Annotated in this window: 55 protein-coding genes (1 of these 55 cut by a window edge); 26 read left to right on the top strand and 29 right to left on the bottom strand. The window is 66.3% G+C overall.

The window, feature by feature from the left end; translation table 11 throughout:
* The 5 genes from FNL14_RS02500 to FNL14_RS02480 all read left to right on the top strand — a co-directional run.
* On the top strand, window positions 1-15 hold the 3' end of the coding sequence (locus tag FNL14_RS02500) for an MFS transporter (protein ID WP_091419513.1). Its footprint begins 1347 nt before the window's first position; 15 of the gene's 1362 nt are visible here — the last part of the coding sequence; its start codon lies off the left edge, out of view; its stop codon occupies window positions 13-15.
* Between the two features lie 80 nt (window positions 16-95).
* Window positions 96-776 (top strand): GntR family transcriptional regulator, encoded by a 681-nt coding sequence (locus FNL14_RS02495; RefSeq protein WP_142057385.1) that lies wholly within the window; start codon window positions 96-98, stop codon window positions 774-776.
* Window positions 776-1561, top strand: a complete 786-nt coding sequence (locus FNL14_RS02490) for an aspartate/glutamate racemase family protein (protein WP_142057383.1) — start codon at window positions 776-778, stop codon at window positions 1559-1561. The genes FNL14_RS02495 and FNL14_RS02490 overlap by 1 nt, the downstream gene beginning before the upstream one ends.
* 33 nt (window positions 1562-1594) lie before the next feature.
* Entirely contained in the window at window positions 1595-3019 is a 1425-nt protein-coding gene (locus tag FNL14_RS02485; RefSeq protein ID WP_142057381.1) for an amidohydrolase family protein, read from the top strand.
* An 8-nt stretch (window positions 3020-3027) separates the two neighbouring features.
* Complete coding sequence (locus FNL14_RS02480; RefSeq protein WP_142057379.1) at window positions 3028-3771, top strand: aspartate/glutamate racemase family protein; 744 nt, start codon at window positions 3028-3030, stop codon at window positions 3769-3771.
* A 10-nt stretch (window positions 3772-3781) separates the two neighbouring features.
* Here FNL14_RS02480 and FNL14_RS02475 read toward each other — a convergent pair whose 3' ends face one another.
* The 17 genes from FNL14_RS02475 to FNL14_RS02395 all read right to left on the bottom strand — a co-directional run bounded on the left by FNL14_RS02475 (window position 3782) and on the right by FNL14_RS02395 (window position 19759).
* Window positions 3782-4699: a diacylglycerol kinase family protein gene (locus tag FNL14_RS02475; RefSeq protein WP_091419508.1), complete on the bottom strand. Its 918-nt coding sequence runs from the start codon at window positions 4697-4699 to the stop codon at window positions 3782-3784.
* Between the two features lie 83 nt (window positions 4700-4782).
* Window positions 4783-6156 carry an NAD(P)(+) transhydrogenase (Re/Si-specific) subunit beta gene (locus FNL14_RS02470; protein WP_142057377.1) on the bottom strand — a complete coding sequence of 458 codons (1374 nt, stop codon included), beginning with the start codon at window positions 6154-6156 and terminating at the stop codon, window positions 4783-4785.
* Window positions 6153-6473 (bottom strand): NAD(P) transhydrogenase subunit alpha, encoded by a 321-nt coding sequence (locus tag FNL14_RS02465; protein ID WP_142057375.1) that lies wholly within the window; start codon window positions 6471-6473, stop codon window positions 6153-6155. The genes FNL14_RS02470 and FNL14_RS02465 overlap by 4 nt, the downstream gene beginning before the upstream one ends.
* A complete protein-coding gene (locus FNL14_RS02460) occupies window positions 6473-7642 on the bottom strand; it encodes a Re/Si-specific NAD(P)(+) transhydrogenase subunit alpha (protein ID WP_142057373.1) in 1170 nt (389 codons plus the stop codon). The genes FNL14_RS02465 and FNL14_RS02460 overlap by 1 nt, the downstream gene beginning before the upstream one ends.
* 164 nt (window positions 7643-7806) lie before the next feature.
* Window positions 7807-8145 (bottom strand): MmcQ/YjbR family DNA-binding protein, encoded by a 339-nt coding sequence (locus tag FNL14_RS02455; RefSeq protein ID WP_142057371.1) that lies wholly within the window; start codon window positions 8143-8145, stop codon window positions 7807-7809.
* Window positions 8146-8265: 120 nt separating this feature from the next.
* On the bottom strand, window positions 8266-9078 hold the full coding sequence (locus FNL14_RS02450) for an IclR family transcriptional regulator C-terminal domain-containing protein (protein WP_142057369.1): 813 nt from the start codon (window positions 9076-9078) through the stop codon (window positions 8266-8268).
* 22 nt (window positions 9079-9100) lie between these two features.
* The gene (locus FNL14_RS02445) at window positions 9101-9775 is read right to left on the bottom strand and encodes a 3-oxoacid CoA-transferase subunit B (protein WP_142057367.1); all 675 of its coding nucleotides are present in this window, start codon (window positions 9773-9775) and stop codon (window positions 9101-9103) included.
* A 1-nt stretch (window position 9776) separates the two neighbouring features.
* Window positions 9777-10478: a 3-oxoacid CoA-transferase subunit A gene (locus tag FNL14_RS02440; protein ID WP_142057365.1), complete on the bottom strand. Its 702-nt coding sequence runs from the start codon at window positions 10476-10478 to the stop codon at window positions 9777-9779.
* Between the two features lie 5 nt (window positions 10479-10483).
* Entirely contained in the window at window positions 10484-11701 is a 1218-nt protein-coding gene (locus tag FNL14_RS02435; protein WP_142057363.1) for a thiolase family protein, read from the bottom strand.
* A gap of 86 nt (window positions 11702-11787) precedes the next feature.
* Window positions 11788-12240: a 4-carboxymuconolactone decarboxylase gene (gene pcaC, locus FNL14_RS02430; RefSeq protein WP_142057445.1), complete on the bottom strand. Its 453-nt coding sequence runs from the start codon at window positions 12238-12240 to the stop codon at window positions 11788-11790.
* A 5-nt stretch (window positions 12241-12245) separates the two neighbouring features.
* Window positions 12246-13064: an alpha/beta fold hydrolase gene (locus tag FNL14_RS02425; protein ID WP_142057361.1), complete on the bottom strand. Its 819-nt coding sequence runs from the start codon at window positions 13062-13064 to the stop codon at window positions 12246-12248.
* The gene (locus FNL14_RS02420) at window positions 13057-14481 is read right to left on the bottom strand and encodes a lyase family protein (protein ID WP_255470680.1); all 1425 of its coding nucleotides are present in this window, start codon (window positions 14479-14481) and stop codon (window positions 13057-13059) included. The genes FNL14_RS02425 and FNL14_RS02420 overlap by 8 nt, the downstream gene beginning before the upstream one ends.
* Before the next feature lie 68 nt (window positions 14482-14549).
* A complete protein-coding gene (pcaG, locus tag FNL14_RS02415; protein ID WP_142057357.1) occupies window positions 14550-15107 on the bottom strand; it encodes a protocatechuate 3,4-dioxygenase subunit alpha in 558 nt (185 codons plus the stop codon).
* A gap of 4 nt (window positions 15108-15111) precedes the next feature.
* Window positions 15112-15999, bottom strand: a complete 888-nt coding sequence (gene pcaH, locus FNL14_RS02410) for a protocatechuate 3,4-dioxygenase subunit beta (protein ID WP_142057355.1) — start codon at window positions 15997-15999, stop codon at window positions 15112-15114.
* 36 nt (window positions 16000-16035) lie between these two features.
* Window positions 16036-17916: a bifunctional sugar phosphate isomerase/epimerase/4-hydroxyphenylpyruvate dioxygenase family protein gene (locus tag FNL14_RS02405; protein WP_142057353.1), complete on the bottom strand. Its 1881-nt coding sequence runs from the start codon at window positions 17914-17916 to the stop codon at window positions 16036-16038.
* Window positions 17916-18797 carry a shikimate dehydrogenase gene (locus FNL14_RS02400; RefSeq protein ID WP_142057351.1) on the bottom strand — a complete coding sequence of 294 codons (882 nt, stop codon included), beginning with the start codon at window positions 18795-18797 and terminating at the stop codon, window positions 17916-17918. The genes FNL14_RS02405 and FNL14_RS02400 overlap by 1 nt, the downstream gene beginning before the upstream one ends.
* A gap of 134 nt (window positions 18798-18931) precedes the next feature.
* Entirely contained in the window at window positions 18932-19759 is an 828-nt protein-coding gene (locus tag FNL14_RS02395; RefSeq protein WP_170850787.1) for an IclR family transcriptional regulator, read from the bottom strand.
* A gap of 230 nt (window positions 19760-19989) precedes the next feature.
* Between FNL14_RS02395 and FNL14_RS02390 the strand changes: the two genes are divergently transcribed.
* The 5 genes from FNL14_RS02390 (at window position 19990) to nikE (ending at window position 26527) form a co-directional block, all read left to right on the top strand.
* On the top strand, window positions 19990-21309 hold the full coding sequence (locus FNL14_RS02390) for an MFS transporter (protein ID WP_142057349.1): 1320 nt from the start codon (window positions 19990-19992) through the stop codon (window positions 21307-21309).
* A 231-nt stretch (window positions 21310-21540) separates the two neighbouring features.
* Window positions 21541-23097 carry an ABC transporter substrate-binding protein gene (locus tag FNL14_RS02385; RefSeq protein WP_142057347.1) on the top strand — a complete coding sequence of 519 codons (1557 nt, stop codon included), beginning with the start codon at window positions 21541-21543 and terminating at the stop codon, window positions 23095-23097.
* A gap of 19 nt (window positions 23098-23116) precedes the next feature.
* A complete protein-coding gene (locus FNL14_RS02380; RefSeq protein ID WP_142057345.1) occupies window positions 23117-24058 on the top strand; it encodes an ABC transporter permease in 942 nt (313 codons plus the stop codon).
* Complete coding sequence (locus FNL14_RS02375; protein WP_142057343.1) at window positions 24051-24881, top strand: ABC transporter permease; 831 nt, start codon at window positions 24051-24053, stop codon at window positions 24879-24881. The genes FNL14_RS02380 and FNL14_RS02375 overlap by 8 nt, the downstream gene beginning before the upstream one ends.
* The gene (gene nikE / locus FNL14_RS02370) at window positions 24878-26527 is read left to right on the top strand and encodes an ABC transporter ATP-binding protein (RefSeq protein ID WP_142057341.1); all 1650 of its coding nucleotides are present in this window, start codon (window positions 24878-24880) and stop codon (window positions 26525-26527) included. Before FNL14_RS02375 ends, nikE begins: the two co-directional genes overlap by 4 nt.
* Here the strand turns inward: nikE and FNL14_RS02365 are convergent.
* The gene (locus FNL14_RS02365) at window positions 26484-27560 is read right to left on the bottom strand and encodes an ATP-dependent DNA ligase (RefSeq protein ID WP_142057339.1); all 1077 of its coding nucleotides are present in this window, start codon (window positions 27558-27560) and stop codon (window positions 26484-26486) included. The two genes, nikE and FNL14_RS02365, sit on opposite strands and share 44 nt — an antisense overlap.
* 62 nt (window positions 27561-27622) lie before the next feature.
* Window positions 27623-28546: an AEC family transporter gene (locus FNL14_RS02360; RefSeq protein ID WP_142057443.1), complete on the bottom strand. Its 924-nt coding sequence runs from the start codon at window positions 28544-28546 to the stop codon at window positions 27623-27625.
* Between the two features lie 172 nt (window positions 28547-28718).
* Between FNL14_RS02360 and FNL14_RS02355 the strand changes: the two genes are divergently transcribed.
* The 4 genes from FNL14_RS02355 to FNL14_RS02340 all read left to right on the top strand — a co-directional run bounded on the left by FNL14_RS02355 (window position 28719) and on the right by FNL14_RS02340 (window position 33081).
* A complete protein-coding gene (locus FNL14_RS02355; RefSeq protein WP_142057337.1) occupies window positions 28719-29750 on the top strand; it encodes a TIGR03885 family FMN-dependent LLM class oxidoreductase in 1032 nt (343 codons plus the stop codon).
* On the top strand, window positions 29747-31441 hold the full coding sequence (locus tag FNL14_RS02350; protein ID WP_142057335.1) for an alpha-amylase family protein: 1695 nt from the start codon (window positions 29747-29749) through the stop codon (window positions 31439-31441). Before FNL14_RS02355 ends, FNL14_RS02350 begins: the two co-directional genes overlap by 4 nt.
* Before the next feature lie 40 nt (window positions 31442-31481).
* Complete coding sequence (locus tag FNL14_RS02345; protein ID WP_142057333.1) at window positions 31482-32708, top strand: pyridoxal phosphate-dependent aminotransferase; 1227 nt, start codon at window positions 31482-31484, stop codon at window positions 32706-32708.
* Between the two features lie 136 nt (window positions 32709-32844).
* Window positions 32845-33081 (top strand): hypothetical protein, encoded by a 237-nt coding sequence (locus tag FNL14_RS02340; protein WP_091419481.1) that lies wholly within the window; start codon window positions 32845-32847, stop codon window positions 33079-33081.
* Window positions 33082-33181: 100 nt separating this feature from the next.
* On the opposite strand, the gene FNL14_RS02335 is transcribed toward FNL14_RS02340, so the two are convergent.
* From FNL14_RS02335 to FNL14_RS02320, 4 genes are all read right to left on the bottom strand, one after another.
* Window positions 33182-33469, bottom strand: coding sequence for a MoaD/ThiS family protein (locus FNL14_RS02335; protein ID WP_142057331.1), 288 nt, complete (start codon window positions 33467-33469; stop codon window positions 33182-33184).
* Window positions 33462-34568 carry an exo-alpha-sialidase gene (locus FNL14_RS02330; protein WP_142057329.1) on the bottom strand — a complete coding sequence of 369 codons (1107 nt, stop codon included), beginning with the start codon at window positions 34566-34568 and terminating at the stop codon, window positions 33462-33464. Before FNL14_RS02330 ends, FNL14_RS02335 begins: the two co-directional genes overlap by 8 nt.
* 66 nt (window positions 34569-34634) lie before the next feature.
* Window positions 34635-35957, bottom strand: coding sequence for an exopolysaccharide biosynthesis GT4 family glycosyltransferase EpsE (epsE, locus tag FNL14_RS02325; RefSeq protein WP_142057327.1), 1323 nt, complete (start codon window positions 35955-35957; stop codon window positions 34635-34637).
* 76 nt (window positions 35958-36033) lie between these two features.
* Window positions 36034-36234, bottom strand: coding sequence for a hypothetical protein (locus tag FNL14_RS02320; RefSeq protein WP_091419476.1), 201 nt, complete (start codon window positions 36232-36234; stop codon window positions 36034-36036).
* 277 nt (window positions 36235-36511) lie between these two features.
* Between FNL14_RS02320 and FNL14_RS23210 the strand changes: the two genes are divergently transcribed.
* The 6 genes from FNL14_RS23210 to FNL14_RS02290 all read left to right on the top strand — a co-directional run bounded on the left by FNL14_RS23210 (window position 36512) and on the right by FNL14_RS02290 (window position 42143).
* Window positions 36512-37228, top strand: a complete 717-nt coding sequence (locus FNL14_RS23210) for a hypothetical protein (RefSeq protein WP_255470676.1) — start codon at window positions 36512-36514, stop codon at window positions 37226-37228.
* Between the two features lie 113 nt (window positions 37229-37341).
* Complete coding sequence (locus FNL14_RS02310; protein WP_255470675.1) at window positions 37342-38178, top strand: class F sortase; 837 nt, start codon at window positions 37342-37344, stop codon at window positions 38176-38178.
* Between the two features lie 54 nt (window positions 38179-38232).
* Complete coding sequence (locus FNL14_RS02305; protein ID WP_142057325.1) at window positions 38233-38751, top strand: universal stress protein; 519 nt, start codon at window positions 38233-38235, stop codon at window positions 38749-38751.
* Window positions 38752-39023: 272 nt separating this feature from the next.
* A complete protein-coding gene (locus FNL14_RS02300) occupies window positions 39024-39383 on the top strand; it encodes a metal-sensitive transcriptional regulator (protein ID WP_091419471.1) in 360 nt (119 codons plus the stop codon).
* Between the two features lie 84 nt (window positions 39384-39467).
* Window positions 39468-39707, top strand: a complete 240-nt coding sequence (locus FNL14_RS02295) for a heavy-metal-associated domain-containing protein (protein WP_091419470.1) — start codon at window positions 39468-39470, stop codon at window positions 39705-39707.
* 36 nt (window positions 39708-39743) lie between these two features.
* The gene (locus FNL14_RS02290; RefSeq protein WP_142057323.1) at window positions 39744-42143 is read left to right on the top strand and encodes a cation-translocating P-type ATPase; all 2400 of its coding nucleotides are present in this window, start codon (window positions 39744-39746) and stop codon (window positions 42141-42143) included.
* Window positions 42144-42146: 3 nt separating this feature from the next.
* Here FNL14_RS02290 and FNL14_RS02285 read toward each other — a convergent pair whose 3' ends face one another.
* A complete protein-coding gene (locus FNL14_RS02285) occupies window positions 42147-42419 on the bottom strand; it encodes a DUF2277 domain-containing protein (protein WP_091419467.1) in 273 nt (90 codons plus the stop codon).
* Between the two features lie 212 nt (window positions 42420-42631).
* Here FNL14_RS02285 and FNL14_RS02280 point away from each other — a divergent pair, with 212 nt between their 5' ends.
* Complete coding sequence (locus FNL14_RS02280) at window positions 42632-42898, top strand: WXG100 family type VII secretion target (protein WP_091419465.1); 267 nt, start codon at window positions 42632-42634, stop codon at window positions 42896-42898.
* 78 nt (window positions 42899-42976) lie between these two features.
* Here FNL14_RS02280 and FNL14_RS02275 read toward each other — a convergent pair whose 3' ends face one another.
* A complete protein-coding gene (locus tag FNL14_RS02275) occupies window positions 42977-44020 on the bottom strand; it encodes a DMT family transporter (protein ID WP_142057321.1) in 1044 nt (347 codons plus the stop codon).
* Between the two features lie 71 nt (window positions 44021-44091).
* On the opposite strand from FNL14_RS02275, the gene FNL14_RS02270 reads away from it, so the two are divergent.
* Window positions 44092-44637 (top strand): ABATE domain-containing protein, encoded by a 546-nt coding sequence (locus FNL14_RS02270; protein WP_142057319.1) that lies wholly within the window; start codon window positions 44092-44094, stop codon window positions 44635-44637.
* Between the two features lie 88 nt (window positions 44638-44725).
* On the opposite strand, the gene FNL14_RS02265 is transcribed toward FNL14_RS02270, so the two are convergent.
* The 3 genes from FNL14_RS02265 to FNL14_RS02255 form a co-directional block, all read right to left on the bottom strand.
* Window positions 44726-45085 (bottom strand): hypothetical protein, encoded by a 360-nt coding sequence (locus tag FNL14_RS02265; RefSeq protein ID WP_142057317.1) that lies wholly within the window; start codon window positions 45083-45085, stop codon window positions 44726-44728.
* Between the two features lie 107 nt (window positions 45086-45192).
* Complete coding sequence (locus FNL14_RS02260) at window positions 45193-45783, bottom strand: hypothetical protein (protein WP_170850786.1); 591 nt, start codon at window positions 45781-45783, stop codon at window positions 45193-45195.
* 25 nt (window positions 45784-45808) lie between these two features.
* Window positions 45809-47161, bottom strand: a complete 1353-nt coding sequence (locus tag FNL14_RS02255; RefSeq protein ID WP_142057315.1) for an MATE family efflux transporter — start codon at window positions 47159-47161, stop codon at window positions 45809-45811.
* A gap of 108 nt (window positions 47162-47269) precedes the next feature.
* On the opposite strand from FNL14_RS02255, the gene FNL14_RS02250 reads away from it, so the two are divergent.
* From FNL14_RS02250 to FNL14_RS02240, 3 genes are all read left to right on the top strand, one after another.
* Entirely contained in the window at window positions 47270-47704 is a 435-nt protein-coding gene (locus tag FNL14_RS02250) for a DoxX family protein (RefSeq protein ID WP_091419457.1), read from the top strand.
* Window positions 47705-48156: 452 nt separating this feature from the next.
* Entirely contained in the window at window positions 48157-52455 is a 4299-nt protein-coding gene (locus tag FNL14_RS23750; RefSeq protein WP_304653958.1) for an SGNH/GDSL hydrolase family protein, read from the top strand.
* A gap of 151 nt (window positions 52456-52606) precedes the next feature.
* Window positions 52607-53578, top strand: a complete 972-nt coding sequence (locus FNL14_RS02240; RefSeq protein WP_142057311.1) for an acyl-CoA thioesterase — start codon at window positions 52607-52609, stop codon at window positions 53576-53578.
* Between the two features lie 29 nt (window positions 53579-53607).
* Here FNL14_RS02240 and dnaB read toward each other — a convergent pair whose 3' ends face one another.
* Window positions 53608-54987 (bottom strand): replicative DNA helicase, encoded by a 1380-nt coding sequence (gene dnaB, locus FNL14_RS02235; protein WP_142057309.1) that lies wholly within the window; start codon window positions 54985-54987, stop codon window positions 53608-53610.
* 668 nt (window positions 54988-55655) lie between these two features.
* On the opposite strand from dnaB, the gene FNL14_RS02230 reads away from it, so the two are divergent.
* Window positions 55656-55928 carry a hypothetical protein gene (locus FNL14_RS02230; protein WP_091419450.1) on the top strand — a complete coding sequence of 91 codons (273 nt, stop codon included), beginning with the start codon at window positions 55656-55658 and terminating at the stop codon, window positions 55926-55928.
* The last annotated feature ends 141 nt before the right edge of the window (window positions 55929-56069 follow it).

Genomic DNA, 56069 nt, shown 5'->3' with positions numbered 1-56069 from the left:
CGGCTTCCTGTCTAAGCTGGCCATCCGAGGCAATACGCAATCCGCGCCCCCGCTGCCGGGAGCCGTGTCATACCAAGAATCGAAAATGGAGCATCATGCTGACCGCAGAAGAGACCCAGGACAAGGACCGCCCCCTTCGCGAGACTGTCCGGGACACCCTCCGCACCCGGATTTTTGAAGGACACTACGCTCCCGGCACCCGGCTGGTGGAACGCGACCTCGCAGCAGAATTCTCCGTATCCCGGCTGCCGGTCCGTGAAGCGCTGCGCATGCTCCGCCAGGAAGGCCTCATCAGCGACCGTGGGGCACGCGGAGCGGAAGTCAGTTCACTGAGCCCCAAGGATGTAGAAGACCTCTTCGACGTCCGCCAGTCCCTGGAAGTCCTGGCGTGCCGGCTTGCCGCACAACGGGCCACCCAGAACGACCTCACGTACCTGTTGGCGCTCCTGGACAGCGCCGAAGGCTTCCTGGCAAAGGGGGCCGTCATGGACGCGCACCGGGCCAACAGTGAATTCCACGATGCCATCACCGGCATCGCGGACAACAATTTCCTCAAGTCGGCCCTGGAGCCCCTTCAGGGCCGAATGCACTGGTTGTTCCGCCATGTCAGCGACCTGCCCGAACTTATCCATGAACACCGCGAGCTGTACGCGGCAATCGCCAGCGGAGACCCGGACCGGGCCGCAGCACAATCCGCGTCTCATATCGGCAAGTACCGCGAGCAGTTTCCCGAGGACTTCCAGAAAACCGAACCCCAACTCCACCGGAAGAAATAATGCGACTCCTGGTCATCAACCCCAACATCAGCGACGATGTCACCGCCCTGATCGAATCCGAGGCCCTCCGCTCGGCCGCGGCCGGCACCGAACTGCTGGTGCGTACCGCAGGCCACGGCGTGGAGTACATCGAGACGCGCTTTGAATCCCTTCTCGCCGCCGGCGCCGTGGCCGAAATCATCGCGGAGCACACCCGCCCGGGAGCCGAGCCCGTGGATGCCGTTGTGGTGGCAGCCTTCGGCGACCCCGGCATGCCGGCGCTGAAGGAACTCACTGGCGTTCCCGTCGTCGGCATCACCGAAGCTGCTCTGTGCGCCGCCGCGCTGCAGGGCCACCGTTTCTCCATCATCGCCATCTCGGACCGGATCAAACCCTGGTACCGCGACTGCGTGGAGCGGTTCGGCCTGGCCGGAAGGCTGGCCTCCATCAGGTCCATCAACGAATCCCTCAACAGCATCGGCTCCGTCCAGCAGGACTTCAAGGAAACCCTCCTGGCACTGAGCCGGCAGGCCGTCGCGGAGGACGGAGCCGACGTCGTTATCCTCGCCGGAGCCCCGCTCGCGGGACTCGCCCGGGAACTCGCAGGGCAAATCCCCGTGCCTGTGGTGGACGGGATCTCCGCCGGCATCCGGATGGCCGAGGCGGTGGCAGGGCTCCAGTCCGGACCGCACCGCGCCGGCGCCTTCGCTCCGCCGCCCGTCAAGGGCCGCAAGGGACTGAGCGAAAACCTGGACGCCGCCCTCTCCGCCCGCCAGCGCGCCCTCCATCCGGCACCAACCGCCTAACCCCAACGCCTCATTTCGAGAAAGAGGACACCGATGTCCCGCCAGCCAGACCTCGTCATTGCCAACGCCACCGTAGTCAACAGCTCCGGCCGCCGGAACGCCCACATCCTGGTGCAGGACGGCCTCATCACCCAACTCCTCGACGCTACCGAAGCCGTGCCGGCCGCTGCACGGACCATCGACGCCGCCGGCCGCCTGGTGATTCCCGGCGGAGTGGATGGGCACTGCCACGTAGCCCAGGTAACGGGCCGGTTCCGCACCCTGGACGACTACCGCACCACCTCCAAAGCGGCCCTGTGGGGCGGCACCACCACCATCATCGACTTCGGCATCCCCCGCGACGCCCAGGAAACACCCCTTGCCGCCGTCCTGCACAAGAAGGAACTGGCCACCGAATCCAGGTGCGATGTGGCCCTCCATGGGGCCGTCATCAGCTGGGACGAAACGGTGCCATGGCAGCTGGAGCAGCTCGCCGCCGAGGGTGTGCGTTCGGTGAAGATGTACACCACCAACCGCGGCACCACCATGGCGGACGGGGACACCATCCTGAAAGTCATGCGGGAGATGGTCCGCCTGGACGGGCTGACGTACATCCATGCGGAGCACGATCCCATCATTGCGGACTGCACGGAGCAGCACGCCCAGGACGGACGTATCGGCATCACGCACCTGCACCGGACCCGGCCCGAACTCGCCGAGGAAATTTCGGTCAAGGAAACACTGGCGATGGCCGAATACACCGGCGCTCCCGTCTACTTCGTCCACCAGTCAACGCCGGGCGCCGTGGACCTGGTGACGGAGGCACGGGCCCGGGGCCTGGATGCCTTCTCGGAAACCTGCCCGCACTACGTCACGCTGGATGACTCCGTCTACGGCTCGGCCTTCCCGGAATGGTTCGCCTGCTGCCCGCCCATGCGCGACGCCAAAACGGTGGCCGCCCTCAAGGAGAGGCTCGCCTCGGGGGCCATCCACACCATGTCCTCGGACCACTCCTGCTACGACCTGTCCCAGAAACGGGAGCGCACGGACGACGTGCGGGCCATGCCGCACGGCCTGCCCGGTGTGGAAACCCGGATGCCTGTCACGTTTACGGCCATGACCTCCGCCGGCGCCTCAGTGGAGGACTTCGTTGAAGCCTTCTCGGCTGCGCCGGCACGGATTAATGCTGTCCCGGGCAAGGGCCGCATTGCCGAAGGATTCGACGCCGACCTGGTGGTCTTCGACCCCACAGAAGAACGTGTGGTGGAGGGCACCGCCCTGCACATGGGAACGGATTTCTCGCCCTTTGACGGGAAGCCCCTGACCGGCTGGCCCGCCGTCGTTGTTTCCAACGGCCGGGTGGTGCTGGACAGCGAAGGTTTCCACGACCCCGGCGCCGCCGGCCGCTTCATCCCCCGCAACGGCTTCCGAAAGCACCAGGCCACTCCCGCCGTCCCCGCCCACGCCGCAGCCCTCTAGGAGTCCCCATGCCCGCAACCACACGTCCCATCCGCATCGGCATGATCGTGCCGTCCTCCAACACCTGCCTCGAGCCCCAGACCTACCGGATCCTGGGCTCCCGCACGGACGTCACCGTCCATTTCACCCGGATCCCCGTCACCCGCATCGCCCTGGATGATTCCTCCGATCGGCAGTTCGACCCCGCGGTGATGCGCGAGGCTGCCCGGCTCCTGGCGACGGCGGATGTGGACGTTATTGCCTGGAACGGCACCTCCGGCTCCTGGCTGGGATCAGCCCACGACGAGGAACTGGTACGGGAAATCACCGACGCCACCGGCATCCCCGCCACCACCTCCACCCTGGCGTACCTCGAGGCATTCCGGGCCTTCGGCACCGAGCGGATCGGCCTGTTCACGCCGTATACGGAGGACGTCAACCACCGGGTCATCGCCGCCTACGAGCAGGAAGGGATCAAAACGGTGGACCACCGTGCCCTGGGCCTGAGCGACAACGAATCCTTCGCGCGCGTGACCGACGACGAGATGCTCCCGGGCTCGCGGGAGTTGGCGGCGGCTGCGCCGGATGCCCTGGTGTATCTGTGCACCAACCTCTACGGCGCCAACATCGCTGCCGGCATCGAGGAAAGCACCGGGGTGCCCGTGCTGGATTCGGTGGCCGTGACGCTATGGCATGCCCTCAAGCTTTCCGGGGCACCGCTGCTGGACCCGCGGTGGGGGAGACTGCTGGCCCAGCTACCGCCGCAGGGTTAGAGCCGCAGCGTTACATCCGCAGGGTCAGGGCGGACGGCTCCATGGTCATCAGGACGTGTTTGCCCTTGCCCTCGTGGTCGCCGTCGAGCTGGTAGTCGTCGTTGTGTTCCAGGGTGACTTCCACGGTTTTGCCCTGGAAATACTCCACCGCGGTGTCCTTGCCGCGTCCCTTGCCGATCATCCCGGCGAGCACTGAGAGCCAGCCGAGCTTTCCGTGGTGGGGCGCCAGGACGGCAACGTCCAGCAGCCCGTCGTCCACCTTGGCGTCCGGAAAGATCTCCAGCCCGCCCTGCACCTTGCCGCAGTTGCCCACCATCACGCTGCGGACGCCGCGGTGCACCACGGTTTGGCCGTCAATCACGATGGTTGCCTTGACCGGTTTGCCGGGCAGGTTCCGGATGCCCGCATCCACGTAGGCCAGCCACCCCACCTTGTCCTTGAGGTCCTCGTTGGTGTCGGCCATGATGGTGGCGTCGTACCCCACCCCGGCCATCACCAGGAAGAGCTGCTCCTTGTCCGGATCGCTCCGGCGGGCCCGGACGACGTCGATCTTCCGCTCGGTGCCGATGAGCGCACCGGCCATAGCGCCGTCGTAATCCGTGACATCCATGCCAAGGTTGCGGGCCAGGAGGTTTCCCGTGCCGAGGGGAAGCAGGCCCATCGGGGTGTCTCCGCCGGACAGGACCTCCGCCACGCACCGGACCGTCCCGTCGCCGCCGGCGGCAATCACGATGTCCGCGCCCTGGGCGAGGGCTTCCTTGGCCTGCCCGACGCCGGGATCCTCCTTGGTGGTTTCGAACCAGAGGGTTTCGCCCCAGCCATTCTCCACGCAGTGCTTGGCCACCAGGCCGCGCACGTCGATGTCCACCGGCTTGGCAGGATTGATGATGATGGCTGCGCGGCTGGGGGCAGTGGAATTGGCAGTCATGGCGTCCTCTGGTGGCGGATGGAAAGGCTACTTCTCAAAGAAGAGTAACCCGCCGGGCGGGAGGTGCGGTGCAGCACGGCAGGCTACAGCGTTTTCACTGCGCCAAGGACTTGGGCCAGGGAGTCTTTGGCGTCGCCGAAGAGCAGGGACGTCTGTGGCTGGTAGAGCAGATCGTTCTCGATCCCGGCGAAACCGGGCCGCATGGACCGCTTCAGGAACACCACCTGCCGGGCATCCGCCACCTCCAGGATGGGCATGCCGTAGATAGGCGACCCGGAGGACGTCTTGGCCGCGGGATTCACAACGTCATTGGCACCCACCACCAGCGCCACGTCCGCCGTTTTGAACTCCGGATTAATCTCGCCCATCTCCTTAAGCGATTCATAGGGCACGTTGGCCTCGGCCAGGAGCACGTTCATGTGCCCGGGCATCCGGCCGGCCACCGGGTGGATGGCGAAGTCGACCTCAATGCCGCGCGCCTCCAGCGCCAGGGCCAGTTCGGCCGCCGTGTGCTGGCCCTGCGCGACGGCCAGGCCGTACCCGGGAACGATAATCACCCGCTGCGCGTAACCAAGCAACACGGCCACGTCCTCGGCACTGGAGGACCTCACGGGACGCACGCTCACGGCGGTGGATCCCGCCGTCGAACCTCCCCTGAAGGCGCCGAACAGGATGCCCGCGACGCTGCGGCCCATGGCGGCGGCCATGGCGCGGGTGAGGATGGTACCGGAGGCGCCCACCAGGGTGCCCGCCACCACCAGCAGCACGTTGCCAAGCACCAGCCCCGAGGCCGCGACGGCCAGGCCGGTGAAGGCGTTCAGCAGCGAGATAACGATCGGGACGTCGGCTCCGCCCACCGGAAGCACAAGAAGAACCCCGGCGGCGAGCCCCAGTACCAGCAGCAGCACTGCGAGCGGGGAAGAACCGGTAAGGATGACAGCGACGCCGGCCGCCACCGCCGCGATGAGCACCGCCGTCATGACTGCCGGAAGACCCGGGAACACCACCGGCCGTGTGGTCATCAGTTCCTGCAGCTTGGCAAAGGTGACGCCGGAGCCGGCGAAGGATACGGCACCGACGAGGAGGGTGAAGACGATGGCCAGGCGCACCCAGGGATCGTCCGCGTGGCTCAGCTCCAGGAGCGCCACGAGTGCGGCGGCGCCGCCGCCCACCCCGTTGAACAGCGCCACCAGCTGCGGCATCTGGGTCATTTTCACGCGCCGCGCCACCGGCGCGGCCACTGCCGCACCGACAGCTATGGCGGCAAGGATCCAGGGGATGTTCTCCAGCCGGGAGGACAGGAAAACAGCCACGACGGCGATCAGGGCTCCCAGCGCCCCGATCAGGTTGCCGCGGCGGGCGGTGCGCGGGGAGCTGAGGCCGCGCAGGGCCAGGATGAAGCAGACGGCCGCGGCCAGGTAGAGCAGGGAGGACCAGACGGGATCGAAGAGGGTCACTTGCCGCCCACCTTCCCCGCTGCAGCCTTTGTGCCGGCTTCCTTTCGGGCGTGGAACATATGCAGCATCCGGTCGGTCACCACAAAGCCGCCCACCAGGTTGGCAGTAGCCAGGACGACGGCGAGCAGGGCCACAGCGAGCACCCACGGGTCCGCTGCCTGGCCGGCCACGATGATGGCACCCACCAGGATGATCCCGTGGATGGCGTTTGCACCCGACATCAGCGGCGTGTGCAGGGTGCTGGACACCTTGGAGACCACTTCGAAGCCAACAAACACCGCCAGGACAGTAATGGTCAACAGGCTGATCCCGTCCATCAGAGCACCCCTTCCCGCCGGCTGCCGGCCCTCGCCGCGAGCAGTTCGGCGGTGGGCTGGTGCCGCACCGCGCCGTCGTGTGCCAGGCAGGCTCCGGCGAGCACTTCGTCGTCGAAATCCAATGCCAAAGCGCCGTCCTTGATCATCAGGGCCAGCAGGTTGGCCACGTTTTTGGCATAAAGACGGGAGGCGTCGGAGGCCATCGCCGACGGTGCGTCCTTCAGGCCCACCAGGGTGACATGGCCGGAGCCGTCGGCGGTGGGGACCGGAATGTCCTGGCCGGAGACAACACCCTCCACGTTGCCGCCGGACTCGGCGGCGAGGTCAACAACAACCGAGCCTGGGCGCATGCCCTGCACCATCTCGGTGGTGACCAGGAGCGGTGCGCGCCTGCCGGGGACGGCCGCCGTCGTAATGAGCACGTCCGCCTGCGCCACATGCGGGGCGAGCAGCTGCCGCTGCCGGGTGCCGGCGTCTGAGCTGAGCTGGCGCGCGTAGCCGCCGGCAGCCTCCGCGGTTTCGAGGTCCAGCCGGATGAAAGTGCCGCCCATCGAGGCCACTTCATCTGCGGAAGCGGGGCGGATGTCGTTGGCGAAGACGCGGGCGCCGAGCCGTTTTGCCGTACCGATGGCCTGCAGCCCGGCCACTCCGGCGCCCAGGACCAGGACCCGGGCCGGCGGGACGGTCCCGGCTGCGGTCATGTACAGCGGAAAGAACCGGGGCAGCCGGATGGCGGCTTCCAGCACGCAGCGGTATCCGGCGACGAGCGCTTGGGAGCTGAGGGCATCCATTGACTGGGCGCGGGAGATGCGGGGCACCAGTTCGAGGGCAAAGGCTGTGACGCCCGCGTCCGCGAGGGCCTCCACCGTCGGGAGTTCGGACGACGGCGACCCAAGCCCCGCCGTGACCGCTCCCCTTTTCAGGGACCTCACGGTGTTCGGGTCAAGGGGGCGGACATGGGCCAGGACATCCAGCTGCGCCAGGTCCAGCTCCGGGACCACCTGCGCTCCGGCCTGGTTGTACGCCGTGTCCGCGTGGCCGGCGGCGTCACCCGCGCCCGCCTCGACCAGCACGTCCACGCCCAGCGCCACCAACTGCTTGACCGATTCCGGTGTGGCGGCCACCCGCCGTTCACCCTCCCGGCGTTCCCGCGGTATGCCCAGTTTCACCCGCCGACTCCCATCGCTGCACGAGTGCTTCGCCGCCGCCCCTGTTTTCCCTGGTGGACCAGGGGGCTTCGCGGAGCGGCGCTGCTGCACGTAGTTGGCTAGAGTCTATGGCCCGTACCCCTGTGGCGGGAGTGGTGCGGCCGGCTTGGGTGGCAAAGAGTTACCTAGTGGCTGCCCGGGCCATCGGCGCGCTTCCCTCCCGCTTTCCCTCCCGCCAGGCGGTAGGAGTCCTCCAGCAGTTCCTTGAGCAGCTTCCCGTCGATCCGCTCGAGCCGGACCAGCACCAACTGGGGTGAGCGCTCATGATGGGGCGTCCAGAAGAAAATCTCCGGCTCGGTGCCGGCAAGGGCTTCACGCTCTTCTGTCTTGACCGTGAGGACTCCGGGTTCCCAGATCCTGGCCAGCAGGGTTTTGGCGAACCACGCCGGCTGGCCCCAGCTGGGCCGCTCTGAGACACCGGGCAGTGCCAGGGCAGCTATTCTGACATCAGCTTCGGTAGCCATGGGCCACAGTCTGCGCTCTGTGTACCGGCCTGCGCAATGAGGCCGGGGTTCGGTGCGCAGGGGCAGTCTCTGCTCGCTGAGCGGCGTGCTGGGTGCACCCTCCCGCGGGCTAAGCCCCTGTTACCCCCGGGCAGTCAGGTCCGCGGAGACGAGTTTCGCCGTCGCCACGATTTTCCGGGCCACCGATGCCAGGTAGGCGTCGGGGTCCGGTTGGGCTGCGACAGTCTGGGCCTGCAGCGAGACGTTGACGGCAGCCACGACCTTTGGGCCGTCATACACGGGGGCCGCCACGGACATCAGGCCCAGTTCCAGTTCCTGGTCCAGCAGGCACCAGCCCTGGGCGCGGACCGTGTCCAGCACTGCGAGCAGCTCTTTGGCAGTGCCGATGGCCCGCGGTGTGAGCGGTTTGATCTCCGCGGCCGCCAGGTATGCCTTCAAATCCGCGGGCGGCAGGCCGGCCAGGAGCACCCTGCCCATGGACGTGGCATAGGCCGGGAAGCGGGTGCCCACGGTGATGCCCACGTTCATGATCCGCCGGGTGGTTACGCGGGCGATATAGGCGATGTCCGTCCCGTCCAGCACCGCTGCGGACGTTGATTCACCGAGCTTCAGGGACAGCTCCTCCAAGTGCGGCTGCGCCAGCTGCGGCAGCGACAACCCGGACAGGTACGCATACCCGAGCTGGAGCACCTTGGCGGTGAGGGCGAAGGTTTTGCCGTCAGTCCGCACGTAGCCCAGCTCCACCAGGGTGTGCAGGAACCGCCGGGCCGTTGCCCGGGTCAGGTCCGTCCGGGCTGCCACTTCGGTGAGGGTCATGACCGGGTGGTCCGTATCAAACGCGCGGATCACGGCCAGCCCGCGGGCCAGCGACTGGACGTACTGGTCGCTGGCCTGCGGTGCAGCCGGGGTGTCTGTGCGGACGGCGTTGGTCATGGTTACCAATCCTAGGGTGGCCTCAGGCAGCTCTGGCGGCCTTGAGCGGGACGGGCACCAGTTCCTGGAGTTCCTCGAGGGTGCAGCCGAAGGTTTCACGGACCTGGACTCCGTCGGGGCCGGTGAGGAAGACTGCTTTGTCGGTGTAGACGCGGGTGACGCAGCCGACGCCGGTGATCGGGTAGGTGCAGGACTCGACGATCTTGGAGGCGCCTTCGCGGGTCAGGAGGGTCATCATGACGAAAACGTCCTTGGCCCCGGTAGCCAGGTCCATGGCACCGCCGACGGCGGGAATCGCCCCGGGTGCCCCGGTGTGCCAGTTCGCCAGGTCACCGGTGGCGGAAACCTGGAAAGCGCCCAGGACGCAGATGTCCAGGTGTCCACCGCGCATGATCGCGAACGAGTCCGCGTGGTGGAAGTAGGACGCACCCGGGAGTTCGGTGACCGGGATCTTGCCGGCGTTGATAAGGTCACCGTCGATCTGGTCCCCCGTGGCCTCCGGACCCATGCCGAGCATCCCGTTCTCCGTGTGGAGAGTGATGTCCTGGTCCTCGGTGAGGTAGTTGGAGACCAGGGTGGGCTGGCCGATGCCCAGGTTCACGAAGGATCCGGGCGCGATGTCCTTGGCCACGAGCCGGGCGAGGTCGTCGCGACCGAGCGGTGTGGTGGAGGTCTGGAGGGTTGTTGCAGTGGTCATCTCAAGCCACCTTCTCGCTCGTGCCGGCGGTGCGGCTCTCTGACACAGGGACGCGGACAACCGTGTTGACGTAAATACCCGGGGTGACCACGTTTTCCGGGTCCAGCGCCCCGGTGGGGACGATCTCCGAGACCTGGACGATGGTCTGCTTGGCGGCTGCGGCCATGATGGGGCCGAAGTTCCGGGCGGTCTTCCGGTAGACCAGGTTGCCCTTGCCGTCGGCCTTGAGGGCCTTGATCAGGGCGACGTCGGCGTGGATGGGGGTTTCGAACACCTGGCCGCGGCCGTCAATGATCCGGGTTTCCTTGCCCTCGGCCAACATGGTTCCGTACCCGGTGGGGGTGAAGAACCCGCCAATCCCGGCCCCCGCAGCGCGGATCCGCTCGGCCAGGTTGCCCTGCGGGACCAGCTCCAGCTCGATCTCCCCGGCCTTGTACTTGGCGTCGAAGTGCCAGGAATCTGACTGCCGCGGGAAGGAACAGATCATCTTCCGCACCCGGCCTTCCTTAATCAGCAGCGCAAGGCCCTGGTCACCCTGCCCGGCGTTGTTGTTCACCACCGTCAGGCCCGTGGCACCGCAGTCGAGCAGCGCGTCGATCAGTTCGAACGGCTGCCCGGCGTTGCCGAAGCCGCCGATCATCACGGTGGAGCCGTCCTTGATGCCGGCCACGGCATCGGCCACGGTGTCTACAAAATTCAACATCTCTCTCAGCCCTTCACACCAGCAGTGACGTTTTCGAGGACCACGGCCAGGCCCTGCCCGACCCCGATGCAGATCGCCGCGACACCCCACCGTTCCCCGGAGGCCTGCAGGGACCGGGCCAGGGTGCCCAGGATCCGGGTCCCGGAAGCACCGAGCGGGTGGCCCATCGCGATCGCCCCGCCGTGCCGGTTAACAATCGAAGGGTTGATGCCCCAGGCGTTGATGCAGGCCAGCGACTGAGCGGCGAACGCTTCGTTAAGTTCGACGGCGCACACCTGGTCCCAGCCGATGCCCGCCTTAGCCAGGGCCTTGTTCGCCGCCTCCACCGGAGCGAACCCGAAGAACTGCGGATCATTGCCGTGCGCCCCGCGCCCGGCAATACGGGCCAGGGGCTCGAGCCCCAGCAGCCCGGCGGCAGCCTCGGACCCCACCCAGGCCGCGGAGGCGCCGTCGGACAACGGCGACGCGTTGCCGGCGGTGACCGTGCCGCCCACCTCGGCGCCCTCGGGCTCTGAACGGAACACGGTCTTCAATGCCGCGAGCTTCTCCGCGGTGGAGCCGGGGCGGATGCCCTCGTCCCGGACCAGGTCCGTGCCCGGCACCGGTGCCACGAGGTTGTCGTAGAAGCCCTCATCCCACGCGGCGGCGGACAGGTTGTGCGAGTTCGCGGCGAACTCATCCTGCGCCTGCCGGGACACCCCGTACTTCTCGCGCAAACGTTCGGTGGCCTCGCCCAGGGAGATGGTCCATTCCTTGGGCATGGCCTTGTTCACCAGGCGCCAGCCCAGGGTGGTGGAAGCCAGCGTCATATCCCCGGCCGGGTACGGCTTCTCCGTCTTCGGCAGCACCCATGGTGCACGGGACATCGACTCCGCCCCGCCCACGAGCACCAGGTCGGCGTCACCGGCGTTGATCTGGCGGGACGCGATGATCGCAGCATCCAGCGACGACCCACAGAGCCGGTTCACCGTGGTCCCGGGGATAGACACGGGCAGTCCCGCGAGCAGGGTGCCCATCCGGGCGATGTTGCGGTTCTCCTCACCGGCGCCGTTCGCGTTGCCGAACACCACCTCATCAATCCGCTCCGGATCAAGCCCGGGAGCACGCTTCACGGACTCCCTGATCACGTGCGCGGCAAGGTCGTCCGGGCGCACGGCAGCGAGACCGGAGCCGAACTTGCCGAACGGAGTGCGCACGGCATCGTACACAAAAGCCTGATTCATGATGCTCCTCTTAATTCTGTCTGTGGCCACCCAACTAAGTAGCGCTAAGTGTCGTTTTGGGGGTTCAAAACGACACTTCGCGCTACCTAGTTGGGCTGGGGTTCGTCGGTACGGGTGCTGTCCAGGTCAGTACTGTCCATTTCTCGGAAGACCTGCTGGGCAGTTTTGAAAGCGGTGTTGGCGGAGGGGACGCCGCAGTAGATGGCGGTCTGGAGCAGGATTTCCTTGATCTCGTCCCTGCTCAGGCCGTTGGTGAGGGCGGCACGGATGTGCATGGCCAGCTCTTCCCAGTGCCCGTGCGCCACCATCGCGGTGATGGTGACGGCGGACCGCATCTGCCGCGTTAGGCCCGGCCGGGTCCAGATGCCACCCCAGGCGATCCGGGTGATCATGTCCTGGAAGTCCTCGGTGAATCCATCCTTGTTGGCGTTGGCCCGGTCCACGTGCGCGTCGCCAAGGACTTCGCGCCGGACCACCATGCCGCCGTCGTAAACCTCCTGGCTGGTGGCAGCGGGCTGGACCACGCCGTGCCGCTCCATCCCGCTCACTTGGCCGCCTCCCGCGATTCAGCCCAAGCCAGGAGCCCGCGCATCAGCTCCGCAAGGTGGGCGGGCGCCTCGGCGGGGGCAAGGTGGGCCACTCCCTCGAGCGTGACGGCGGTGGCGGTTCCGCCGCCCGCGGTGATCCCGGCGGCCACTTCTTCGGCCATCGACGGCGTGGCCACGCCATCGAGCGCCCCGGCAATAACCTGAGTGGGGACACGGATGGTGCCGAGTTCGTCACGGACATCAAAGGCCGCCAGCGCCTCGCAGCAGAAGGCGTAGCTGAAGCGGTCGGCGTCGCGCAGGGCATGCAGGAGCCTGCTGCTCAGCTCAGGCTCACGGTCCATAAAACCAGGGGCGAACCAGCGCTCGGCCGAGCCCTGGATCATCACCGGTGTGCCCTGGTTGCGGACCGTTTCGGCGCGCTCCAGCCAGCCTTCCGGGGTGCCGATCTTTGCTCCGCTGTTCTGGACGGACAGGCTCTTGAGCCGCTGCCCGTGCTTGATGCCGAGCTGCAGGCCGGTGGCGCCGCCCAGGGAGACCCCCGCGTAGTGGAACGCCTCGCCAGGGGCGATGGAATCGACCAGGTCCACGACCGCGTCCGCCAACGCCGGAACGTCAAACGTTTCCGTCGCCGCGGGCGAGACGCCGTGGCCCGGCAGGTCCCAGGCCACCACGTCGTAGTCGGTGCCCAACAGCGAGGCCGCCCTGTTCCACAGGATCGAGGAGGTGCCCAGGGACGGGCCCACCACCAGCAGGGGGTGGTCGCCCAGGGGCCGCTGGGGTGACAGCAGCGCTGCCTTCAGGACGGGTTTAGCCACGGGAAGCTCCGTTCGCATCGGTATCGGCAGGTGAATTGGCAAAGTCCGGGTACGCGGCAAGGATCCGCCGGGAGATCTCCGCGGCCTCGCCGAGGTAGCTGGCCGGGTTGAGGAGTTCCTCCAGCCGGACGTCCGGAAGGACCGACGCCGGGACGGCTTCGCGGAGCAGCTTGCGGTAGGTGGCAGCCTGCTCCGCCGGCGGCGCCTGGAGGGTCTGGTCCACCACGGTCTGCAGTTGCTGCTTGCCGTTGAGCCCGTCCTTGTCCTCAAGCAGAGGGGCCACCGCGGCCCCGACGCCCTCGGCCAGCAGCAGCGGGCCGGCCAGGTCCAGGTTGCGGCGCATGCCGTCGGGAAAAACCCGCAGCCCTTCGGCAAGCTCCCGGACGTGGCCGGCAGCGCCGAGTGCCAGTGCCAACAGCTGCCGAAGTGCCGGCCATTCGATATGCCAGGCGCCGTCCGGCCGTTCGTCGTTGAAGTTCGCGGCCGCCAGGTGCAGCTGGGCTGCCAGCCCCGGCGCCTGGAGCGCGGCGCTGCGGACCAGGACGGACAGCACCGGGTTCTGCTTCTGCGGCATCGCCGAGGAAACGCCCCTGCCCGCGGCCCGCGGCTCGGCCAGTTCGCCCACCTCGGGCCGGCTCAAGAACAGGACATCGGCCGCGATCTTGCCGCAGGCATCCAGCACCGAAGCCAAGGCATGGCCCAGTGACGTAATGGTCAGCCGGTTGGTGTGCCACGGCGCCGGCGCAGGGGCGAGCCCCAGCTGGGACGCAAGGGCATCAGCGAGGCCAAACGGAGTAGAGGACGAACCGGACGTCAGGACAGTGCCGGCGGCCAGCGTTCCGGCCGCACCGCCGAACTGGACCGGGAACTGCAGCGTTTCAAGTTGCCGGCCCGCAGCCGCGACGCCGTGGAACCACTGGGCGGCGCGCAGGCCGAACGTGAACGGCAGCGAATGCTGGGTGAGGCTCCGTCCCACACACAATGTGTCCGCATGCTGCTCCGCCAAGGCGGCGAGCGCCGCGGTGGCGCCTTTCAGGTCGGCCAGCAGCGCCTCGACGGTGTTGCGGGTCAGCAGCATGAGTGCGGTGTCCAGGACGTCCTGGCTGGTCAGCGACGTGTGCACCGCCTTTCCGGCTCCGGCATTGCCGGTGTCCAGCGCTGCCACCTGCTTGCGGAGGTCGGCCAGCAGCGGGATCACCGGGTTGCCGCCGCCCTGCGCACGGCGGGCGATGTCCGCAGGATCGTAGCGGCCCGCTTCAGCGGCGGAGGCGACGACGGCGGCCGCACCGCCAGGTGCCAGGCCCGCGTTCTCCAGCACGGCAGCCCAGCCGGACTCGACGGCGAGTATCGCCGCCAGCACCGCGCGGTCCCCCGTCAGCGCGCCGACAAGCGGCGACGCCGAGACAGGGCTGAGCAGGCCAACGTCGCCGTCGGACTCCCCGCTGCGGGCTCCGAAGGCTCCGCCTGCTGAACTGGCCGCGTCAGTCACTGGAAGTCCAGGAAGACTGTCTCGCCCTCACCCTGCAGGCGGATATCAAAGGTCAGTCCGCCGTCGGGATCGCGCCGGGCGATGAGCGTTGTGCGGCGCTCGGGCTCCAGCGAGGTGAGCAGGGGATCGTTGGCCAGCGCCTCGGTGTCCTCCGGAAGGTAGATCCGGGTGAACAGGCGGTTGGTCAGGCCGCGGGCGAAGATGGCCACGGAGATGAACGCCGCTGCCCCGGGTTTGGTTGTGCCAGGGTTCACGGTGGTGAAGGTGTACACGCCGGAGTTGCCCACGGCGCCGCGGCCCCAGCCGGTGAAGGTGTAGCCGTCGCGGACCAGGGAACCCGTCTTCTGGACGATCCTGCCCTCGGAGTCGGGCTGCCAGATTTCCAGGATGGCATCCGGGATGGCCTGGCCGGAGCCGTCGTAAACGGTGCCCTGCAGGCGGATGGAGCCGGGTGAGCCGGGGGCCAGGAGTTCGTTGTCCTTTTCGTACGGCAGGGCGTAACCGTAGAACGGGCCCACGGTCTGGCCGGGGGTGGGTACCAGTTTGGTGCTCATCTGCTTACTCTCCTGCCTCTTCACTACTGTCTCCAGCTGTACCGAACGCCTCGTTTTCCGTCCAGGTCCGCTTGGGGCCGGTCAGGACGATGTCCCAGTTGTAGCCCAGCGCCCATTCGGGTTCGGTGAGGCTGTGGTCGTAGTTGGCCACGAGCCGGTCGCGGGCGTCCTGGTCCACGATGGTCTGGTAGATGGGGTCCAGCGGGAAGAGCTGGTCGCCGGGGAAGTACATCTGGGTGATGATGCGCTGGGTAAACTCGGTGCCGAACAGCGAGAAGTGGATGTGCGCCGGGCGCCACGCGTTCAGGTGGTTCTTCCACGGGTAGGCGCCGGGCTTGATGGTGGTGAACCGGTACGAGCCGTCCGGGCCGGTGATGCAGCGGCCGATGCCCGTGAAGTTGGGGTCGATCGGGGCCGGGTGCTGGTCGCGTTTGTGGATGTAGCGGCCAGAGGCGTTGGCCTGCCAGATCTCCACGAGCTGCCCGGCCACCGGGCGGCCGTTGCCGTCCAGGACCTTGCCGGCCACGATGATCCGCTCGCCCTGGGGCTCACCGTTGTGCTGGATGGTCAGGTCCGATTCCAGGGCGTGCACGTCCTGGTGCCCGAACGCCGGGGAGTACAGCTCGATGGTTTCCGGGTCCGCGTGGTGCAGGCTCTTGGTGGGGTGGCGCAGGATGCTGCTGCGGTACGGCGGGTAGTCCAGCCGCGGCTGGGTCTCAGGCTCGGCACCATCCTTGAGGGCCCTGGCATAGGCGTCGCCGATCGCGTTGATCTCGGCACTGAGGTCGGCTTGGGTTTCGATGGCACGGTCCAGGGGAAGGTGCGCTGCTTTCGGCTCGGCGGGCGGCACAAGCTCTTCCGATTCCAGCTCGGCGTTGATGTTGTCCGGCACGGCTGGCTCCTTTCGTAGGGCGGGTTGGGTGTGGTGTCAGGGGCGGGCGAGGTCGTACTGGACGGCGTGGCGGACCGGAGCGTTGGGCGCTCCGTAGCCGTCATAGTTGCCGCGGCGTTCCACCATTTCGAAGAACACACTGCCAACGGTGGCGGTGTAGAAATGGAGGAATTCCCCGGTGGCGTCCCGGTCGTACAGGAGGTTCAGCTCCTGGAGGGTGGCCAGGAATCCCGGTTCAAGGTCGAAGCGGGCGTCCAGGTCCTCGTAGTAGTTGGCGGGAATCTGCAGGAACTCAAGGCCGCGATCCCGGGCGGACCGTGCAGTGGAAACAAGGTCGTCCACGGCGAAGGCGATGTGCTCCTGGTAGGTTTTGCGCGCCTGCCGGGCCGGCGACTGCTGCACGGGTGCTTGCTGCACCGGGGCGAGGTTCAGGACCAGCCGCACCGCGCCGTCGGACGTCTGCATGACCTGCGAGCGCACCAGGCCGCTGGGGCTCGGAACTTCCGCGAACGGCTGCGGTTCCAGGGCCAGGGCGCTGGTGTAGAAGAGGACGGCCTCGTCGAAGTGCTGCCACGGCTGGGCCAGGTTTACGTGGTCGATCATCGCGCTGGCTCCCGTGGACGGGTGTTCCAGCCCTTCCCCGAACTCGTGCGTCCATGCGGCGGTGCCGTCGGGGCTGCCTTGGCACAGGAAGATCTCGGTGGAGTCCGGGGCGGAGATGCCCTGGAACACTTCCTCGTCGGCCTGGACCTTGCGGGCCACCACCGGGGCCTTGAGCTGCTGGGCCCGGGCAGAGGCAATAACGGGCGAATCGACGTCGAACCCCAACGCGGCGATGGCCGGCTCGGCGTGCTGAGCGGCCTGCTCGTTGATGATCACCCGCGCCTGCCCCATGGTCCACAGCTGGACGTCCTTGGTGCGGTGCCGGCCTTCGAAGGCGAAGCCGAGCTGGCCCAGGAGCTTCTCGAGCCGGGCGGTATCGTCCGCTTTCACCTCGGCAAAATTGAAGCCTGCGGGTTCGTTCACCTTGGGCAGCGTGGCCAGTTCCATGGGATAATGACGGCGGAGGGCGGCGCCGTTGCCCGGCGCCCCTTCGGTGCCTAGCCATTTGGCGCTCTGCTCCTCAAGCCAGATCAGCGATCGCATCGCGTCCACGGCGGTGCGTTCGACGTCGGACTGGCGGAAGACGTCATTGAAGACTTCCAGCGAAACCGGGCCGGTGTAGCCGGCGCGGACCACGTGGCCCATGAATTTGGCGAGCTCGAACTGCCCTTCGCCGGGGAACACGCGGTAGTGGCGGCTCCACGACAGCACGTCCATGGAAAGTTTGGGGGCGTCGGCCACCTGGACAAAAAAGATCTTGTCCGCGTTGATCTTCTCGATCGGCGCGGTGTCCCAGTCGCGGGAGAGGATGTGGAAGGAGTCCAGGCAGGTACCGAAATTGGGGTGGTCCACCATCTCCACCAGGCGGTAGGCGTGCTCGTAGTCGTTGACGTACTTGCCCCAGGCGAGGGCCTCGTACGCAACCTTGACGCCGTGGTCCCCGGCCAGCTCCGCGAGTTCGGAGAGCTGTTCGGCGCGGAGGCCGTCGTCGTCTATGGTGGCGGTGGCAACGTTTGAGCAGACCAGGATGGTGTCCATACCCAGCCGGGACATCAGCTTGAACTTCGCCTCGGCGCGGCGGAGGTTGGCCTTCAGCAGGTCCGGCGTGACGCCGTCGAAATCCCGGAAGGGCTGGTAAAGGTCCAGGCCCAGGCCGAGGTCGGCGGCCATGGTGCGCACGTCTTCGGGGCTCAGCGGCGAGATGACCAGGTCCTGTTCGAAGATCTCGATGCCGTCGAACCCGGCGATGGCGCAGGCCTGCATCTTTTCCTTGAGCGTGCCGGACAGGCAGACTGTGGCGATTCCGGTGCGCATCAGGCGGCCACCTCTTCGGCCGCCACAAGCTCCAGGAAGTGGCTGCGCATCCGGTCCGGGTCGGCTTCCAGGCCCGTGAAGATGCGGAAGGCGTCCGCGGCCTGGCCCACTGCCATCCGGCCGCCGTCAAGAACCTCGCAGCCCTTGGCCCGGGCGCCCCGGACCAGCTCGGTATCGATGGGGCGGTAGACGATATCCGCCACCCAGTGGCGGGACTCAAGCAGGTCCAGGTCCAGGGGGAGCCCGGGATGGGCGGCCATGCCCACGGGAGTGCAGTGCACCAGTCCGTCGGCCAGGGGCATCAGCTGCGGCAGCTCCGTCGTCGTGCGTGCCGTCACGGTGCTGTCCGGGAAGAACCCGGCCAGCTCGGCGGCCCGGGCGGCGCCGCGGGCGGCGTCCATGTCCACCAGGTCCAGGTGGCGGACCCCGGCGGTGAGCAGGGCGTAGGCGACAGCCGAGCCGGCACCGCCGGCACCCAGCTGGACTACGTGGTCCAGGTTCGCGCCCGGAAGTCCGGCGGCGAGGGCGCCGGCGAAGCCGGAAAAGTCGGTGTTGTGGCCGATGAACCGGCCGTCCTCGATCACCACGGTGTTGACCGCACCCAGCCGCAGGGCGTCCGGGGACACCTCATCCAGGTGCTGCAGGACCAGCTGCTTGCAGGGGTGGGTGATGTTCAGGCCGTTGAAGCCAAGGCTGCGGGCGCTCTGGAGCAGCTGGCCCACGGATTCGCCGGGAAGGCCAAGCTCCAGCAGGTCGATGGGCCGGTACAGGTATCGCAGGCCCTGCACGTCCCCTTCGCGTTCGTGCATGGGCGGAGTGAGTGACGGCATCACGCCATCGCCGACCAGTCCCACCAGGTAGGACTCAGTTCGATTGCTCATCCGTGCAGCTCCTTTGATACGGCACCGGGCAGCTTCCTTGCAGAGGGTGCGCTGCCGGGGTGATGGAAATTACGGTACATCATTTGTTCACGTTCCGCACTGTTGTTCTACATACGAACAAAACAAAGTTGCGGCTAGCGCTGGGGCAGGCGGGCAGCAAGCTCGGCCGCCGCTTCCTGAAGCAGTGGCACGTGCGCCTCCAGCCCTTCCAGGCTGAGGCGGAAGACCGGGACTGCAGTGGCCAGGGAAGCGAACGCGTGCCCCTGGCTGTTGAGCAGCGGAACGGCGACGGCCCGCATGCCCGCCTCGTTCTCCTCGTCCATCACGGCAAATCCGCGGCGGCGGACCAGCTCAATTTCGGCACGGAAGGCATCCCGGTCCGTGATGGACTTTTCCGTGAGGGGCTCCAGCGGAAGCTCTGCCAGCAGCTTTTCCCGCTCGGCGTCCTCCGCAAACGCCACCAGCGCCTTGCCGACGGCGGTGGTGGAGAGCGAGCCCAGATGGCCCGGATCGCTGGTCACCCGGAACATCTGCGGGCCGTCCACCTTGTTCACGGTGAGGTGGTGGTGGCCGTCCCGGACGCTGAGGATAGTGGCCTCCCCCGTCTGCTCGGTCACCCGCCGCAGGACAGGCAGGGCGGTTCCGGCGAAGCCGTGATGATTGGAAACGCGCTGGCCCAACTGGAAGATCCGCAGGCCCAAGTGGTAGCGGCGGCCATCCGGCTCGTAGTCCACAAAGCCGTCCCGCGTCAGGGAGCCGAGGAGGCGGTACGTGGTGCTGAAAGGCAGCTGGGCCCGGCGGGAGATCTCCGCAGCACTCGCGCCGCGGGGTTCATCGCCCAGGAGGACCAGCAGGCCGAGGGCCTTGCCCACCATGTCCGTGCGGTCAGCTGATCGGCCCGCTTTGGCCGGGCTTTCGTCAGCGGCAACATCATCGGGCGCTGTGGTTTGGTTCACACTCATACCTCGATGTTGCCACATTGTGAGAGCTATTGCTACTAGATGATTATTTTGTTGACAAGTGACTGCCCTCACAGCCATCATTGCTGTATCGCACAAGTAGCTCCCACCATGTGGCTACTGTCCGGGTTCTCCCGCCACTGCAGCCGTACAGCGCCACGCCTTGACCCAGGCCTCGCCGGCTGAAGCCCCCGATCCATCCGCGACAAAGTCGTCACATCAAAAGGAACTCCATGAGCCAGATACTTCCGTCCGCTGAGCCAGGCATTGTTGCCCCGGCCGGGACGCCGAAGAAGGCAGCCCTCGCAAGCTTCCTGGGCAGCGCCGTCGAATACTACGACTTCTTCATCTTCGGTTCCGCCGCCGCCCTGATCTTTCCCACGGTCTTCTTCCCGAATGCTGACGCGAATGCGGCCATCATGTCCTTCGCCACCTTCGGCTTCGCCTACGTGGCACGCCCGGTGGGTGCCGTCATCCTGGGCCACTTCGGCGACAGGGTGGGCCGGCGGAAGGTCCTGATGTTCACCCTCCTCCTGATGGGCGCTTCCACCTTCGTAATCGGCTGCCTGCCGGACTTCAACACCGTCGGCTGGTGGGCTCCGGCCCTGCTGGTCCTCGCCCGGCTCTGCCAGGGTCTCTCCGCTGCAGGCGAGCAGGCCGGCGCCTCCTCCATGACACTGGAACACGCCCCGGACAACCGCCGCTCCTTCTTTACGTCCTGGACCCTCACCGGCACCCAGGGCGGCCAGATCCTCGCCGCCCTGGTCTTCATCCCCGTCCTGGCCCTCCCGGACGAGATCAAGTACGGCATCGGCTGGCGCATCCCCTTCTGGTTGAGCGCCGTTGTGGTGATCGTTGCGTTCTTTATTCGCCGCACCCTGCATGAGCCGCCGGCCTTCGAGGAAGCCCAGAAGACCGCCCAGATCTCCAAGCTCCCGGTCGCCGATCTGCTCAAGGGCCACTGGCGCGATGTCCTCCGCGTGATCTGCTGCGCCTTCATCGCCGCAGTCTCCACAGTGTTCGGCACCCTCGCCATCAGCTACGCCAAGACCGTTGCCGGCGTGGACGGCACCACCACCCTCTGGCTTGTGGTGGCCGCCAACGTGGTGGCCCTGGGCACCCAGCCCCTGTTCGGCATGCTGGCAGACAAGATCGGCCGCAAGCCCGTCTACATCTATGGCGCCCTTGCCAGCGCAGCCCTGACGCCTCTGTTCCTGCTGAGCCTGGAATCCGGCAGCGTGCCGCTGATGTTCCTGGCCGCCATCGGCTTCTTCTCCTGCGGTTACGCCGCCTCCAACGCCGTCTGGCCGTCCTTCTACGCCGAGATGTTCAGCACCAAGGTCCGCTTCTCCGGCCTGGCCATCGGCACCCAGCTGGGCTTCCTGATGGCAGGGTTCGCACCGGCAATCGTGGCAGCCATGGGCGGCATCAAGCCCGGCGGCTGGGTCCAGATCAGCATCTTCACCGCCGTCATCTGCGTGGTGGCCGCCGTCTCCGCACTGACCGCCAAGGAGTCCTTCAAGATCCCCACCAAGCAGCTCGGCGTGAAGTAGCCTTTCTGCTCGACCGGACGCCATTCCAGCCCGGTTTTTAGACCGGACAGCCCGCCATTCCCCCAAATGGCGGGCTTTCCTTTTCATAAACCGGGCTGTTCCGGCACCAACGCCCCTCCAGCTGAACAGCAGAGTCACCAATTCACGCTTTCGCGGAAGGGAAGGCTACCCTAAGTCCGTCCCCTTTTTATTCCTGCCCTTCCCCGCGGCAGCCCTGCTAGGCGGTTACCTGTGCGCTCCTCCCTCCGTCCCCGCGTCCTTCTGGCCGCGGCCGCTGCCCTCACCCTGACCGGCTGCGGTTTCAGCGGCACCCAGACCCAGGCCTCCCAGCCCAGCGCAAGTGCGGACACCAGCCAGCGGATCGTGGTGGACAATTTCCGCGCACCGGTGGCCAACTGGGCCATTGAGTCCGACGCCGCGTACATCCTGTCCCTCTCCGGCTGCCTGGAAACGCTCACCACCTTCAACCAGGCCGAAGGCAAGGTCCTGCCGTCCCTGGCCACCGAGTGGAAGCAGACCTCACCCCTGGACTGGGATTTCAGCGTCCGACAGGGCGTTAAGTTCCAGGACGGCACCGACCTCACCGCCGAGTCCGTGGTGTCGGCGCTCAACCACGTCCTCGACGCGAAGGTTCCGGCGCGCGCCTTCAACCGCACCATGATCAGCAGTGTCACCGCAGTGGACGGCCAGACTGTTCGGGTCAGCACTCCCGCCGAGAACCCGCTGGTGCCCTACCGGCTGGCCAGCGTCAACACCGGCATCATGGCACCGGCCGCCTACAAGCCCGAAGGCCTGGACCCGTTCGGGCACTGCACCGGGCCCTTCGCCCCCGTCTCGGAGAAGGCAAAGCAGTCCCTCACCCTGGACCGCAACGAGGACTACTGGGGCGGCGATGTGCAGCTTGCCGGCGCCGAAGTCCGGTTCATCACCAACGGCCCCACGCGCGCCGCCCAGGTGCAGACGGGCGAGTCGGACATCTCGCTGTCCATCCCCGTCGCAAGCCTCGCGGGGCTGAAAGCGGACGACGGCGTCACCCTCCTGGGTGCCGATTCCCCCCGCACCGCCACCATGTACATGAACAACGGCCGCGCCCCGCTGGACAAAGTGGAGGTCCGCAAAGCGATCCGGGAGGCGCTGGACCTCGACGCCCTGGCCGCGAGCGTCTACGAGGGTGCGGCCCTGCCTGCCACCGGACCGTTCGCGCCGTCCGAGCCCTGGGCCGGCGGGAACCAGGACAAGCAGCAACAGGACATCGAGGAAGCCCGCAAGCTGCTCGCCAGTGCCGGCTACACGGCGGACCGGCCCCTCGAGATCGTTGCCATCGTGGAGCGCGCCGAATTTGCGGACGTCGCCGCCGTTGTGCAGGAGAACCTGAAGAACATCGGCATCCCGGTGACCATCACCTCCAAGGAATACGCCTCGGCGGAGCCGGATGTCCTGGCTGGAAACTACGACATGCTGCTCAGCCAGCGGAACCGGCTGATCGACATCGCCGACCCCATCGGCTTCCTCACCGCTGACTACACCTGCAAAGGCACCTACAACCTGAGCCACTTCTGCGACGCCGAGTACGACCGGATCATTGCTGACGCCGCCAAGACCGTGGACACCGCCGAGCGCTACAAGCTTTACGCCAAGGCCGGCCAGATCCTGCAGGACAAGGCCGTCAACGCCTGGCTGGTGAACGAGCAGGCCACGGACGCGATCCGCACCAACGTCCTTGGCTACGTCCAGGACCCGCTGTCCCGCTATGTCTTGACGGCGAAGACCGCCAAGGCCGCGTCCTAGTTCCCGAAGCCCACCGCGAATGCTCCAGTTCATCACCAAACGGACGGCCACCCTGGTGGCCGCTGTTGTGGTGTCCTCCTTTGCGGTCTTCCTGATCCCCTACTTCACGCCCGGGGATCCGGTGCGCAAGATTATCCGCTCACGCGTGGCGGGCGATGCCATTGATGACGCTTCCGTTCAGGGCCTCAGCGAGAGCCTGGGCCTGAACGATCCCCTGGCCGTCCAGTACCTCCGGTGGCTCGGGGATTTCTTCAGCGGCGACATGGGCCTGTCCTTCGCCAGCCGCACACCAGTGGTGGAGCAGGTGCTGCCGGCGCTGTCCGTCACATTCAGCCTGGTGGCCATGGCACTGGTCCTGGCCGCCGCCGTGTCACTCCCGCTGGGAATCATTTCCGGACTGCGTCCCGGGAGCGGCGCGGACAAGGCCATCACAGCGGTGACCCAGGCCCTGATCGCCATGCCGGAATACTGGGTGGCACCCGTGCTGGTCCTGGTGTTCGCGCTGAAACTTTCAGTCCTGCCCACAGCCGGCTGGAACGACCTCTCCTCCGCGGTGCTGCCAGCCCTGACCCTTGCCCTGCGGCCCATCAGCTTCTTCACCTCGGCGGTCCGCGCCGGGATCGTCGATGCGGCAGCGGCAGAGCACGTGCCGGCCGCCCGGGCCCGCGGCCTGAGCCAAGGCCAGGCGATCCTCCGCCACGTGGTGCCGAACGGCCTGGTGCCGTTATCCACCCTGTTCGCGGTGTGGTTCGCCGGCCTCTTGGGCGGATCGGTCATTGTGGAGGTTATTTTCGCCGTGCCGGGGATGGGCAGGCTGCTCTTCGACGCCGTGGTGAACAGCGATATCCCGCTGGCCCAGGGCGGCGTAGTGGTTGTGGTGGCCCTCGCCGTCGGGGTGACCACTCTGGCGGACTTCGTCCACCGTTTCCTCAGCCGCACGGTGGGAGGAACCCTTGCGTAGCCGGTTCACCGTTTCCGCCGTGGCCGCCGCCGTCCTTGCCATTATTGTGCTGGCTGTGTTGCTGGCGCCCTGGATCTCGCCCTATCCCCCAGCCCAGCAGAACCTGGCCGAGCGCCTGGCCGGGCCATCGGCAAAGCACTGGCTGGGAACGGACAACCTGGGCCGGGACACCCTCAGCAGGATCCTCGAAGGCGGCCAGTTCTCCATGTCCGTGGCGGCGCTGGCCACGGTGCTGACCTGCCTGCTCGGCGTGGCCATCGGGATCCTGAGCGCGCGCCGGAGGGGCTGGGTGGATGAATTCCTGACCCGCAGCAACGACGTCCTGCTGGCCCTGCCGGAAATGGTGGTAGCCCTGTTCATCGTGGCGGCGCTGGGCACGGGCTTCGGGCCGCTGCTGCTCGCACTGACAGTGACAGGCTGGACACCCTTCGCCCGCCTGGCCCGGACCCTCGCGTACGACGTCTCAGCCCGCGGCTTTGTGGAGGCCGCCCGCGTGGTGGGCTGCCCGCCGTCGTTCATCATCCTCCGGCACGTACTGCCCCATCTCGCTGCGCCCATCCTGGGCCAGGCCACCCTGCGCTTCGGTCACCTGCTCATCAGTGTGGGTGCGCTCTCCTACCTTGGCCTGGGCGTCCAGCCGCCGCAGTCCGACTGGGGTTCCATGCTGGCGGCCGCGCAGCCCTTCGCGGACCGGGCACCGATGGGGATCCTCGCGCCGGGCCTGGTGATTTTTGTCGTGGCGCTCTGCGTCACCCTGATCGGCCAGCGCGCGGCGCACATGGCCGAGGCACCTTTGCTGCTGCCCCTGGCGGCGGAAAAATGAGCCCGCTGAACCCGGGGCTGGTCCTGGAGGGGCTGGAGGTGGGCCATCAAGGGCCCGACGGCGGGACTTCCCGCAGGCCCCTGCTCTCCGATGTCTCCCTGTCCGTGCAGCCCGGCGAGTTCGTTGCGCTGGTAGGCAGTTCCGGTTCGGGCAAGACACTGACGGCGATGTCCTGCCTGCGGCTTCTGCCGGCGGGCCTGGGCATCACCGGCGGTTCCATCCGGCTCGGCGGCCTCGACCTGACCCGCGCGTCAGAACAGGAACTCAACTCCGTGCGCGGCGGCAGGCTGGGGATGCTGTTCCAGCAGCCCAAACGGATGTTCAACCCGAACCGGACCATAGGGCAGCACCTCAAGGAACCCCTCCGCCTGCATGCCGGCCTGCGGGGTGCCAAGGCACTGAGCAAGGCCGTGGAACTGCTCGATGAAGTGGGCTTCGCAGATCCGGCCAAGGGCGCCCGGGCCTATCCGCACCAGCTCTCCGGAGGCATGGCGCAGCGCGCCATGACGGCCCTGGCGCTGGCAGGCCAGCCTGGGATGCTGCTGGCGGATGAGCCGACGTCGGCGCTGGACAAGGTGCTCGAACGCCAGATCCTGCAGCTGCTGGACAGGGAACGCCGGGAACGCGGCCTGGGCATCCTGTACATCACGCACAACATCGCGTCCGTGGCCGCCTATGCGGACCGGGTGCTGGTGATGAACGCCGGCAGCATTGTGGAGGCCGGTCCTGCCGGTGACCTGCTCACGCGGCCGCAAACCTCCTACGCCCGCGAGCTGCTGGCCGCCGCACGGCTGGCGCCCGAGTCCCGCCGTCGTCCGCCGTCTACCGAACGGGACGTCCTGGTGCTGGACAGGGTGGGCAAGCATTTCGGGCCGCGGCGGAAAGCGGGGCATACCGCGCTGCAGGACGTCTCGCTGACCCTGCGGCGCGGAGAAATCCTGGGCGTGCTGGGCCAGTCGGGCTCAGGCAAAAGCACCCTGGCCAAGGCCATCGTCGGCCTGGAAACTGCCAGCACTGGATCCATTACCCGGCACCTGGACGCAACCGGCGCGCGGCAGGCCACCGCGGTGCAGCTGGTATTCCAGGAACCGCACGGCGCCTTTGATCCGCGGATGACGCTGCGCACCAGCCTGCAGGCACCGCTGCGCCCCCGCCGCGACCTGTCGCCGGAAGAGCGCGATGAGCGGATCGCCGCCGCGATGGCCGAGGTGGAACTGGACGCGGCGCTCCTGGACAAGCGGCCGGGCCAGTGCTCCGGCGGGCAGCTGCAGCGGGCCACCATTGCCCGTGCCCTGCTGCTGGAACCCCAGGTCCTGATCTGCGACGAGGCCACCTCAGCCCTGGACGCACTGACCCAGCGCACTATCCTGAAACTGCTCCTGCGGCTGCAGCGCGAACACAATCTCTCCCTCATCGTGATCTCGCATGACATGGATGTGGTCCGGTACATGTGCGACCGGGTGGCTGTCCTGCTTGAGGGCGAGGTGGTGGAAGTGGCTGAAACGAAAGACTTCTTCGCGGCGCCGCGGCACCCGCACAGCCAGGCGCTGGTGGAAGCCTCAATCCCCTGCCGTGCGGACGGGCTGTGGAGTGTTCTGGACGCTACGGCCGTCCGGTCTCCAGCACCGAGGCAAGGTCAAAGCTGACCGGTTCCTCCAGCTGCCCATAGGTGCACGATTCCGGCTCCCGGTCCGGCCGCCAGCGGTTGAACTGCGCGGTGTGCCGGAACCTGTCGCCTTCCATGTGGTCGTAGCGGACCTCCACCACCAGCTCCGGGCGCAGCGGCACAAAGGAGAGGTCCTTGCCGGCGCTCCAGCGGCTGCCTTCGGCGTTGCGCGGAGTCCGTTCGCCTTCCTCCTGCTTTGCCCAGGCCCAGGGGTGGTTGTCAAAGTCGGTGACCAGCGGCTGAAGCTGTTCGAACAGTTCCTGGCGGCGCTTCATGGGGAACGCGCCGATCACGCCCACGCTGGCCAGGCCGCCGTCGTCCTTGTACAAGCCGAGCAGCAGCGAGCCGATGGCGTCCGGCCCGCTCTTGTGCAGGCGGTAGCCGGCCACCACGCAGTCGGCGGTGCGCTCGTGCTTGGTTTTGAACATCACCCGCTTGTCCGGCTCGTACCGTCCGTCCAGGCGTTTGGCCACCACCCCGTCCAGCCCCGCGCCTTCAAACTGCTCGAACCATTGGGTGGCGGTGTCCTTGTCCGTGGTGGCCGCAGTGAGGTGGACGGGAGCCTTGCTGGCCGCGAGCGCCTTCTCGAGTGCCGCCCGCCGTTCCGTGAAGGGCCGGCCGGTGTAGTCATCCTCGCCCAGGGCCAGCAGGTCAAACGCCACGAACGAGGCCGGAGTCTGCGCCGCCAGCAGCTTCACCCGGCTGGCGGCGGGATGGATCCGCTGCTGGAGGGCGTCGAAATCCAGCCGGTCGCCCGAGGTTCCGATCAGGATGATCTCACCGTCCACCACGCACCGCGGCGGCAGATTCTCCTTCAGCGCCTTCACGAGCTCGGGGAAGTAGCGGGTCATGGGCTTTTCGTTGCGGCTGCCGATCTCCAGCTCGTCGCCGTCGCGGAAGATGATGGACCGGAACCCGTCCCATTTGGGCTCGTAGCTGAGGTCTCCTTCAGGGATGCCGCTGACGGCCTTGGCGAGCATGGGCGGGACGGGTGGCATCACGGGAAGTTCCATGCTGCCCATTCTTGCCCGGCAACCTCCCCCGGCGGAAGACTGCCGCTGGTAGAAGACCAGAGCTACGCTGCCAGCAGCCAAACGATGAGGATCAGGGCCGGGGCGGCCGCCGCCGTCGAGAGAAGGATGGTTTCCCTGGCCACCGCAACGCCGCGCCCGTACTTGCCGGCGAACAGGAACACGTTCTGGGCGGAGGGCAGCGCCGCCATCAGCACCACGCCCAGGAGCATGTGGTGCTCCAGGTTGAACAGGAAACGTCCGACGACGAACGCCACCAGCGGCATCACCGCCGACTTGAGCGCGGTGGCGGTAAGGATTTCCGCCGTGTGCCCACCGCTTTGCAGCATCCGGCTCCCGTGCAGGGACATGCCGAAGGCCAGCAGGACCACCGGGACGGCCGCGCCGCCCAGCAGTGCCAGCGGCGCCATCACCGGATCAGGAAGTTTCACGTTCAGCGCGGCCAGGACCACGCCCAGCAGGGATGCAATGATCATGGGGTTGCGGAAGGGCTGCGTGAGCAGCAGTCGCGGCGAGAACCGCCGTGCTTCGGAGAGGTCCAGCAGGGTGAGGACCAGCGGGGCGAACAGGAGCAGCTGGACCAGCAGGACGGGGGCCACCGGGGTTGCATCGCCCAGGGCGTACAACGTGATGGGGATGCCGATGTTGTTGGCGTTGACGTAGGAACTGGCCATGGCCCCGATGGCCGTCTCGGCAAGCGGCCGGCGGAACCACAGGCGGCTGGCCACGACGTACAGCAGGGCCGTGGCTGCTGCCGTGATCAGGGCCAGCGGAACGTAGGCGGAGAACACCACCGAGATATCGGATTCGAGCACCACCGTAAATAGCAGCACCGGGTTGGTGATGAAGAAGGCGGTCCGCGTCAGCGCCGAGACAGTGGGCTCCCCGCCCAGCCCGCACCGCGCGGCAATGTAGCCCACCGCAATGACGACGCCGATCACCGCCAGCCCGATCAGCACACCGCCCACAAGTGGTACTTCCTTCCCGTTCCGCCGCCTGCGCAGGCTCACGACGAGCGCAGTGTTACAAGTTATAAACTTATCTGACAAGTGCCGGCCTGCCATCAACAGCCCCGCCGCGGGGCTTGCCACCGGAGGGAAACCCTCGACACAGCCCACGCCGGACAGGTAGAGATTAACGATGGTTACTGTCGGCTTCCACGCCTCCCACGAACAGATCAGCCCAGGCCAGCTGCTCAAGGACGTCCAGCACGCAGAACACGCTGGCTTTGATGCGGCCATGTGCTCGGACCACTTCGAGCCGTGGAGTGCGCGGCAGGGACACTCCGGCTTCGCCTGGTCCTGGCTGGGAGCCGCGCTGGCCACCACCGGTCTTCGCTTCGGCGTGGTGACGGCGCCCGGCCAGCGGTACCACCCGGCCATCATCGCCCACGCGTCCGCCACCCTGGCCAGCATGTTCCCGGGCCGCTTCTGGTTCGCCCCGGGCAGCGGCGAGAACATGAACGAGCACATCACCGGTGACGGCTGGCCGGCCAAGGACGTGCGCCAGCGCCGGCTGGAGGAGTGCGTGGAGGTGATCCGGCGGCTGCACCGCGGCGAGGAGGTCACCCACCGCGGCCTGGTGACAGTGGAGCAGGCACGGATCTGGGACGTCCCGGAGACCCCGCCGCCGCTGATCGCGCCCGCCGTCAGTGTGGACACGGCCCGGCGTGCGGCGGCCTGGGCGGACGGCCTGGTCACCGTGAACCAGCCAGCCGCCACCCTCAAGGAGATGCTCGCCGCCTACCGGGACAACGGCGGGACGGGCAAAGCTGTCCTGCAGGTCCATTTGTCCTGGGCCGGGAGCGAGGACGAGGCGGTGGCAGTTGCCCTGGACCAGTGGCGCACCAACACCTACCCTCCGCCCATACCCTGGGACCTGCCCACAGCCGGGCATTTCGACGCGGTGGGCGAACACGTGACAGCGGAGCAGGTCCGCACAACGGTCAACGTCTCGGCAAGCCTGGACCGGCACGTGGAGTGGCTCGGCGGCTATGCCGACCTGGGCTTCGACGAGCTTTACCTGCACTTCGTGGGCCAGGAGCAGGCACCGTTCATCGACACGTTTGCCGCGGAGGTGCTGCCGCGGCTGCGCGCGCCCGGCAGCAGCACCCCGGCGGTCCCGCAGTTCGCGGCGGCCGGTGCCGAACCGGCGTCGGACGTAACAGCATGAGGCTCGCCGAAACATCGGACCTCTGGTGGAAGAACGCAGTGATCTACTGCCTGGACGTGGAGACATTTTTCGACGACGACGGCGATGGCTGCGGCGACTTCGCGGGCCTGACCCAGCGCGTGGACTACCTGGCAGCCCTGGGCGTGACCTGCATCTGGCTGATGCCGTTCTACCCGTCGCCGGACCGGGACGATGGATACGACGTCACCGATTTCTTCACCGTTGACCCCCGGCTGGGCACCATGGGTGACCTGGTGGAGTTCATCCGCGCCGCCCGGGACCGGGGCATGCGGGTCATCGCCGACTTCGTGGTGAATCACACCTCGGACCAGCACCCCTGGTTCGTCGAAGCCCGGAAGTCCAAGGACAACAAGTACCGGGACTACTACGTGTGGCGCAGCGACACACCCCCGGACACCTCCGCTGAAGTGGTGTTCCCCGGCGAGGAGACCTCCCTGTGGAACAAGGATGACGCCACCGGCGAGTGGTACCTGCACATGTTCGCCAAGCACCAGCCGGACCTGAACGTCACCAACCCCGCCGTACGCAACGAGATTGCCAAGGCCATGGGCCTGTGGCTGGAACTGGGACTGGACGGTTTCCGGCTGGACGCCGTGCCCTTCTTCCTCGAAACCCGCGGCCAGCCCAAGGACGAGGCTGCCAACAGGGATCCGCACGACTACCTCACGGCATTGCGCAGCTTCCTTAACCGCCGCAACGGCAGCGCGGTGCTGCTCGGCGAGGTGAACCTGCCGTACAAGGAACAGCTGGAGTACTTCGGCGGCCCCGAGGGCAATGAACTGAACATGCAGTTCGACTTCCTGTCCATGCAGCACCTCTACCTCTCGCTCGCCCGGCAGGATGCGCGGCCCCTGGCCGAGACCCTCAAGAGCCGTCCACAGCTGCACCCGGACAACCAGTGGGCCATGTTTGTGCGCAACCATGACGAACTCACCCTGGACAAACTCACGGACGCCGAGCGCGGGGAGGTTTTTGCCGCCTTCGGGCCCGCGAAGAACATGCAGATCTATGGGCGCGGCCTGCGCCGCCGGCTTCCACCGATGCTGGACGGCGACCAGGAACGCCTGCGGATGGTGTACTCACTCATGTTCTCCCTGCCCGGCACCCCCGTGCTGTTCTACGGGGAAGAGATCGGCATGGGTGAGGACCTCCGGCTCAAAAGCAGGGCCGCCGTGCGCACTCCCATGCAGTGGAGTGACGGGAAAAACGGGGGCTTTTCCACGGCCAAGGCGGCGGACCTGGCCGTTCCCCTGGCACGGGGAGAATACGGCCCCGAACACGTCAACGCGGCAGCCGCCAGGCGGGACCCGGACTCGCTGTTCAACTTCATGGCCACGCTGATCCTGCGGTACCGGGAGAACGCCGAGCTGGGGTGGGGCGGCTTCGCCCTCATCGATCAGCCCGAGCCGGCGGTTTTCGCCCACACCTGCAGCTCGGACGGCGGCCTGCTGGTGCTCCTGCACAACCTGGGGGCGGACCCGGTGAAGGTCACTGCCTCGGCGGGTGCCCCGGATGGACCGGCGGGCGCTTTCAGGGATGCGTCCCTGCTGGACGTGTTCGACGGCGGCAGCGTGCCGTTGGAGCCCGACGGCGGCTTCACGGTGGAGCTGGGCCGTTACGGTTTCCGCTGGCTCCGGGTGCACCGGAAAGGGGACCGGCTGGCACCGTAACCGGGGGCACCGGAGGCGGGCGTTTGTGAAAAGATCAACCATGCGCGCCATGCAACATTCCAGCAAACTCCAGAACGTCCGGTACGAACTTCGCGGGCCGATCCTCCAGGCAGCCAAGAACATGGAGGCGGAGGGCCACCGGATCCTGAAGATGAACCTGGGCGATACTGCGCCGTTCGGCCTGGAGACGCCGGAATCGGTGGTGGTGGACATGATCCACCACCTGCGGGGCGCGCAGGGCTACAGCGACTCCAAGGGGATCTTCTCCGCACGGACGGCCATCTCGCAGTATTACCAGACCCGCGGCCTGATGCAGATCGGCGTGGAGGACGTCTTCATCGGCAATGGGGTCAGCGAGTTGATTTCCATGTGCCTGCAGGCCTTTATGGAGAACGGCGACGAAATCCTGGTCCCGGCACCGGATTACCCGCTGTGGACGGCAGCAGTGACCTTGACCGGCGGAACGCCTGTCCATTACCTGTGTGACGAGGCAGAGAACTGGTGGCCGGACATGGCCGATGTCGAGGCAAAGATCACCAGCCGGACCAAGGGCATCGTGATCATCAATCCGAACAACCCCACCGGGGCCGTCTACCCCCGCCGCATCCTGGAGCAGTTCGCCGCCCTGGCCCGGAAGCACAACCTGGTCCTCTTTTCCGACGAAATCTACGAGAAGGTGCTCTACGGGGATGCCGTGCACATCCACACTGCGGCCGTTGCCGAGGACATTTGCTGCCTGACCTTCAGCGGCCTGTCCAAGGCCTACCGGATGCCCGGCTACCGCGCCGGGTGGGTTGCCGTCACCGGGCCCCTGGCCGCCACCGCCGCGTACCGCGAGGGCCTGGAACTGCTGGCATCCCTGAGGTTGTGCCCCAACGTTCCTGCCCAGCATGCTATCCAGACCTGCCTGGGCGGCTACCAGAGCATCGAGGCGCTGGTGCGCCCGGGCGGCCGGCTCCGGGAACAGCGGGACCTCGCGCACAAGCTGCTGACCGTCATCCCGGGCATCACCTGCGTCCCGGCAGAGGGGGCCATGTACCTGTTTCCCCGGCTGGACCCTGAGCTTTATCCGATCGCCAGCGACGAGCAGTTTGTGCTGGACCTGCTGAGGGACCAGAAGATCCTGGTATCCCACGGTTCGGCGTTCAACTGGCCCACCCCGGACCACTTCCGGTTTGTGATCCTCCCGTCCGTCCTGGACATCGAGGAAGCCGTACGCCGGATCTCAACGTTCCTCGCCGCCTACCGGAACCGCGAGGCGGCGTAGCGCCGTTGGCAGGAAACAGCTCCGGCCCAAAGAACTAACCCGCGCCTAACCATCAGGAAACCAGGGCGCAACATTGCCCCTCCACACTGGTAGTGCAGGCAAGAGCCGGCACCAGCTCCAGCCAGGAGGTCCCGCCATGTTGAAGAAAGCAGCAGCCCATGTAACCCGGGTCCGCACATTGGACCAGCTCCGCCGCGGCGATGAAATTGAAGCCCGCCTCTCGGTTGGCCCTTCCTACGATGACGTAGTGATCCGCCGGGGCAGGGTCCAGGAAACAGCGCCGGGAATCGGTGTGGTGTGGATCCAGGACAGGATTACCGGCCTGCGCAAAGCAATCAATACGGACGAATGCAGCGTATGGCGGGTCGCCTGAGCCGGACTCGCGGCAGCGCCGGAGAAACCAGGCCGCGGCAGCGGGTGTAGTCAGTAAGGACTGCCCGCAGCTTGCGAAGCTTGAGCCCCCGGCCGTGGCGTCAGCCGCCGGCCACTGACTGGATAACCAGAACCTCCTGGCCTGGTGCCACTTCAGTGTCCAGGCCCTGCAGCCGACGCACCTCGTCACCATCCACGTAGACATTCACGAACCGCCGCAAGGCTCCCGTCTCGTCCCGGAGCCGCCTGCCCAGCACGGCGAAGTCGGCGGTGACGGAATCCAGCAGTTTTGCCACGGTCAGGGGCCCGTCGGCGGGCGCAGTCAGGACGGACTGCCCGCCGGCCAGCGGCTGCAGGATGCTGGGAAGCACCACCGAAATGTCAGGCACCGGCCACCACTGCCGCCCGCACGCACAGGACGTCGGGCAAGTGCGACGCCACTTCCGCAAACGTCTCCCCTTCGTCGGCGCTGGCGTAGACCGTACCCCCGCGTGTTCCAAAGTAGACCCCTGCCGGCTCCGCCGTATCCACCGATGCGGCGTCGCGCAGGACGCTGTTGTACTCGCCACGGGGAAGCCCGTTGTCCAGCCTCCTCCAGCTGCCGCCGGCGTCATCCGTGCGGTGGACCGCCAGTTCTCCGTTGGGCGGGATACGCTCGCCGTCTGCCTTCAGCGGCACCACCCAGGCCGTTCCTTCCCGCCGCGGGTGGGTCAGCATCACGAAGCCGAAGTCTGCCGGCAGGCCCTCGGCAATGGAGGTCCAGCTCTCCGCGTTGTCATCCGTGCGGTACACACCGTGGTGGTTCTGGGCATAAAGGCGGCCGTCGACGGCGGCATCCGCCGCGATCTTGTGCACGCATTGTCCAAACTCGGGGTTGGGATCGGGCATGAAGTAGGCCCAGATCCCCTTGTTGCGCGCCTCCCAGGAAGTGCCGCCGTCGAGCGAGCGGTAGACACCGCCGGTGCTCATGGCAACGTGGACGGTTTCACCTGCGGGATGCACCACGATGGAATGGGCGGCCGCGCCGCCGTAGCCGGCGCCCCAATCGCTGCGGTGCGGGTGGTCCCAGAGGCCCCGGTTCAGCTCGAAGTGTTCGCCGCCGTCCGTGGACTTCCACACGGAGATAGGTTCCGCACCTGCCCAGACCACTCCGGGGCGGGACTCCGCGTCCGGATAAATCTGCCAGATGCGTTCCAGTGCGGCGCCCGTGTCTTCGGGAAACGTGATGGCACCCTGTTCGGGCTCGGACCACGTGGCGCCGAGATCGTCCGAGTGGGCCACCGTTGGCCCCCAATGCTCGTTCCGGACACCCACCATGATCCGGGTGCGGCCTTCCCGGGTGTCGATCCCAATGCTGGGAATCTCACTCATCAGAAAATGCGGGCCGGTGAAAGACCATTCGCGCCTGTCCGGGCTGGTTGCCAGCCACAGGCCTTTTTTGGTTCCGACCGCTAAGACAAAACTTCCTTGGGTTGCCATGCCCACCATGCAACCACCGCCCCGGGCAGGCCGCAACGTTTTTAGGGGTACAGCGCCAAATGGTGGTGCTGGTTTTCACCGGGCAGTCATGGGCCCAGCCAGCTCCAAGAGCACCTCAGCACTGTTGGGAGCGAGGTCACGTGCCTCCGCGGTAGCGGCAGCAGCGGCTGCGAGAGATTCGGCAAGCTCGGGATCGCGCAAAACCCTGGAAACGGCGGCAGCCAGGGAGGGGGGATCGGCGACGGGGAAGAGTACGCCATCGGTACCGTCTTGAACCAGCTGCGGGTTGCCTCCCGCATCTGTGACCACCGTTGGGAGGCCTGCAGCCATCGCCTCCATTACCGCTACGCCAAAGGGCTCGCCCAGGCTGGCCAGAACGAATGCATGCGCCCTGTGAAGCCGGTGGATAACTTCCGTCTCCGGTAACGCACCCAGGAGCTGCACAGTGCCCTCAAGGCCCAGTTCGCGGATCAGCCTCTCCAGTTCCCGCCTGTATCCATTACCGCCCGCCTCGTCCTCGCCAGCGATGGCACAGTGGACGGGAAGGCCGTCCTCCCGCAGCAGTTTTATCGCCTTGATGAGGTCAGCATGTCCTTTTGCCGGGTTCAGTCTTCCGCAGGAGAACAGGTTGATCTGGCCTTCACCGCGCCAGGCGACGTAAGGCGTTTGCCGTCGTAGCCGGTAGAGTCCAACACCCATTCCGCAGAGCGGAAGACGTGCGGGAAGCGTTGAGACAGCTGCTTGCAACTCGCGGCGGAATTGCTCCGTAATCACGATTCCAGCCTTGGCAGCGCTCCATTTGTCCTGTTGGTCTGGCCCGTAATCAGACAGCCCTCCATGCAACGTAAGGCTGAACGGGCATGAGCCAAAGATCCGGGCGAACCGTGCCACGTCTGCAGCTGACGCACATGAATGAACATGCATGTGATCCCAGCGCCGCAGCCGGGACAACTGCGCCAGCCGGGCGCCGAGGAGGACTGCAGCCAGAAGTGGGCCGCGCGTCCCCAGGGTGCGTTCACTTCGGAACACCTGCACCGCCGCGCTTGACCAGGCCACGGGGCCTGCGGCGAGCATCCTGCCCAGGGCACCAAGCAGCGCTGATGTACGGAGCGGGAAGAGGTAGGTGGTGGATGCCCTTGCTTCAGCGCTCCATTCGTGGGATTGCACCTGCACTACGGGGGCGCGTGTGCTCACTTGGTCGACGTGGGCACCGAGACGTTTCAGCTCATGCAGTTCCCGCCAAAACATGATGTGTGTTTGGCCGGGGAATTCCGGGACGAGGTAGCCTATGCGGATTGAAGACCGTCCTGCCCCGGATGATTTCTGCTGACGCTTTTCCCCGCCCTTGAGGTCGTCGCGGAAAGGGACTCCCCCGTTGGAGCTCGCTTCGGTTGCCATGCGCCCATGCAACCAGTGCGGCGGGAGGGTGGCAACGGTTTGGACGTCGTCCTGTGGAACACCGCAGCTGGGGGTGTCAGTCCACGAACTCCGACTGCGTCTCGATGAAGTCCCAGTCCGCCGCCGTCAGCACCGCCGCGGGGTTCTCCGGATGGGGACCACCGGCCTCAGCGATCCCCTGGAGGACCGGAAGCGGAAGTTCCCCAGCACGAAGGTTCTCCCGCAGCCACTCCTTGCTCGCGAGGTCCAGGTCCAGCCACCACATGAATATTTGCATCTGTCCACGCCCTTTCGTCCAATTCAACGTTAGGCGTGGGTCCGGCGGGCTACAAGGGATTGGGAGCGCGGGCAAGTAGGGCTGCGGAATTTTCGGGTACCCACAAGTAACCGGCACTTCGGCTGTCCCGGAAAGACGAGTACCGCCTACTCGCGACTGGTTCCTGCCGCCCGCCTAGCCTGAAATCTCACGCAAGCTGACCGTGCTGCTGGGGCATTCGGCGCAATCGCTACTCCTCCTCATCATGGTCCGTTCAATACACACTGGGGAGAAAACAATGAAACGTACTTTTGCCACTCTGGGGGTTGTGGGGCTGGGGCTGGGGATGATCAGCGTCACCGCGCCGGCCATCGCAGCCTCCGAGCGGGTTGTCGTTTGCCATACGGACGGGTCAACCTGGACACCGCTGGAGTTCAGCGTCAACGGCGTCGGGGGCCATGATCAGCATGCCACCGACATCATCCCGCCGACTCCGAAGGCACCGGAAGGCAAGAATTGGACGAACGCCGGAAAGCTGCTTTACATCGCGCAGTGTGCTGAACTTCCGGCTGGTGAGGAGCCACCGGTGGTTGAGCCGCCCGTCGTGAACCCACCCGTCGTGGACCCACCCGTGGTGAACCCGCCGGTCGTGGAACCGCCCGTCGTCGAACCTCCGGCGGTAGTCACACCCGTCGTGGAAACTCCTGTGGTTACCCCTGTCCAGCAGGCCGCGGTGGTTCCGCCGGCTGCAGTCCCGCCGGCAGCAGCGCCCGTCGTCGTTCCTCAAACCCCGGCGGTTGTCCAGCCGCCCGTAAGCCAGCCCCGGCAGCAAGCCGCTGCAGTTGCCGGCGCAGGAGCAACGGCCAACTTGGGGACCAACCAGGGCTACAACGCCCAGACGGCGGTGGGCGGCTCCAACAGCCCGTCCTGGCTGGCAGGCGTGGTCGCATTGTTGGCAGCAGGTGCGGCAGTGGCTTTCCGCCGCAGCCGCCGTACGCAGCTCCTGGCCGATTGAAACAAACCGGCTGACACCGGTTGCGCCGCAAACCGCGGCTTCCTGACAGGAAGGCGTCCCGCCAGTGCCCGGCGGGGCGCCTTCCTTTCTACCTGCAAGTGTTGAGGAGCAGCATGTTCAAGGAACGCAGCCGGCACGTGGTCCGGAAGGAGCGCAGGCGGCACGTGGTCCGGAAGGAGCGCAGGCGGCGGAGCTGGAACCGGGGAGACCTGGCCATCCTCCTGTTCGGGGTTCTGGCCTTTCTGTCCCTGACCTTCGGCGCACCGCTTTTCCACCACATGCAGGTGGCTGCCGGCGGAAACAGTGCAGTGCTGGGATCTCCGGCGGCCGGGATCGTTTCCCGGGACGCCGCCCCTAAGGCCACGGAAACGGCGGCGGCAGGGGGGACCAAGGCGGCGGACGGAACCGGGGCAGACGGCTCGGGGGCGGCTGAAGGGCAGGCGCAGGCCCTGGCCAATTCGGCCCTCCAGCCACCCTTGCCTCTCCAGCCGCCTTCCCCGGCCCTACCGGCAGCGGCTGAACCACTGCGTATCCGCTATGCCTCCGCCGGGCTGGACATTCCGGTCCATCCGCTTGATGTGGATGCTGCAGCCCAAGCCAGCCAAACGGTGGAGCCGCCGGCCACCAAGGACGGCTACTGGCTGACACCCTTTGGGAGCCCGGGGCAGGGATCAACAAACACCACATACGTGATCGGACACAGCTGGGAAGGGGCCGACGCACCGTTCAACCACTTGAGCTCAGCGGCGGCTGTGGGCGACAGGTTTGAGGTGGACACCGCAACCGGCACCATCCCCTACACGGTGGACAACGTGACCACCTACGTGAAGTCCAGCCTTAAGGACAGCCCCATTTGGAGCATCGTGCCAAACCGGCTGGTTCTGATCAGCTGCTTCACGGAGGACCCCTGGGGCAAGAATGTGGTGGTCACGGCTTCACCTGCTTCGTGACGGGCCACACTAATTGCCCTGTTCAAAGGCTGTCCGGGAGGCCGAGAATGAGCTATGACATCAGATCGGTTCAGCGGTTCATCCCCCCTGCTGGTAGGCATCGCGCCCAAGCAGCATCCTGAGGTGCTGCAGACCGCCGCGATCCTCGCCGCCCGCCTCAAAAGGCCGTTGCTCTGCGCTTACGTTGACGAGGCCAGCTACCTGGTGGAATGGGATCCTGCACGCTCCGCCCACCGGCTCTCCCTCCACCCGGACACGGACGACGACGAAATCAGGGCTGTATCGTCCGAGCTGCGGGGTGCCATAGAAGCAGCGATGGCCCATGTGCCAGCCGAAGCCGGGCGCACAGAGTGGACATTCCGCACCCTTGCGGGTGATCCTGCCCGCGCCCTGGCCAGGCTTGCAGCAGAGAGTGATGCACCGATGATTGTGGTGGGCACCTCGGAGCGGGGGTTCACCCACCGGCTTACCGAAGCACTCAATGGGTCGGTTGGGGCGTGGCTGGTGCACCACCAGAGCCGCCCGGTACTCGTAGTTCCCTACCGGATGCCGGCCCATGAGGACCGGACTTGACCCTTCGGCATCATGCTGTTCGAGCCGAATTAAGAGCGAAGAAAGTAAAGCGAAAGTAGTTATTCGATGTGCTGGCGGAGGTGACTACCACCCAGTAAGCTGAATCAAGCAGGCCGGTTCCAAGGAGTTTGGACGCCGGTTTTGCCCAAGAGCTGCTCCGGAGTGCGTATCCCCCAATAACGCACTCCGGAGCTTTTTTGTTGCCCCAGGATATGCCGAATACCCCTAGGGGGTACTTGCGATGTACCCCTCCCGGGTATACCGTTGAAAACATGAGCGCAACGGAAGAAGCAGTGGCGGATGCAGCTGTTGAAGCTGGCACGGACCACGAAGGGGCCCAGCACGGCTACACAGGGAACAAGGACGCCTATCTGCGGCGCCTCAAACGCATAGAAGGCCAAGTACGCGGCATTGCCCGCATGGTGGATGAGGACAAGTACTGCATCGACATCCTCACCCAGGTATCCGCCGTCACCAAAGCCCTGCACGCCGTCAGCCTGGGGCTCGTGGAAGAGCACATCGGCCACTGCGTCGTGGGGGCCGCCGCCGAACCGGACCCGGGCCTGCGGGCAGAAGCGATCGACGCCAAAGTCAAGGAAGCCGCCGATGCCATCGGCCGGCTCCTGCGGTAACCCCGAATTCCACATCACCAGCCATCCGGCGAACGCCGGCGAACGAACCGGCCCACTGTGCCGGCTGAACAACAAGGAGCAGCCATGAGCACTACCTCCCCTACCACCACCACTGTCAGCGTTTCCGGAATGACCTGCGGCCACTGCGTCTCCGCCGTCAGCGAAGAACTTGAGGCCCTTGCAGGCGTAGAGGCAGTCGACATCGAACTCAACGCCGGCGGTATCTCTACCGTCACCATCACCTCCAGCGACGATCTGTCGCCGTCCGAAATCGGCGAAGCAGTTGCGGAAGCGGGCTACCTGGTGGTTGCCAACGAAGCCTAAGCACCGGCACTGATACCAGCAAGGAACAGGGAACACATGAGCAACCAGGACCTCCTCCACCAGCCAGGAAACCGGGTGGTGGAGCTCGACATCGAGGGCATGACCTGCGCATCCTGCGTTAACCGCGTGGAAAAAAAGCTCGGCAAACTCGAAGGCGTCCAGGCCCTGGTCAACCTCCCCCTCGAATCCGCTCATGTAACAGTCCCCGAGGGCATCACCGACGAGCAGCTCACAGCCACGGTCGAGGCAGCAGGATATAAGGCCAAAATCCGCGCGGTCCCAGGAACTGTCGCCCAGTACGAGACTGGCACACTGAATCTGTCAGCGTCGAGCGGTGACGGCGGGGACTTGCGGCAGCATGCGTCTAAGCGAGGAACGAGCGAGCATGCAGAGCAAGTCACCGGCGGCGCCTCACATGGCGCCCAAGGTGCAGGTGCCCGCCTCCGTCCGCGCCTGGTCCTGGCCGCCCTCTTTACGGTGCCGGTCTTCTTGATCTCGATGGTCCCCGCCTTCCAGTTCCCCCAGTGGGGCTGGGTGGCCGCCGCGCTGGCCCTGCCCGTGGTCACCTGGGCTGCCTGGCCGTTCCACCGTGCGGCCGCCATCAATGCCCGCCACTTCGCGTCAACCATGGACACGCTGGTGTCGATCGGGGTGGCCGCCGCCTACCTTTTCTCAGCCTGGCAGCTGTTCTCCGATCCCCTGCTGACCCAGCACCCCGGCATGGAGGGAATGGAGCAGGGTGGCCTGTATTTCGAGGTGGCCGCCGTTGTCACCACTTTCCTGCTCCTGGGCCGCTATCTCGAAGCCAACGCCAAGCAAAAGGCGGGCGACGCCCTGCACGCCCTCCTGAGCCTGGGCGCGAAGGACGCCACCATACTCAAGGACGGCCGGGAACGGAGGATCCCGGCCGAACAGCTCCAGGCAGGCGATGTCCTGGTGGTCCGTCCCGGCGAAAAAATTGCCACGGACGGCGTTGTTATCGACGGGTCATCTGCGGTGGACGCGTCACTGGTGACCGGTGAGTCAGTGCCGGTGGAGGTGGGACCGGACAGCAAGGTCACCGGCGCCACCATCAATACCTCCGGCCGCCTGCTGGTCAGGGCCACCCGCGTGGGTTCGGAAACTACCCTGGCGCAGATGGCGCGCCTGGTGTCCCAGGCCCAGACGGGCAAAGCTCCCATCGCCCGCCTCGCGGACCGCATCAGCGCAGTGTTTGTTCCCGTGGTCCTGGCCATCGCCGCGCTCACCTTTGTCCTCTGGCTCCTCGTTGCTGGTCCGGGAGCCCCGGGCGGGGGGCTGCGTTCGGCCTTTACGGCCGCCGTCGCCGTCCTGGTGATCGCGTGCCCGTGCGCCCTGGGGCTCGCCACTCCCGTTGGCCTCCTCACCGGGACGGGCCGTGGCGCACAGCTGGGCATCCTGATCAAGGGTCCGCAGGTGCTTGAAGACACGCGGACGGTGGACACCATCCTGCTGGACAAGACCGGCACCGTCACCACCGGCGCGCTGGCGGTGGATTCCACCCTCGCCTTCGAGGGGTTTGCGGAGCGTGAAGTCCTGCTGCTGGCGGGCTCCGTCGAGGCGGCCTCGGAGCATCCGGTGGCCCGCGCCATTGCCGCCGCTGCTGCCCAGGAAACGCGCGGAGATCACCCGGAAACGTACGACGGCGGACACCTGCCGGCGGTGCGGGACTTCCGGTCGGCGCCGGGCGGCGGTGTCACGGGAACCGTTGGAGGCAGGCAGGTCACCGCCGGACGCACCGGCTGGCTTGGGCAGAACGGTATCGCCATCACCTCGATCCAGGCACAGGCCCTGGCAGCGGCGGAAGCTACCGGCGCCACGGCCATCTGGGTGGGGGTAGACGGCTCAGTTGCCGGGATCATCAGCCTTCGCGACACCATCAAGCCCGGCTCAGCCTCCGCGGTGGAACGCATGAAGGCCCTGGGCCTGCGGCCCCTCCTGCTGACCGGCGACAACGCCGCCGTCGCCGCGCAGGTGGCAGCCGCCGTCGGCATTGATCCCGCAGACGTCTACGCAGGGGTGCTGCCCGAGGGCAAGGTGGAAGTGGTGAAGACGCTTCAGGCGGGCGGCGCCACGGTGGCGATGGCCGGCGATGGCGTCAACGATGCTGCGGCGTTGGCCCAGGCCGATCTCGGGATTGCCATGGGATCAGGCACCGACGTTGCCATCGAGGCGGCGGACCTGACCGTGATGGGCAACGACCTGTCGCAGGTGGTGCAGGCCATTGAACTCTCCCGCAGGACCCTGGCCACCATCAAAACCAACCTGTTCTGGGCGTTCTTCTACAACGCCGTGGGCATCCCGGTGGCCGCGCTGGGCCTGCTTAATCCCATGATCGCCGGCGCCGCGATGGCAGCCAGTTCAGTCCTGGTGGTTGCCAACTCGCTGCGGCTGCGGAGTTTTGGAACGAAGGCCTAGGACTCAGGCAGCGCCGTAGCGCACGGCCGCGCGGGCCCTTGCCTTCGCGGCCTCGGCATCCCGGTCCTTGGGCGGAGCCTGGGAGACCAGGGAATCCAGGAGGTGCTGGGTGATGTGGGCGATCTCGTGGACTGCCTCCTCGAAGGCCTCCTGGTTGGCCTTGGACGGCTTGGTGCTGCCGCTGACCTTCCGCACGTACTGAAGCGCCGCGGCGTGCACTTCCTCGGACGTTGCATGGGGCTCGAAGTTGTGGAGGGTTCGAATATTCCGGCACATACCGCCATGCTAGGCTCTGGATCGCCAAGGATCGACCCCTCCACAAACATTGGTGAAACTCCCCTCCATGGGGAGTACGGCATGGGCAGGGGTGCCCATCGACACTGTTTTGGGGGCCGGGATAGGTTTGAGGCATTGGATCTTCCGGAGAAGCCGGGGGGCCGCTGGGGACGCCGACCTGGTTCGGATCCACGATTTACAAGGAGAAACTCATGGCTATTTGGGGTGCAGACGTTGAGCAGCTTCGCCAGCTCGGCGGAAAGCTTGAGCACGGTGCTAGCGAAATTGAATCGCAGCGCAATAAGCTCACCAACTTCCTGGACCAGGTCGACTGGCGGGGACCGGACGCGGACAAGTTCAAGGACCAGTGGCGCGGCGAGCACACCTCGAAGCTGAACCAGGTTGCTGAAGCCCTTAGGGAAGCCGGCAACCGGGCAAAGCAGAACGCCGAACAGCAGACGCAGGCTTCGCAGGGCTGACGTCTTCCCTGGGAAGCGTCCGGAAGGTCCGGGCACCGCAAGGTGTCCGGACCTTCCGCCTTTAACGGACAGCCCCCACTAAGGGACGGGCTCGACGTCGTTCGCGTGTTCCAGAGGCGACCCGGCCTTGGGTGCCGCCATGGCCCCAGCAGTTGGCCCGGCAACGGGAGCGCGCAGTTCGTCGAGCCGGACCAGGATGACGCCCCCCACGATCAGCGCGCCGCCCAGGAGCTGGATGGCGGCGGGAAGTTCGCCCAGCAGCAGCCACGCCCAGATCACGGCGAAAAGGACTTCGGTCAGCGACACGAAGGACGCCACTTTGGAGCCCAGCGCCCGCGCGGCCATAATCCCGGAAACGTATGCCAGCACGGTGGCCAGGATGATCAACCCGGTCAGCGATACCCACCAGGGCGTCACCCAGGGACCAAGGGTGGTGTCGGCAGTACTGAAGGCCATGGGCAACAAACCCGTGGCAGCTGAGAGCCACATCACGGCTGCGCCCACCATCAGCCCACCGGAGGCCAGGACCATGGGCGGAAGTGAGTCATTCTCTTTGGCGGTGATAAAGAAGTAGATGGCGAGGCAAACCGCGGCTGCGACACCCCAAAGGACACCCACGACGTCGACCTTGACCGCGCCGGTGAGATCCAGGACCAGGACCAGTCCGGCGAGCGACAGCAGGGTTCCCCCGAACGTCAGAATCCGGGGGCGCTTCCGGCTGGCCGCCCAGAGCCAGAGCACGATGATGACCGGTGCCAGGTATTCCAGCAGCAAGGCAACCCCCACCGAGAGCCTTGCCACGGCGTTGAAGTAGAACAGTTGGCACGCCGCAACGCCGATCAGCCCGAAGAGCAGGATGGTTACCCAGTTGGTCCGGAGTTGATGCCAGCGGCCGCGGAGGGCGACAACCGCCGGCACGGCGAGGATCAGGGCCGCGCCAGTGAGCCGTGCAGTGACCGCCGCGCCAGGGGACCAGCCAGTTTCCAGTAATGCCTTGGCAAAAGATCCGGATGTGCCGAAGACGGCGGACGAGAACAGTGCAATGCCCAGGCCGGAGGCGAGGAAGTTGCGCTTGCTGGCCTTCGCCCCAAGCTTCGGGGTGCGGCTGTGTGCGGCAGGCATCGTCGCCTCCTGTCAGGAGTAAAGTAGGGTGATGGTCATGACAGTACGGGACAGCACTGTAAGGAGTCAAGATGGTTTTTGCCCCTGACACTGAGGTGGCCCTGCGCACGGTGGTTAATCTGATTAATTCGGCGGCCAACGGAACTGAGGGACTGGAGTCCACTGCGGACCTGGACCGGTTCCTCGCAGCTGAGGGATTCACCGGATCCCGTACCCGGGACCACAACGAGCTGGTTAGCGTGCGCCAGCTTCGCCAACAGCTCGCGGAACTGTGGACGGCGGACGAAGGATCCGCCGTCGAGACAGTCAACCGGCTGCTGCGGGAGGCCAACGCACTGCCGCAGCTTGTTAAACACGATGACTGGGACTGGCACCTCCACGCCACCACCCCCGACGCCCCGCTGGTGGACAGGATGAGCACGGAAGCCGCCATGGCGCTGGCGGACGTCATCCGCGGCAAAGAGATGGACCGGATGCGCATCTGCGAGGCCGCGGACTGCGATGCTGCCGTGCTGGACCTCAGCAGGAACAGGTCCAAGCGCTACTGCGATACAGGAAACTGCGCCAACCGGGCGCATGTGGCCGCCTACCGGGCACGTCAGGCGGCGTCTGCCTAAGGGGCGGCTCTATCCAAGGGGCGCTTTGTCTAAGGGGCGCTTTGTGTAAGGACGGCGCCCGCCCTGGATGATGCCTGGCCAGGGACGCTCAGCGGTCCCCGGGGTTCTCCTGATCATCCGGAGCGGAGGCAGGGTCCTGCGGGCCCGGACCGCCGAAGCCGTGGGACGGCTTGGGGGCCGAACTGAGGTTTACACCCGAGCCCTTGCCCAGGTGTTCGGCGTTCTCCTTGTGGCTCATCGAAAGCATCGCCGCGATCACCAGAGTGACGATGAAGGCGATACCGGCAGCGGTGAAGGCCAGGTCGAAACGGGGGGCGCGCGCACTGCCGCCGGAAGCGAAGATCACCACAGCCAAAAAGGCCACGACGGCCCAGAATGCGGAGAACATCAGCGGGCCCTTCACCGAGGTCCGCACCTTGCGCGGATGTCCTGGTTGCTGGTCTGCCACGGTGATTCCTCCCTGCAGGCGGCACGCCGGCCGGCCTGGTTTTGCTTAATGCGGTGGTGCGTCCGGACCAATTTTCTACGAGCAGTAGAACCGGACACTTTCCTAGTTTACGGCGTTCCTGCAGTGCTGCGGGCATCGTGCCGGATGCTCAGCCCTGCCAACGCCCACAGCACGCCGGAGATGATGGCACCGCCACCGGCCACGCCGAGCAGCGCATGGGCGCCCAGGCTGATGAAGAAGGGCAGGATGGCTGCGGTGCCCAGGCCGATGATGCCCGAGGCAATCCAGTCCCGGGCCAACACGTGCCGGCCCCGGAATTTCAGGCCGCAGAACAGCTCGAGCGCTCCTGCCACAGCCAACCCCAGAGCAGCGATGACACCAAACAGCAGGTCCCCGTGCAGCAGAAGCAGCGCAACGCCTGCGCCGGCAAGCACGGACCCGGCAGCGGAAAGCAGTTTGTCCGGGGCGCTCTCCCGCTGAAACCCCGATGCCCGGATACCCCAGACCAGCAGGACGCCGGTGGCCAGCAGGTAGAGCCCGCCGGACCAGCCCATAACCTCTATGGACGGGGCCGCCCAGAAGATGGTGACAGCGCCGAACACCAGTGCAGCTGCGGAGCGGAGGAGGACCGGCTTCCACAGGTCAGCCCTGGGAGCCGTTCCGGGAGCAGTGTCTGCAGGGGTTTTCGGTTGGGTCACCGGTCCAGTTTAGTGGCGGTCCGCGCTAGGGCGAACCCAGCACCATCCAGCGGTCGGAACGCGCTCGGACGCCAAGAGTGACGGCGCGGGCGGCCATGTAACCCAGTGCGAAGGCGGCCCACAGCCAGCCAAGTCCAGGCGCGCCCGCAGCGTGCGAGAGTGCCACCGCAATCAGCAGCGGCACGTATACGGCCAGGTTCACCACACCGGCCAACGCCAGGTACTTGGCGTCACCGGCGCCGATCAGCACCCCGTCAAGCACAAAGACGTATCCCGCGATCGGCTGGCCGGCAGCGAGGACCCACAAGGCAACGGCCAGGACTGACTGAACCTGCGGGTCGGACGTAAAGAGGGCGCCCGCCCAAGGCGCCGCAACGGCCAGGAGTGCGCCCGTCACCACACCGAAACCAAGCCCCCAACGGGTCATGGTCCCGGTCAACAACCGTGCCCTATGCGGATTGGAGGCGCCCAGCTCCTTGCCGATCAATGCCTGAGCCGCAATCGCGAGCGCGTCCAGGGCGAAGGCCAGGAAAGAGAAGATGGTCATGGCCAGCTGGTGGGCCGCCAGGTTCACGGCTCCCTGCGCCGTGACCACAAAGACGGTGGCCAGGATGGCAATGCGCAGGCTGAGCGTGCGCAGCATCAGCCACGATCCGACACGCGTCATGCTCCTGATACCGCTCCAGCTGGGCAGCAGGCTCACGCCGTGCGCCCCGGCATTGCGCTTCACCATCACCAGGTAGACCGCGGCCATGGCCCATTGGGCCACGCTGGTACCCACCGCGGAACCCGTGACGGACCAGCCCAGCCCGTACACCAGCCACAGGTTCAGGACAATGTTCAGCGCAAAACCCGCCGTGGCCACCACCAGGGGAGTCCGGGTGTCCTGGAGGCCACGGAGAAGCCCGGTGCCCGCGAAGATGAGCAACATTGCCACCAGGCCCGGCATCGACCAACGGAGGTAGTCAACGGCAAAGGAGCGCACCTCGCCTTCCGCGCCCAGCAGGCCGATCAGCGGATCGGCTGCCACGAACCCGGCCACGGCCAGGACAACACCCAGCAGCAGTGCCAGCCAGACGCCGTCGCGCCCGGCCGCCAGGGCCTTACCGGGCTGCCCGTCCCCCATGGCCCGGGCCACCGCAGGGGTGGTGGAGTAGGCCAAAAAGACCATCAGGCCGACGGCGGTGTGCAGCGCTGCCGTTGCCAATCCGACGCCGGCCAGCTGGGCTACGCCGAGGTGGCCAACGATCGCCGAATCCGCGAGCAGGAAGAGTGGTTCAGCGACGAGAGCGCCAAAGGCGGGTACCGCCAGCCGAAGGATCTCGCGGGTATGTCCTTTCGGTGGGGCGGCCGGCGCCGGCGCAGGTAAGTGGGGCACCTTGCCAGCCTAATCGGGGGTCTGGTTGTATCCACGCCGGCATGACAAAGCCCACATTATGACGCTAATAGTTGACTCTTCAACTATTAGCAGCGAGAGTTAATACCCATGAACCAGTCACGACTTACCACAACCGCAATCACTGCCCTTCGGATCATCCTGGGCTTCCTCTTCGCAGCGCACGGTTGGCAGAAGTTCAACGAGTGGACCATCGCCGGCACGCAGGCCTCCTTCGCCAAGATGGGTGTTCCCGCAGCAGAAGCAGTAGCGCCCGCCATTGCCGTGCTCGAACTGGCCGGCGGCATCGCCCTGATCCTCGGCATCCTCACCCGCGTGGTGGCAGCACTCCTGGTCCTGGACATGCTGGGAGCCCTGTTTATGGTGCACGCTGCTGCCGGCGTTTTCGCCGCCAACGGCGGCTACGAACTGGTCCTTCTCCTGGCGGCGGCCGCGTTCGCCTTGGCTCTGACCGGCGCTGGCCGCCTGTCCGTGGACCGCGCGCTCTTTGGCCGCAGCAACTCGAAGCTGGCCGTCCTGGCCTAACCTTTCCCGGCTCCGGGGCCACGCGCCCGGAAACCTCACGACGGCGGATGGGCACTTGGGTGCGCATCCGCCGTCGGCATTTAACACGAACTCTGGCGGAGGCGCGAACAGTTCCAAACAAGTAGTCCCAGAAAAACTCACGGAAAGTTGGGAAAACGCTTGCCAGAGTCCGTTGCCGGCTGATAGACCAATAACTGCTGCAGCGAGAGTTGCATCACGATCCCAGGTCTCAGCTAGTTCGAATCATCACTCGAAACCCTCAAACCCGTAAGGCGCCATCGTCGGCGCGTTGCTGTTTTGAATCGTTCCAACCTTCCTGGGTACCGCTTGCCACCGCTCATCGAAGGAGATGTCCGTTGAACAAATCCCCGCAAGAAGCCCCACAATCCCAGCAACCACCTCCCTCCCGGGACCGCCGGATCCCAACCGCCGCAAAAGCCGTGACAGCCGCCATGGCCTCAGCTGCCATCGCCTTCACCGGCCTCCCCGCAGTCCAGGCGGATACCGCGCTGCCGCCGGTGGGAAGCGGATTCAAGTTCGATTTCGGTCCCGGTGCCACAGCGGATGGCTACACCGCTGTTGCCGCCGGCACCCAGTACTCGGCGGCCACAAAGTTCGGCTTTACTGACACCGCGGTCACCTCCGGCGCAGACCGGGGCACTGGGGATGCGCTGCGCTCCGACTTCGTGCAGGCACAGGGCAGCACCTTCCTGGTGGACCTGCCCAATGGCGACTACACGGTCAAGCTCATTGCCGGCGACGCCACGGAGGCCACGAACATCGCCATCACCGCCGAAGCCATGGCGAAGGTGCAGGCAACGGACAAGCCTGCCGGCCAGTATCTGGAAATGGAATTCCCCATTTCGCTGGTTGACGGCCAGCTCAACCTCGATTTCAGCGGCACCGCGGCCAAGATCAATTCGCTGGTCATCTCCGCCCGCGCTCCCCGCACGGCCACCACGGATCCCGGCGTGTACCTCGCCGGCGACTCAACGGTGCAGACCTATGATCCCGGTTTCGCTCCGCAGGCCGGCTGGGGCCAGATGATCGAGCGCTACTTCGATGAAAAGGTCTCCTTTAAGAACCACGCCATCGGCGGCCGCAGCTCCAAAAATTTCATCAGCCAGGGCCGGCTGGACGAGATCCTGCGGGTCATCAACCCCGGCGACTACCTGATGGTCCAGTTCGGCCACAATGATGCCACTATCGGCGTGGATGACCGTTATGCCTCCCCCGCCGACTACAAGGAATACCTCCGCACGTACGTAAACGGCGCGCGGCAGCGCGGCGCAACACCCGTCCTGGTCACGCCCGTGGGCCGCCGGGACTATGACGAAGCCACCGGCAAGTTCAACGTCAGCTTCCCCGAGTACGTCGCCAAGATGCAGGAACTCGCCGCCGAGGAAAACGTCGCCCTGGTGGACCTGTCCGCCTCGAGCCGGGCCTATTACGACGCCATCGGCCCGGAGGACACCAAATCGGTCTTCCTCCACGTCGATGCGGGCATCTACCCGAACCGGCCCACCGGCACGGTGGACAACACCCACTTCCAGGAGTACGGCGCCATCCAGATCGCCCGGCTGGTGGCAGGCGGAGTGAAGCAGCTCAGCGTTCCGCTGGCCGCGCGCGTCAAGGAAATCGCACCGCCGTCGTCCGTTCCGGCCAAGCCGCAGGGCGTGGTAGCCGGCAGCGTCTCCAACGCCGGGGCATTGTTGAAATGGCAGCCGGTTGACGGTGCGGACATCTACAAGGTGTACCGGAAGCTGGCCTCCGAGCCGGACAGCGCCTACAAGCTCACCACCACCTCCACCGTACCCACGGTCAACCTTTCCGGACTGAACGAAGGGACTGCCTACAACGTCCGCGTGGCCGCGATGAACGGCAAAGGCCTCTCCGAGCCCAGCGACCCGCTCATGGTGACCACCAAACAAGCCAAGTACAAGTTCGACTTCGGGCCTGTGGGAGCGCCTGTCGAACCCGGCTACACCGAGGTCAACCGGACCATGGGCTACACGGCCCAGCGCGGCTTCGGCTTCAAGGACGTCTCGGTGCTCAGCGACCGGGACCGCGGCGCCGTGACCAGCAACCTGCTGCGCGACTTCGTCCTCAGCGGCTCCAGCTTCGAATTCCAGCTCGACGTCCCCAACGGCACCTACGCCCTGAAGACGTACCACACCGACTGGATCGGCTCCACCCGCACGGACGTCGCTGCAGAAGGAACCTCCTTCGGACAGGTGTCCTCGAGCAGGGCGTCATCAGCAACAAAAATTATCAACCAGGTCCTGGTCTCGGACGGACAGCTGAACCTCACCATCAGCGGCTCAGGGCAGCGGCTCAACGGCCTGGAGGTCACCCCACTGCTGGTTGGCCCCACCAACCTGCACACGACTGCCGTCAATGCCGCGGCAGAACCACCCACCGTTGACCTCGCCTGGGACGCTGTGGCGGATGCCGCCAGCTACAAGGTGTTCCGCCAGGCCTCGTTCGACGCCGAACCCCGGCTGATTGCGGAGAACGTGACCGCGGCGGCCTTCCAGGACACCACCGCGTTCGCCGGACTGAAGTACAAGTACTTCGTCACCGCGCTGGACAATACCGGGCTGGAATCGGTGCCCTCCAATACGGTGGAAACCGCCTTGGTGGACCCCGGCACTCGCGTCCCGGCCGCCACTGCCAAGGTGGACGTCAAGGCAGTGGAGAAGACCAGTGTCACGCTCAAATGGCAGAAGGTTTCCGGCGCTGCGGCCTACCAGGTCTACCGCTCCACCTCCCCCGACGGTCCTTTTGAGTACGTGGGCCGTGCCAGCGAGGTCAACTACACAGACTACACCGTGCTGACCACCATCAAGTACTACTACCGCGTCACCACCGTGAACAAGGGCGGCGAATCCGCGCCGTCCCCGGTGGTGGGGACTGAAAAGGTCACCGTGGTGAACCGCCAGATGGAGAAGCTGGACCGCGCCCCCGTTGCGACGCTGACCGGCGAAGGGGTCCGGGTGGGCTGGCGAATGCTGGGCCTTGACCCGGAGCAGATCGGCTTCCATGTGATCCGCGACGGCGTCCAGCTCACCGATGAGCCGATCCACAACAGCACCACCTTCCTCGATCCGGCAGGAACGGCGTCCTCCAGGTACGTCATCAAATCCGTGGGCAACGGCGGGGACCAGCTCACCGCGGAGTTCACGCCGCTGCCCCGGGACTACCTTGCCATCAAGCTGGACAAGCCTGCCGACGACTACACCAAGGACGGCCAGCCGTACAGCTACTCCGCCGGGGATTCGAGCGTGGCAGACCTGGACGGTGACGGCACGTACGAAGTCCTGCAGATGTGGTCCCCGTCCAACTCCAAGGACAACTCCCAGGCAGGCTACACCGGCACCGTCTATGTGGATGCCTACAGGATGGACGGCACCAAGCTCTGGCGCATCAACATGGGCCCGAACATCCGTGCCGGCGCCCACTACACCCAGTTGCTCGCCTACGACTTCGACGGCGACGGCAAGGCTGAAATTGCGATGAAGACGGCGGACGGCACGCGTGACGCCGCGGGCACCGTGATCGGCAACCCCGGCGCCGATTACCGCAACAGCAGCGGGTACGTGCTCACCGGACCGGAGTACCTGACCGTGTTCCACGGGGCCAGCGGCACTGTGATGGACACCGTTGCCTATGATCCGCCGCGCGGTGACGTGGGCGCCTGGGGCGACACGTACGGAAACCGCGTGGACCGCTTCCTCGGCGCTGTGGCCTACCTGGATGGTGAACACCCGTCCATGATGTTCAGCCGCGGCTACTACACCCGCGCCGTGCTGGCCACGTACGACCTGGTGGGCGGCAAGATCACCAGGCGCTGGGTCTTCGATTCGGACATTTCTGGTGTCCAGTACCGGAGCCAGGGCAACCACAACCTGTCCGTGGTGGATGTGGACGCTGACGGCAAGGACGAGTTCGTCTTCGGTTCCATGACCATCGATGACAACGGCAAGCCCCTGTACACCACCGGCTTGGGCCATGGCGACGCCATCCACACCAGCGACCTCGACCCGTCCCGGCCGGGACTGGAGACGTTTGCCGCCCACGAGGATATGGGCTCGAGCGGCAACAGGGGCGCCACGTTCCGGGATTCACGGACCGGCGAGGTGCTCTGGAGCATCCCCGCCACCAAGGACACCGGCCGCGCGGCCGCCGGAGACATCGATCCGCGCTACGCGGGTGCCGAAGGCTGGGCCATTGGTGGCGACGCAGCCTGGAACTCGCCCGTTGGTGAACTGCGGTCCTCCAAGGGGGAGCTGATAGCCAACAAGATCCCGGCAGCCAACTTCATGGCCTGGTGGGACGGCGACCTGCTCCGCGAAATTGTCGACCATGACTGGGACGCTGCTACGAGCACGGGGACGCCCAGCATCGCCAAGTGGAACTGGGAGACCGAATCCAGTGACAGGCTGCTGACGGCCGCCGGTGCCAAGTCCAACAACAGCACCAAGGGCAATCCCGCCATCCAGGCAGATCTCCTGGGTGACTGGCGGGAGGAACTCGCCTGGCCGTCGGCTGACAGCACAGAGTTGCGGATCTACACCACCACCGCGTCCACTGACGTCCGGCTCCGGACCCTGATGCACGATCCGGCGTACCGGCTTTCGGTTGCACGCGAGAACATCGCCTACAACCAGCCGCCGCACCCCGGCTTCTTCATCGGAAAGGACATGGAGCTTCCCGCCCAGCCGGATATCGTCTACACCCGCGCCGGTTAGCCTTACCCGCCACCAGCTGGCCCGTCCGCCTTCCAGCGGACGGGCCAGCTGTGGCTTAAAGCCGTTGCAGGGTTCCGCTGCCGCCGCCGTGCCAGTCACGGCCGACAGGCCCCAACCGGCAGGTAACCAGGAGCGTCAGTATGATCGCACCATGACTGACGCCGGCACTGCCAACTCCGTGACCCTCCGCTTCCTGGCCGCCCCCATGGACGTGGGCCACAGTGGCTCGGTGGATGCGGGAACAGTCCTGGAGTGGGTGGACAAGGCTGCCTACGCGGCGGCTGTGGGCTGGGCCAAGTCCTACTGCGTCACGGCCTATGTGGGAAATATCCACTTCGCGGATCCGGTGAACAGCGGGGACATGGTGGAGGTCGAAGCCACCATTGTTTACACCGGGCGCTCCTCCATGCATATCCGAACCGTGGTGTCCTCCGGGGATCCGAAGGGCGGCCCCGCCACGATGCGCAGCCAGTGCATGGTGATCTTTGTTGCTGTGGGCGAGGATGGAAAACCCATCCCGGTCAAGCAGTTCGAGCCCGTCACGGCAGAAGAGATCGAGCAGCGGGACCATGCGCTGGCCCGGATCAACATCCGCGAGCAGATCGTGGAAGCCATGAACCGGCAGGAATATACGGATGCAGGAACGGCAGAGCGGGTCACCCTGCGTTTTATGGCCGCTCCCACGGACGTGAACTGGGGCGGGAAGGTCCACGGCGGCATCGTGATGAAGTGGATCGATGAGGCGGCCTACGTCTGCGCCTCCCGCTACTGCGGGATGGATACCGTGGCGGTGTTCTCCGGCGGCGTCCGGTTCTACCGTCCGCTCCTGATCGGCCACGTGGTGGAGGTTGAGGCCCGCCTGGTGTACACCGGAACCAAGGGCATGCACATCGCAGTCCACGTCCGCTCCGGAGACCCGAAGAGCGGTGAGATGAACCTCACCACCTACTGCCTCACCGTGATGGTGGCGCGCGACGCCGACGGCAACTCGGTGCCTGTACCGGCTTGGGTGCCCGTCAGCAATGAGGACAGGAGGCTCCACGCGCACGCACGGGAGCTGCTGGAAATCCGGGGCCAGGCGCCGGGGAACCGGCTGCCCAACCACCTGCTGGCCCAGGGCTGAGGCGACAAGGAGCCAACCCGGGCTGACGCTTAGAAGCCGCCGCCGGCGTCGGCCGCCATGTTGGCAAAGCGGGAGTAGTGGCCCTGGAACGCAACCACGATGTCCTTGGTGGGGCCGTTACGGTGCTTGGCCACCAGGATGTCCGCTTCACCGGCGCGCGGTGATTCTTTGTCGTAGACGTCTTCGCGGTGGAGCAGGATCACCATGTCGGCATCCTGCTCGATGGAGCCCGATTCACGAAGGTCCGACACCATGGGCCGCTTGTCCGAGCGCTGCTCGGACCCACGGTTCAGCTGGGACAGCGCGATGACGGGGACCTGGAGCTCTTTGGCGAGCAGCTTCAGCGCACGGGAGAACTCGGAGACTTCCTGCTGGCGCGACTCCACTTTCTTGCCGGAGCTCATCAGCTGCAGGTAGTCGAGGATCACCAGCTTGAGATCGTGCTGCTGCTTGAGTCGGCGGCACTTGGCCCGGATTTCCATCAGTGACATGTTGGGGCTGTCGTCGATGAACAGCGGCGCATCGTTCATCCGGCCCATGGTGGTGGCGATCTTGGACCACTGCTCGTCCTTGATAGTTCCCTTGCGGAGGTCCTGCAGGCCGATGGTTGCCTCGGCGGAGAGCAGGCGCATGGCAATCTCGTTCCGGCCCATTTCGAGCGAGAACATCACGGTGGACAGGTTGTTCTTGATAGCCGCGGACCGGGCGAAGTCCAGGGCGAAGGTTGACTTACCGACCGCAGGGCGGGCGGCGATAACGATCATCTGTCCGGGGTGCAGCCCGTGGGTGAGCTCATCCAGTTCAAAAAAGCCGGTGGGCACGCCTGTCATGCCTTCACCGCGGTGGCCGGACGCCTCGATTTCGTCCACGGTGGACTCCATCACGTCCTTGAGCACCACGTAGTCTTCGGCGGTGCGGCGCTCGGCCACGGCGTAGACCTCGGCCTGGGCCTGGTTGACCAGGTCCTCCACCTCGCCGTCGGAGCCGTAGCCCAGCTGGACGATCTTGGTACCGGCATTGACGAGCCGGCGCAGGACGGCGCGCTCGGCCACAATCTCCGCGTAGTAGCCGGCGTTCGCTGCGGTGGGAACAGTCTGGATCAGCTCATGGAGGTAGGCGGGCCCGCCGATCCGGTTGATCTCGGCACGCTTGGTGAGCTCATCGGAGACGGTGACGGCATCGGCCGGTTCACCGCGGCCGTAGAGGTCGATGATGGCCTCGTAGATGGTTTCGTGTGCCGGGCGGTAGAAGTCCTGGCCGCGGAGGATCTCCACGACGTCCGCGATGGCGTCCTTGGACAGCATCATGCCGCCGAGGACAGACTGCTCCGCGGGAATATCCTGTGGAGGTTTCCGGCTCGCGTCCGATCCTCGGGTGGCCTCGACCGGGTCCAGATGCGCTATAGACAAAGCTGCCGTCCTCCATTGTGTACACCGCCGAACATGAGTGCCCGGCGACGATCCATCCTGCTAAGGCGATGCGGGGAAAAGCCCCGCTCCGCCACCTGTCCAGGTCTACCCGTGGGCTCTGACAAACCTGCCCGGCCAGCCTTCGCGTGACTGTCAGCAGGAGTTATCCCCACTATCCACAGGTTTTCCACAACGAACTGTTCCTGGCGGATCAGCGATTCTGTCCAGCAGCACCAGATGGCCCTCCCATAAGCCGCCGGGGGGCCGAAGAACAGGTACCCCGCTACGCTAGCCGCCAGGAGTCCAGCCTCAAAGCCAGCATGCGCCAAGAGGTGTGGATAACCTGTGCAGTACCGGGCATAGCTTGTGCACAGCCTGTGGGGAAACCTGTGGAAACAAAAAAAGTTTTGGCAGGCGGAGGGATCTGACCTGCGGAAACGTCCATTGCTGCGTGTGGAGTAAATATTTCTTCTGTGGAATTTAATCCACAGCGCGTGTCGTCCGGCGGTCCCGCGTGAGAGAGGTGCACCGAGTCCTGAGGGTCCAGCAGATGCTGTGTGGCAGCCCTCATATTCCATTCGGGACGTCAGCTTCGGGCTCCCGCCCGCCCTTCATGCGCAGAGGTGAATATTGCTGTGGATAACCCGGATCTGGCATAAGCTCTATGCATGGGCGAACTACTGCTGGTCCTGTTGCCTGCGATCGTACTGGTGGCGCTCATCTGGGGCCTGATAACGGCCCTGAGGCCGCGCGACTCGGGAATATCGGACGCCGAGAAATACCAGCGTGACCTGGCAGAGCGCTCCGCTCAGCACTACGCGGCCCAAGTCCAGGCTGCTACTGCTGCCCGGGCCCAACTCGAGCGGATCACCAGGCCCAGCCAGAACACCCAGGCATCATCGGACCTGGCTGCTGCCAGGAAGCACATAGAACGGCGTTAGACATGGAATCGCTTGTGGCCCCGGTCCTTATTCTCCTGGCAGTGGTTGCCGGCGGAACACTGGCCGTCCGCGCCCTCGGCCGGCGGAAGGCTGCCCGCAGCGCGGAGCCCACCGGGCCGGCCCCCACCCCCGCCGAACTGG

Source organism: Pseudarthrobacter sp. B4EP4b, from assembly GCF_006680095.1.
In the GTDB taxonomy this organism is placed as follows: domain Bacteria; phylum Actinomycetota; class Actinomycetes; order Actinomycetales; family Micrococcaceae; genus Arthrobacter.
Note: the sequence above shows the minus strand (reverse complement) of the source record. Positions and strands in the feature narration are given on the sequence as shown.

Excerpts from the sequence above, each read along its gene's own strand:
- FNL14_RS02440 (WP_142057365.1), bottom strand. The coding sequence starts at position 10,478 with ATGTTGAATTTTGTAGACACCGTGGCCGATGCCGTGGCCGGCATCAAG.
- FNL14_RS02330 (WP_142057329.1), bottom strand. The coding sequence starts at position 34,568 with ATGGTGGGCATGGCAACCCAAGGAAGTTTTGTCTTAGCGGTCGGAACC.
- FNL14_RS02405 (WP_142057353.1), bottom strand. The coding sequence starts at position 17,916 with ATGCGCACCGGAATCGCCACAGTCTGCCTGTCCGGCACGCTCAAGGAA.
- FNL14_RS02295 (WP_091419470.1), top strand. The coding sequence starts at position 39,468 with ATGAGCACTACCTCCCCTACCACCACCACTGTCAGCGTTTCCGGAATG.
- FNL14_RS02275 (WP_142057321.1), bottom strand. The coding sequence starts at position 44,020 with ATGCCTGCCGCACACAGCCGCACCCCGAAGCTTGGGGCGAAGGCCAGC.
- FNL14_RS02450 (WP_142057369.1), bottom strand. The coding sequence starts at position 9,078 with ATGACCAACGCCGTCCGCACAGACACCCCGGCTGCACCGCAGGCCAGC.
- FNL14_RS23210 (WP_255470676.1), top strand. The coding sequence starts at position 36,512 with ATGAAACGTACTTTTGCCACTCTGGGGGTTGTGGGGCTGGGGCTGGGG.
- FNL14_RS02465 (WP_142057375.1), bottom strand. The coding sequence starts at position 6,473 with ATGGACGGGATCAGCCTGTTGACCATTACTGTCCTGGCGGTGTTTGTT.
- pcaC (WP_142057445.1), bottom strand. The coding sequence starts at position 12,240 with ATGGAGCGGCACGGCGTGGTCCAGCCCGCTGCCACCAGCCAGGAGGTT.
- FNL14_RS02250 (WP_091419457.1), top strand. The coding sequence starts at position 47,270 with ATGAACCAGTCACGACTTACCACAACCGCAATCACTGCCCTTCGGATC.
- FNL14_RS02390 (WP_142057349.1), top strand. The coding sequence starts at position 19,990 with ATGAGCCAGATACTTCCGTCCGCTGAGCCAGGCATTGTTGCCCCGGCC.
- FNL14_RS23750 (WP_304653958.1), top strand. The coding sequence starts at position 48,157 with ATGGCCTCAGCTGCCATCGCCTTCACCGGCCTCCCCGCAGTCCAGGCG.
- FNL14_RS02270 (WP_142057319.1), top strand. The coding sequence starts at position 44,092 with ATGGTTTTTGCCCCTGACACTGAGGTGGCCCTGCGCACGGTGGTTAAT.
- FNL14_RS02340 (WP_091419481.1), top strand. The coding sequence starts at position 32,845 with ATGTTGAAGAAAGCAGCAGCCCATGTAACCCGGGTCCGCACATTGGAC.
- FNL14_RS02485 (WP_142057381.1), top strand. The coding sequence starts at position 1,595 with ATGTCCCGCCAGCCAGACCTCGTCATTGCCAACGCCACCGTAGTCAAC.
- FNL14_RS02300 (WP_091419471.1), top strand. The coding sequence starts at position 39,024 with ATGAGCGCAACGGAAGAAGCAGTGGCGGATGCAGCTGTTGAAGCTGGC.
- FNL14_RS02345 (WP_142057333.1), top strand. The coding sequence starts at position 31,482 with ATGCGCGCCATGCAACATTCCAGCAAACTCCAGAACGTCCGGTACGAA.
- FNL14_RS02490 (WP_142057383.1), top strand. The coding sequence starts at position 776 with ATGCGACTCCTGGTCATCAACCCCAACATCAGCGACGATGTCACCGCC.
- FNL14_RS02435 (WP_142057363.1), bottom strand. The coding sequence starts at position 11,701 with ATGAATCAGGCTTTTGTGTACGATGCCGTGCGCACTCCGTTCGGCAAG.
- FNL14_RS02475 (WP_091419508.1), bottom strand. The coding sequence starts at position 4,699 with ATGACTGCCAATTCCACTGCCCCCAGCCGCGCAGCCATCATCATCAAT.
- FNL14_RS02455 (WP_142057371.1), bottom strand. The coding sequence starts at position 8,145 with ATGGCTACCGAAGCTGATGTCAGAATAGCTGCCCTGGCACTGCCCGGT.
- FNL14_RS02400 (WP_142057351.1), bottom strand. The coding sequence starts at position 18,797 with ATGAGCAATCGAACTGAGTCCTACCTGGTGGGACTGGTCGGCGATGGC.
- FNL14_RS02395 (WP_170850787.1), bottom strand. The coding sequence starts at position 19,759 with ATGAGTGTGAACCAAACCACAGCGCCCGATGATGTTGCCGCTGACGAA.
- FNL14_RS02305 (WP_142057325.1), top strand. The coding sequence starts at position 38,233 with ATGACATCAGATCGGTTCAGCGGTTCATCCCCCCTGCTGGTAGGCATC.
- FNL14_RS02240 (WP_142057311.1), top strand. The coding sequence starts at position 52,607 with ATGACTGACGCCGGCACTGCCAACTCCGTGACCCTCCGCTTCCTGGCC.
- FNL14_RS02480 (WP_142057379.1), top strand. The coding sequence starts at position 3,028 with ATGCCCGCAACCACACGTCCCATCCGCATCGGCATGATCGTGCCGTCC.
- FNL14_RS02350 (WP_142057335.1), top strand. The coding sequence starts at position 29,747 with ATGAGGCTCGCCGAAACATCGGACCTCTGGTGGAAGAACGCAGTGATC.
- FNL14_RS02230 (WP_091419450.1), top strand. The coding sequence starts at position 55,656 with ATGGGCGAACTACTGCTGGTCCTGTTGCCTGCGATCGTACTGGTGGCG.
- FNL14_RS02280 (WP_091419465.1), top strand. The coding sequence starts at position 42,632 with ATGGCTATTTGGGGTGCAGACGTTGAGCAGCTTCGCCAGCTCGGCGGA.
- FNL14_RS02495 (WP_142057385.1), top strand. The coding sequence starts at position 96 with ATGCTGACCGCAGAAGAGACCCAGGACAAGGACCGCCCCCTTCGCGAG.
- FNL14_RS02355 (WP_142057337.1), top strand. The coding sequence starts at position 28,719 with ATGGTTACTGTCGGCTTCCACGCCTCCCACGAACAGATCAGCCCAGGC.
- FNL14_RS02290 (WP_142057323.1), top strand. The coding sequence starts at position 39,744 with ATGAGCAACCAGGACCTCCTCCACCAGCCAGGAAACCGGGTGGTGGAG.
- FNL14_RS02380 (WP_142057345.1), top strand. The coding sequence starts at position 23,117 with ATGCTCCAGTTCATCACCAAACGGACGGCCACCCTGGTGGCCGCTGTT.
- FNL14_RS02285 (WP_091419467.1), bottom strand. The coding sequence starts at position 42,419 with ATGTGCCGGAATATTCGAACCCTCCACAACTTCGAGCCCCATGCAACG.
- FNL14_RS02310 (WP_255470675.1), top strand. The coding sequence starts at position 37,342 with ATGTTCAAGGAACGCAGCCGGCACGTGGTCCGGAAGGAGCGCAGGCGG.
- epsE (WP_142057327.1), bottom strand. The coding sequence starts at position 35,957 with ATGGCAACCGAAGCGAGCTCCAACGGGGGAGTCCCTTTCCGCGACGAC.
- FNL14_RS02320 (WP_091419476.1), bottom strand. The coding sequence starts at position 36,234 with ATGCAAATATTCATGTGGTGGCTGGACCTGGACCTCGCGAGCAAGGAG.
- pcaG (WP_142057357.1), bottom strand. The coding sequence starts at position 15,107 with ATGAGCACCAAACTGGTACCCACCCCCGGCCAGACCGTGGGCCCGTTC.
- FNL14_RS02445 (WP_142057367.1), bottom strand. The coding sequence starts at position 9,775 with ATGACCACTGCAACAACCCTCCAGACCTCCACCACACCGCTCGGTCGC.
- nikE (WP_142057341.1), top strand. The coding sequence starts at position 24,878 with ATGAGCCCGCTGAACCCGGGGCTGGTCCTGGAGGGGCTGGAGGTGGGC.
- FNL14_RS02365 (WP_142057339.1), bottom strand. The coding sequence starts at position 27,560 with ATGGAACTTCCCGTGATGCCACCCGTCCCGCCCATGCTCGCCAAGGCC.